Raw genomic sequence first — 57,671 nt, forward strand, 5'->3', positions numbered from 1 at the left:
GCGGCGGATCTGGCGCAGGACACCTTCACTCGCATACTGGCCTCCCAGGTCACGGTCATCGAGCAGCCCCGGGCCTACCTGTGCTGTGTGGCCAAGGGCATTCTGGTCAATTGGTACCAGCGCAAGGCGCTTGAGCGCGCCTACCTTGATGCCCTCGCGCACCTGCCCGCGCCCGAAGTGCCGTCACCGGAATTGCGCTTCATGGTGCTGGAAACCCTGCACGAGATCGACGCGATGCTCGACACGCTCCCACCGCTGGTCAAGCGCGCGTTTTTGCTGTCGCAGATCGGCGGCCTGAAATACGACGACATTGCCGAGCAGCTGAACGTCTCGCTGATCACCGTCAAGCGCTACATGAAGCAGGCCTTCGTGCAGTGCCTGATGCTGGTGGAATGAATGCTCACTCGTCGCAATGCCCCCCAACTCGACAGCACAGTGCTCGAAGAAGCGGCCGAATGGCTGATGCGCTTGAGTGAAGGCGAGCTCAGCGACGCCGAGCGTGCTGAATGGGAGTGCTGGAAGGCCAGTTCTCCCGAACGTGATCGTGCCTGGTCTCGTGCGCAATTACTGCAGAGCAAGCTCGGCGGGTTGCCATCGTCCTTGGCGATGTCGGCGCTGGATCGCCCGAGCAATCCCGAACGTCGCATGGCGCTGGGCAAACTGGCCCTGCTTCTGGCGGTGCTGCCTGCCGGCTGGGGTAGCTGGAAACTGCTGGAATCGCAGCAATGGTCCGCCGACTACCGCACGGCTGTAGGCCAGCGCCGTGAGTTGACCCTGGCCGACGGTTCGCAGATCACCCTGAATACCGACACCGCCATCGATGTGATCTTCGACGCCAATCAGCGGCTCATCAACGTGCGCGAAGGCGAAATACTGGTGCAGACCGCGCCCGATATTTCACCGCTGGCACGCCCCTTCCTGGTCAGCACACGCCAGGGACGGATGCAGGCATTGGGCACGCGATTTACGGTTCACGAACTGCAGTCCCGTACCCATCTCGCGGTACTCGAAGGCGCAGTGAGAGTCGAATTGGCGGATAGCAGCCAGACGGCTCCGTTGATCATCAACGCCGGGCAGCGCACCGATTTTTCATCCCGCACATTTGGCCAGGTGAACCCGACAGATCGTCACGTCGGTGCCTGGATCCGAGGCATGCTCATGGCCGACAAGATGCGGCTCGCGGATTTCGTCGCCGAGCTGGCGCGTTACCGCAGAGGCTTCGTACGCTGTGATCCGGCCATTGCCGAGCTGCGCATCTCCGGCGCCTTTCCCATCAGCGATACCCAGCGCACATTGAACATGCTGGTGCAAACCTACCCGGTACTCGTCACCGGCCACTTGAGCGGTTACTGGGTGACGCTCTCTCCCGCCTGACCTCGCGAAAAAAAATAATTCGCTGCCGGTGATACTTTTTTTGATCTCAACTGGCAAAGAGAGGAATAACCTTTTCACCTTCCATAGGTCATCCATTCATGCTCGTCGCGCGGCCCTCACGGCCGGACCGTCCGCTCAAGCCAGTGATTCGCCGTGTGTTGCTCAGCCTTGTGTTGGCCGGTGCCGCGAGCCCGCTTGCCTTGGCCGCCGTACCGGCGCAACGGGACGCTGCTGTTGTCCATGCTTACAACATTGCCCCCGGGCCGCTCGGCGCAACCCTGTCGAGCTTTGCCGTGGATGCCGACATTGCCCTGTCGTTCCAGCCCTCGATCACCGAAGGCTTGATCAGTCCAGGGTTGTCCGGCACTTACTCCACGCAGGACGCAATCACACGCTTGCTGGCCGGCAGTGGCCTGGAAATGGTTCTGCGCGACGACGGCAGCTACACCCTGGTGGTACGCCAGTTGACCCTGGATGAAACCTCGATCAATGGCACCGACCGACGTACCGACAATTTGCCCCCCGTGTATCCGGGGGGCCAGGTCGCCAGCGGGGGGCGCCTCGGTCTGCTGGGCAATACCGATGTGATGGACGCGCCCTTCAGCATCAGCACCTACACCTCGACATTGATCAAGGATCAGCAGGCGATCACCGTCGGCGATGTGCTGGAGCGTGACTCCTCAGTACGCTCCACGGGCCAGACCGGAGGCATCGTCGATTCGTTCTTCATCCGTGGATTTCCCGTCGGTGAAGGCAATCTCGGTGAGCTGGCGTTCGACGGCGTGTACGGTGTGGCCTCCAACTACCGGGTGTTCACCGAGTACGTCGAACGCATCGAAGTGGTGAAAGGCCCCGGCGCCCTGCTCTACGGCATGTCGCCCAACAGCGCGGTTGGCGGCGTGATCAATGTCGTGCCCAAGCGTTCCCTCGAAGAGGACTTGACTCGGTTCACCGCCAGTTACGCCATGGATTCGCAGCTCGGTGGCCACCTCGACATCAGTCGGCGGCTGGGCGAGGAACGCCGATTCGGCGTACGGATCAACGGCAGTGTCCAGCAAGGCGACACCGCCATCGACAAGCAATCCCGAGACATCGACATCGGCGCCATCTCCCTCGACTATGAGGGCGATCGCCTGCGCACCACCCTGGACCTGATCAGCCAGAAAGAACAATTCGACGCCGCGTCCCGGCCGTTTCTCATCGCTCCCGGCGTACCGATTCCCTCTGCGGCCAACGGCCGTACCAGCGTCAGCCAGGACTGGGGCTGGTCAGAAACCCGTGACCAGTCGGCGTTGCTCGGTGGCGAATACGACCTCAACGATGCCCTCACCGTATTTGCCCACGCCGGTGGCGGCAAATCGGAGGTGGCGCGCATGTCCGATCAGACCCCGACCATCATCAACGCGGCCGGCGACACGTCCTCAATCCCCGGCTACTACAAATTCGAAGTCCAGCGTTACACGGTCGACGCCGGCGCCCGCCTGCGCTTCGACACCGGACCGGTGAGCCACAGCACCGCCCTGCAAGTCACCCGTTATCGCGATGAGTTGTCCCGGGGCATCATTTCCGGCCCGGCGATCCTGTCGAATATCTACCACCCGGTCGACCGTCCAGAACCCTTCATCGCCAAACCGGACACGCCGAAAATCTCCGAGAGCGAACTGTCAGGCGTGGCCCTGGCCGATACCCTTTCGGTGCTGGACGAGCGTTTGCAAGTCACCGTCGGCTTGCGCAATCAGAACATCAAATCCGATAACTACAACGCGGCCGGGACGGTCACGACCTCCTACGACAAAAGCGATACCACGCCGCTGTTCGGCGTCGTTGCCAAACCCTGGGATCACGTGTCGTTCTACTACAACTACATCGAAGGCTTGAGCAAGGGTGACATCGCGCCGTCCGCCGCCTCTAACGCCGGGGAGATTTTTTCACCTTACATCTCCCGGCAACAGGAAGTCGGGGTCAAGGTCGACTACGGCAGCTTCATGTCGACACTGGCGCTGTTCCAGATCAAGAAGCCCAGCGGTGAATTGGCCTCTGGCGTGTTCTCGGTACAAGGCGAGCAACGCAACCGCGGTGTAGAGCTCAATGTATTTGGCGAGATTGCCCCAGGCACCCGCCTGCTGGGCGGCGTGACCCTCCTCGATGGCGAACTGACCAAGACCGGTGTGGCTGCCAACCGTGGCAATAAACCGGTCGGCGTCCCTGACGTCCAGGCCAACCTCTGGGCCGAATGGGACACGCCGTGGGTCGAGGGGCTGACGCTGACCAGTGGCGCGATCTACACCGGCCGCCAGTACGTGAACCAGGCCAACACCCAGGAGCTGGATGCCTGGACCCGCTTCGATGCCGGGGCACGTTTCGCGACCCGCATTGCGGAGCACCCGACCACATTGCGCGCCACCGTGCAGAACGTGTTCGACCGCGAGTATTGGTCGGGTGTCGCCTCGTACGGGGCTTTCTCCCAAGGTTCACCCCGCACCCTGCTGCTGTCGGCCACCGTCGATTTCTGAACCGTCCGGTCCGGCGACTTGAGTCGTTGTCCGATCTGACTTCTGCAAAGGAATACACCATGGTTACCCGCTTCCGACGACCTCAAACCTTCGCTACGCTGCTGCTCGCAGGACTGCTGGGCCTGTCGCTGTGTTCGCTGATGCCACGCCACGCACTCGCCGCCGACCCGGATCCCGCGCTCGGCACGGTGACTGATTTGCTGGGGCGCAAGGTCAAGGTGCACCTCCCGGTCAGGCGAGTCATTCTCGGTGAGGGCCGCCAGTTGTACCTGGTCGCTGCGCTGGATACGCAAAACCCCATTGAACGCATCGTCGGCTGGCGCAAGGACCTGATCCAGTCGGACCCGGACACCTACGGCGCCTACCTGCGCAAGTTTCCCGCCATCGCAAAGATCCCGACGTTTGGCGGCTTTGAAGACGGCACGTTCGACATCGAGCAGGCGATCTCCCAGCAACCCGATGTGATCATCCTCAATATCGAGGCGCAGCACGCCACCGAAGATGCGCGCTACATCGAGAAACTCGACGCCTTGGGGATTCCGGTGGTGTACGTCGACTTTCGCAATAACCCGATGCAAAACACCGAGCCGACCATGCGCCTGTTCGGCCAGTTGTTCGGCAAGGAACAGCGCGCCGAGGCCTTTATCGACTTTCGCAACCAGCAGATCCATCGCGTCACCGACGTCATCGAGGCGCGCCACCCTTCCCGCCCCAGCGTGTTTATCGAGCGCATTGGTGGCTACACCGATGATTGCTGCCTGAGTTTTGGCAACGAGAATTTCGGCCTTTTTGTCGACATGGCCGGTGGCAACAACATTGCCCGAAGCATCATTCCCACTACCTTCGGCCAATTGAACCCCGAGCAAGTCATCGTCGCCAACCCGGACCAGGTGGTTGTCACCAGCGCCAACTGGGAAGCCTTTGCCCCCGGTGGTCATTGGGTCGGCGTCGGCCCGGGGGCGGACATGACCCAGGCCCGGCACAAACTGGCGTGGTACACACAACGCCCAGCCTACGCGGGCATCAAGGCTCAGGACAATCAAGCCTTTCATGCCATCTGGCACCAGTTCTACAACAGTCCCTACCAGTTCGCGGCCATCCAGCAATTGGCGAAATGGTTTCATCCGACGCTGTTTGCCGAGCTGGACCCGGACGCGTCATTGCGCGAACTGCATGAGCGATTTCTGCCGGTGCCGTACGAGTCCGGATACTTTGTCAGCCTGAACAAGCCTGAGGCCAAACAATGACCTCACTGAACGAAGCAATGGTCGTTCAGCGCGACACCTACCGTCGATTGGTGCTGCGCAAACGCCTGATCCTGGGCGGGTTGGTGATACTACTGATTTGCAGTGTGCTGCTTGATCTGGCCCTCGGGCCGGCGAGTTACAGCCTGAATGAAGTGCTCGGCGCGCTGTTCTCGCCGGATACCGCGTCAGCGCAAGTACGGGTGGTGATGTGGGAAATCCGCTTGCCCGTCGCGCTGATGGCCGTTGCGGTCGGTGCCGCGTTGTCGTTGGCGGGCGCGCAGATGCAGACGATCCTCAACAACCCGCTGGCCAGTCCGTTCACGCTGGGCATTTCCGCCGCTGCCAGTTTCGGCGCTGCCATGGGCCTGGCATTCGGCGTGGCGCTGTTCCCGCTGGCGGCGCAGTACATGGTGCCGGTGAATGCGTTCATCATGGCCATGCTGTCAGCGCTGCTGATCCACTTCCTGAGCATGCGCCGCGGGGTCACCGCCGAGACCATCGTGCTGCTCGGCATTGCCTTGGTGTTTACCTTCAATGCGCTGCTGGCCCTGGTGCAGTTTTTTGCCACCGAACAAGCCGTGGCAGCCGTGGTGTTCTGGACCATGGGCAGCCTGACCAAAGCCACCTGGCCGAAACTGGGGGTGATTTGCCTGGTGATCCTGATCACCCTGCCGATCTTTGCCAAACGCGCCTGGGCACTGACGGCCCTGCGGTTGGGCGATGACAAGGCCGCCAGTTTCGGGATCAACGTGCGCAGCCTGCGTTTCCAGACGCTGATCATGGTCAGCCTGCTCGCTTCGTTCCCAGTGGCTTTTGTAGGCACCATCGGGTTTATCGGACTGGTCGGCCCGCACATCGCACGGATGCTGATTGGCGAGGATCAGCGATTCTTCCTGCCAGCCTCTTTACTGACCGGCTCGCTGATCCTGTCCGCCAGCTCGGTGGTCAGCAAAACCCTGATCCCGGGCGCGATTTTCCCCATCGGCGTCGTCACGTCACTGATCGGTGTGCCGTTCTTCATATCTCTGATTCTCAGCGGGAAGAAAAACTCATGGTGAAGATCCAGCTCGATAACCTCGGCGCTCGTTACGGGCAGCGCGAGATCATTTCAGGCGTCAGCACCGCCTGCTTCTCGGGCGGTCAGGTGGTTGCCGTGGTCGGGCCGAACGCAGCGGGTAAATCCACCTTGTTTAAACGCATGGCCGGGCTGATTGACGGGCCGGGCCAGGTCATTCTGCAGGACTCGAAAAAGGGCCAGCAGGGCATCAGCTACATGCCGCAGGGCCTGAATGCCAGTGCCCGCCTGACGGTCTACGAATCAGTGCTGCTGGCGCGCAAGCAACTGACACCGGGCTGGGTCGTCCACGACGACGAATTGAGACTGGTCGACGAGATTCTCGGCGCACTCGGGATCACCGAGCTGTCCTTTCGCAACCTCGGCGAACTCAGCGGCGGCCAGCAACAGCTGGTGTCCATCGCCCAAACGCTGGTGCGCGAACCGGAGATCCTGCTAATGGACGAGCCGACCAGCGCGCTGGACATGCACCGGCAGGTGCAAGTGCTGAACTTCATGCGGGCACTGGCTCGTAAACGCGAGGTGATCGTGTTCATCGCTATCCATGATCTGAACCAGGCGTTGCGCTTTGCCGACCAGGTGTTGGTGATCGCCAACGGAACAACTCAAGGCAGCGGACCGAGCAGCGAGGTGATTACCGAGCTGATGCTGCGCAACGTCTACAAGGTCGAGGCGCGAATCGAAACCTGCAGTCGGGGGCAACACCATATCTTGATTGACGATATCGTTTGATTTCGTGAGGGGAATGCTCTGACGATGGAGCTGCCCCCTCATTGCACCAGCAGCGCCTCATGGATTTCTATAGAAGGCGTCACGCCTGCCTGACGCTTGTTGTCGAGCCAGCTTCTTGTTCTGCTCACATCGAAAATCTGCCCCTGATCCATCAACGCCAACACGAGTTCGTCCGCCACGCGATAGCGTCCGCAGTCCGGACAGTTTCTTTCCTCCCAGGGGCCAAGGCACTCAATACGCTCTGCGGCCCCTACGCAAATAAGACAATTCATCGTTATCACCCTTTTTGTAGTGGTGCCGGATCGGTCATGGGGTATTCACGATCCGCGGGTGCGTTTGAGCGCCGGTGAGCGTGTTGTTTGATCGACAGGCAAGTTCAAGCGAAAGTTCGGGAACATGGCGTGATCAGCACAAACATGTCGTATATGCGCAGCCAATCGGCCCCCTTCGCCAGCGATTGTTGACTTCTCTCCCCTGGTCATCGAATTTGGACATACACTCATACCCTGACTCAGGGGGCGTCGAGACGAGGACTCCGGTGATCTGACCCGTGCTATTTCAATGACTGAATCCAGGGACTGACGCTTTGGAAAAATCACGCGCGGCAACCGCAGAACGCAATGGACCCGCACAGGCTCAAGAGCACCAGAGTTGGTGGCGAATGTTTGTGTTGCCGGGAAGCATCCTGCTGACCGGAGTTGTGCTTTCCACAACCTTGGGCACCCTGGATTCGCGGGAGGCTTTACACGAGGCCAAAACTTCAGTCACTTCTCGATTAGCCAATGTACGGGCGCGGGTTGAAAGCGAAATACGCTCCACTTTCGATGTAACGGAAGGCATTGCGCAGCTGCTCAGGCTGGACGGTGGAATCTCTCCCGAGCATTTCGACGGGATGTCGAAGTTGGCGATAGCCTCACAACCCCATATCCGCCATATAGCACTTGCGCCGAATGATGTGATTCGCAATGTTTTCCCCCTTGAAGGAAACCTGCAAATCATCGGCCTGGACTATCGAAAAGTGCCTGAGCAATATGAGGCAGTCGTGCGGTCTCGCGAACTGAAGACGCCTCTTTTGGCCGGGCCGGTCGAGCTGATTCAAGGTGGTAAAGGATTTATCCATCGACGTCCGGTATTTGTCAGTGATTCGGACGGTAATGATCAGTACTGGGGCAGCGCTTCTGTGGTGACCGATGTCAGTCAGCTATTGGATGCCGCTGGCTTGAATCATGTTGCAGGCCTGCAGATTGCCATACGCGGAGAAAATGGTTCGGGCGCCGGTGGGGGCATGATTTTCGGCAGTCCTCAACTGTTTCAGCAAGAAGCAATGACCACTGTGGTCGATGTGCCGGGGGGCACCTGGCAGCTCGCTGCGATCCCTGAACACGGTTGGCCGGCCAGTTCCCTTTTTAATTCCGCGCTTTTTCTCGTTGCCCTGACGTGCACTGCGATTTTCACGTTCTTTGCCGCGCATCTCAGTAAAAGCCACAGTCTTATCCGCCAACGAAACACTGAACTGGCCCGGGAAATGAAAGACCGCCAGGCCGTGGAATTGTCATTGGGGCAAAGCGAGGCTCGTTTTCGTGCCCTTTTCGAACGCTCTCCCGATCCCATCTGGATATTGCGCCGGGGCGGCGTTTGCACCGATGCGAACGCAGCAGCAATGAAAGTCTTCGGTTTTCACGACCTGACGACCTTCAACAAGATCATGGCTACCGATATTTCTCCCCCGTTCCAGAGCGACGGGCAATCAACGACGATCAAGGCAAAAGCCATGCTGGAAACGGCACTGGCGAACGGTGTGCACCGCTTCGAGTGGCTGCACAAGCGAGCGGATGGCACTGTATTTCCGGCTGAGATAACCCTGTGCGCCGTCAGTCTTTCCGGGGAGTCCATGCTTTACGCGGTAGTGCGCGATATCTCTGACCGCAAACAGGCTGAAGAAGCCTTGCTCACGCAAAAGGCCCTGTTGCTGGACATCGTAGATAATGCCCCTTCACTTATTTATGTCTATGACACCGAGGGGAAACTTCGACTGTGCAACCGAATGTTCGAGCAATCAGCCGGTTATAAATTCGAAGAAATGGAAGGCAAGTCACGGGAAATCTACCTGCCCGCCGATGAGGCATCAATCCTTCGCAAAAACGATAAAAAAGTGCTGTCGACCGACGGCGTCCTTCGCTTCGAAGATCAGGTACAGCAACAGGGCCAGACGCATACTTACCTGACAACAAAGTGCGTGTTGCGCGGAGCCGATGGCCAGCCCACGGGAATACTGGGGATCTCCACGGACATCACGGAGATCAAGCAGAGCCATGAACAGCTGCGCCTGGCCGGCATTGTGCTGGACCATACGGCTGACGGCGTGATCATCACCAATGCTCGCGGCCTCATACTCTCCGTAAACGCTGCCTACACGAAAATCACAGGGTTCAGCACCGAGGAATCCATAGGCCTCAGACCCAACATTCTGATGTCCGACAAACAAGGCAGGTCGTTTTATCGAGACATACTCAGAACGCTGAAACTCAATGGCTTCTGGCGGGGTGAGCTGTGGAATCGAAGAAAGGATGGAGAACTGTATCCAGAATGGCTGACCATCAACACCGTCTACAACGACACCGGCAAGCTCATTAATTACGTGGCGGTATTTTCAGACATCTCCGCCATCAACCAATCGCAGTCCGATCTTGAGCGAATGTCGCATTACGACCCAGTGACAGCGTTACCTAACCGGTCGCTGTTCCACGAACGACTGCAGCATTCCCTCGACCTGTCGCTGAGCTACGATCAAGCCCTGGCCGTTGTTGTATTAGACCTGGATGGCTTTAAAACGGTAAACGACAGTCTGGGTCATTCGATGGGTGATCTGCTTCTGCAACAGGCTGCGAGCCGCTTCCTGTCATGCGTGCGTTCCGAAGATACCGTTTCTCGCCTGGGTGGCGATGAGTTTGCGTTGATTCTCAATAATCTGGTTCACCCCACCGACGCCATTATCATCGCGAAGAAACTCCTGCACTCGCTTCAAGAACCTTTTGACCTGAAAGGCACGTCCACTTTACTGACAGCCAGCATCGGAATTTCAGTGGCGCCTCACGATTCCGAAACACCTGAACAGTTGCTGAGGCAGGCTGACACGGCGATGTACGGCGCGAAAGAAGGTGGACGCAACGATTACAGATTTTACCAGCCCGAGATGACCCTACGGGCCCAGGAAAGAATGAACAGCGAGCGCCTCTTGAGGGGTGCCGTGCAAAAAAACCAGTTCGAAATCTGGTACCAGCCGAAGATAGATCTTTTGAATAACCAAGTCGTCGGAGCCGAGGCTCTTCTTCGCTGGCGTGATCCGGTACGAGGGCTGGTACCCCCAAACGATTTCATTCCCCTGGCGGAAAGCACAGGGCTGATCATTCCAATCGGCGAGCACGTCGTCGATATGGTGTGTCGCGACATAAGACGCTGGACTGACCTTCACATTCCCCACGGCGCCATCGCTGTCAACGTGGCAGCCTTGCAAATTGATCGAAGCGATTACGTCGAAACGATCAGGAGCACACTGGAGAAGTATGATTTGCCTGCCATCGTGCTCGAGGTGGAGGTGACTGAAAGCCTGATGATGGCCAGTCCCGAACACTCCAGGGAGGTGCTGAGCACACTTCAAAGCCTTGGGATAACGACTGCCATCGATGACTTCGGAACGGGATATTCGTCCCTGGCTTACCTCAAGCTTTTGCCCATCAACAGCCTGAAGATTGATCGTTCTTTTATTTCCGATTTGCCGCACGACAAAAGTGATGTCGCCATCACCAGGACGATCGTGGAGTTAGGCCACGCGCTGGGTTTCAAGATCATTGCTGAAGGTGTTGAAACCGAGGAGCAGCACCAGTTTCTGAAGCAGACAGGATGCGATCAAGGGCAAGGCTACCTGTACGGACGCCCGATGCCTGCAGCAGATTACGAAGACTGGCTCCGGACTCACCTGCACAGCGGATTTCAACCGCTCGGATAGGTCAACCCTGACGCCCGAGCAGCGAACTCGCCAGCAACGCCTGCAACCCCATCGGTTTGGCGAAATAATACCCCTGAGCCTGCCCTGCGCCCATCTCGCGCAGCAACTCCAGTGTCGCTTCATCCTCGACGCCTTCGGCCACCACACTCAGGTCCAGTGATTCGGCCATCCGCACGATTGCTCGAACGATCGCGCGACTGCGCGGACTGGTAGTCAACTCGAGGATGAATGATTTGTCGATCTTCAAGCCGCTGAAACGGTACTGATGCACATAGCTCAGGGATGAAAACCCCGCACCGAAGTCATCGAGCACCACCGACATGCCGTTGTCGGCCAACTGCTGCATGGTCCGTCGCGCAATGGCCGGTTCAGCGACCAGCGCACCTTCGGTCAACTCCAGGCAGATGCGCGACGGCGCGACCCGGTGTTGGGCCAGCAATGCAAGCACATCACTGGCGAAGTCCGGGCGCGTCATGCTGTAGCTGGAACAATTGACGTGCACCGGTGGCCAGTTGGCGTGCTGGGGTTGGGCGAGGATTACGGCAATGCTGGTGAGCATGTACAGGTCCAGTCGGCCGATCAGGCGCAGACCCTCGACGTCGGGCAAAAATTCGCCCGGTGCGATCACCCGACCGCCCGGCTGATGCCAACGGATCAGCGCTTCGAGGGCCACCAGTTCGCCACTTTCGACGCTGACAATCGGCTGGAAATACGGCAGCAGTTCGTCGGTACGCTTGAGCGCGTTGCGCAAGGCCCCTTCTCGCTCGACCTGGTCCGAGACTTCACGGCGCACTTCCTGGTTGAACACCGCGTAACTGTCGCGACCGGCACTCTTGACCCGGTACATCGCCGCATCGGCATCACGCAGCAAGTCGGCGGGTTCATGATGGAACTGCCTGTCGGCGCTGACGATACCGATGCTGCAGGACGAAAAAACCTCATGCCCATTGATTAAAAACGGCAAGTCAAACGCCACCAGGATCCGTTCGGCGATTTCGATCACGACGTCCAGCGGTGCCTCGGGAGCGAGCACCGAAAACTCATCGCCCCCCAGGCGCGCCAGCATGTCGGTTTCGCGCAAACAACCGCGCAAACGGTGGGCGGCCTGCATCAACAGCAGGTCGCCAAAATGGTGGCCGAGGCTGTCGTTGACCATCTTGAATCGATCGAGGTCGATGAACATCACTGCCAGCGGCCCGCCTTCGCTGCCGAACCGCGACCAGGCCAGATTGAGGCGCTGTTGCAGGTAGGTACGATTTGGCAGCCCGGTCAGCGCATCGTGGGAGTTTTCGTGTTGCAACTTGGCATTAGCGTGATCGAGCTCGCGGGTGCGGTTCTGCACCCGCGCCTCAAGCTTTAGGTTGGCGGCATGGATCGCCTCGGCGGCCGTGCGTCGCGATAACGCCGTGTCGATGTGTCGCGACACGAACGTCAGCAGTTCCTGGTCACGCAGGGTGTAGCGCACTTGTGAGGTGTAGCTTTGCACCGCCAGCACGCCACGCACCACATCGCCATCGAACAAGGGAATGCCCAGCCAGGAATGGGATTGCAAATACGCATCGGCCACTTCGATTTCACCGTGCGCAGTCAATCGCTCAGCTTCGTCGGCGTCTATCAGGCAAGGTCGACGCTGACGGATAACGTACTCGGTCAAGCCCCGGCTCCCACGCCGTGCCACCGGGCAAGTCGTCTGCCGCTCATCAACGTAATACGGAAAGGTCACTTCACCGGTCGCGTCGTCGAACAGCGCGATATAGAAATTCTGCGCGAACAGCAGATCGCCGACGATGCCATGCAAGGTTTCAAACAACTCAGCCATGTCGCCAGGCTGGCTCGACAGCTCAGCAATCTGGAACAGCGCGCTCTGCAGGTGTTCGGCACGCTCTCGCTCTGCCACTTCCTGCCTCAATGCGTCGTTGAGTGCCGAAAGCTCAAGGGTGCGACGCATCACCGTCGCTTCCAGGTCCTCGCGGTGCAGAATCCGGTCCAGCGCCATGGCCACGTGGCGGGCTACTACCAGAAACAGCGCGCGGTCCTCAGCGCTGTAGGTACGCGAAACGTCGTAGACCTGCATCGCAAGCATGCCGAACACATCGTCCGAGGCGTTTTTCAACGGTGCGCCCATCCAGAACTCGGGACGATCACCCACGCAGTAGAAACGGTGCTCGGCCTGAGCCGCAAGAATGCCGGCGGCGTCGATCAGCAACGGCTGGCCACTGGTCAACACCTGGCCGGTCAACGACAGGTGCGTAGGGTCTAGGTATTCGTAGTGTTCGGCCTCGACGGCATCAACGTCGATGATGTCGACGTAATACGGGTAGTCAATCTTGCCGCTGTGCGGGTCATACAGCGCGAGGTAAAAATTCTCGGCGTCGATCAGGCTCGCCAGCAGCCGATGAACCCCGACCAGGAACACTGAGCGGTCACGAGTCGAACTGGCCAGATAGGTAATTTCGTACAGCACACGCTGCGTTATCTGCGCGCGCGCAAGGGTATTGGTCTGTTCCTGAATGCCCAGGCTCTGGGCGAACTCGGCAAGTGCCGGATGCGCAGCATCACTGGCTGGCGCAAGTAGCCAACCCAGCACACTTTCGCCCATGCCGGTCGGCCAGCGGTGCAAGTGCCGGGTCAGGCAAAAGGCTTCGAACTCTTCATTCGCAATACTCGACGGCCATTGCGAACCCGGGTCGCCCTGCCCGACCCGATACATTTGTTCACCGGCACGGTAAACCACCCACGCAGTGGTATGAGCCCAGTTGCGCGCTGAGTCCAACAGTCGTTCGATAGTGTCCTCGTTGCCGGCGCAAACCTTGCCGACAATATCCGAGTTCCCTTTCAGTTGAGATGAGAAAACATTCCAGTCGTTCGATTGCCGCGGTGAGTCGGTCAATGGACGAAAACTCATCAGCGCTCCCTGAGCCAAAAACTGGCGATACTCGCTTACTGATTGCTAGCAATGTGCCGGCGTGCCCTCCATTTAAAGCTTATATAAGTTTTTTTCAACGGGTTTGTTCACTTTAGTGCTCGCTGCCCCCCTGGCTCGTAAACCTTCCTAAACCCCAGCGAGAACCGCTGCAACTCCCGAGCGCCAGACGTTGTCGAGCGTGACGTGTCTAATCAGCCAAATCCCGCCCTGCCTCCCGGCTTTTGCGGCAGGCATGAAATCGGAAACGGCATCAAGCATCGTGCGTGCTTGACGCTCCACGCCATTAAGTGGGAAAACGTGCGGGGGCCAAATGGAAGCGTTGGCGAACTACACGAATCAAGGAAGACTCATGAAAACCCTGTTGTGTTTGCTGATCGCCGCCGGCGTCGGCACCGTGCTGCAACACGCTGGCATCCCCCACGGCTTGTTGCTGGGCTCGATCCTCGCGAGCGCGTTGATTGCCAGCAACTTGCGATTCTCCCCCCCACTGCCGTTCGGCCTTGGTTACGTGCAAATCGTGCTGGGGATCGCGACCGGTCTGATGTTCACCTCGTGGAACAACCAGACAGTGGCGGCCATGTTGCCCAGCCTAGGTTTCATGCTGCTGTGCCTGGCGGTCCAGAGCACCGTGGCCGGATTCTGGTTGTTCAGAGTCTCGGGCTGGAACCTGAAAGATTCGCTGTTATCCGTGTATCCGGGCGCACTCGCCGCTGTCTTCGACCTGATCGAGTCCGAACGCGCGTCCAGTAAAGTGATTGTCGTGCACCTGGTCCGGTTGTTGTCGATTACCTTGCTGGTCAGTTTTTGCATTCCCGGCCACCTCGACGTCGCGCTTGCCCAGAGCGGTCCGCTGGACTGGAGCACGACGCTGACCCTGTTGTCGCTGATCGCCTTGTGCCTGTTGCTCGGCCGCCTGCTGCTGAGCGTCGGCGTACCGGCACCGTTCATGCTCACCGCGATCGTGCTCACCGGCGCCTACATCAAGCTGGGCTACCTCCAGACATTCCACCTGCCGCCGTGGAGTGTCGACTCTGCCTCCGTCCTCATTGGCGTGCTGATTGGCTCGAAATTCAAGGACATCACCTTCGTCGAACTTGTCCGCCACGGCCGCGCCGGGCTGATCGCCGTCGGCCTGATGCTGGTGATCGCAGCGGCGTTTGCCGGCGTGGCCGGGCGGGTGCTCGGCAACGATCCCTTGTCGTTGTGGCTGGCGTACATGCCGGGCGCGATCGAAACCATCGCCATCGTCGCGTTCAGTGGCGGGCTGAATGTGGTGTTTATCCTGACCCATCACCTGATGCGCATGATCGTGCTGCACTTTGCGCCAGCGTTGATCGTGCAGGCGCGGCGCTTGCGGGAAGATGTGTGATCAGCGTCAGTTTTACCCGCAAACCCGCAACGCCTCCCAATCTGGAGGCGTTGTGCTTCTTGCTGGGAAAGGACGGAACTAAGCGGGGGAGATTGTGGCCAAGGCACCGATCAAAATGGTTAACACCAGAAATCCACCGAGGAAAATTGCCATCTTGCCCATAGGGCCTCCTACATTATGAGTTTACGGTGCAGTGACTGCGCGAATGCGGACCGTGGCGTCATTGTGAGCTGCAGGCCGGGTACATTACAGATGCAGATGGCGAAGGAAAATACGGATCAGAACGCGTGACGGGTAGCTGCTGCCGAGCAGCGCGACGCTGCGTCCGGTTCGGGCCGCGTTCGGACGAAGCAGTCGTAAGATCAGGCGTATAGGTCTTGCAGGAATACCGCGTTTGCCGGGTTTGCGAGGACTTCGTCCTCGGACGCAGCCTCGCAGGCTCGACAGCTGCTACATCGGGATTTATGCAGGTTTAGTGGTCGAGGGCGCGTTCGGCGGCATCGTGGAGTTTTTTCGAATTGACACATTCAAACGGGAAACGCCACCCGCACTATTTATCGTCATCGTGACCAAAAAACTTGGGATCGAGCACCAACGCGCGTAATGGCTTCAGGCGTTTTTCGGCGAGATCGGCCTGGTGGGAGCATTCAGTGGCGTCCCCGGCGGCGCCCACAGCCGTTGCCTGTTCAGCCATTTGGCGCAACAACAGGATCCTTTCCTCCACCGCCCTTAATGTGTCCCAAAGCCCGCTGTCGATCGCCTCATTGACCTCACAGATGAGCGACTTCACAGAGAAGGCATGGCCGGTGTGGCAACGAAACCTGACGATGTTGCCCTCCTCGATTTGCACGAGGACGCCATGACAATCCGGACAGGTGAATTGGGACATTTTACCTAAGCCCATTACGCCGGCTTCGAGGCCGTTCCCTTTCAAGGAGATCACGTTCTCGATGACATGTCGGGCTCTTACATCGTGTGTGGGTTGGCCGTCTATCAGGCTGCCAACCGCTTTGGAGAGTTCGGCGGCGAGCACTGCCGTTGAGCCAATCAGGTCAATGTCCACGTGCTCAATTGCACTGTCGGGCATCGAACTCAGCATGGCTTCGGAAGGATCCTGCACATAGGTCAATCCACCGCGGTCCTTGACCGCCCACATCCCTGCTGTGCCATCGTCCAGTGCACCAGACAGGATGACGCCGATGACCCGAGCGCCATAGTGAACGGCGGCCGAGCGAAACAGCACATCGACTGCTGGCCGGGCACGACACTCCTTCGGTCCACGCGTCAGTCGTATTCCATCCTCCGTCAACATCAGGTGGCGATCCGCAATGGCGACATAGACTGTGCGCGCTTCAATCCGCTGGCCGTCTTTAGCCGCCACAACCCGCATGCTGGTCACTCTGGAAAGAATGCGGTGAAGGACGCTGGGTTCATGGGCGGGAATGTGCAGCACCACCAAAAAGGCAGCGGGTACATCGGCGGGCAGATTTTCAAACAAGGCGATCAGTGCCTGAACGCCACCTGCCGAGGTGCCGATGACCACGATGTTTCGCACACTTGCATCCAGTTCATCGGTCACGGGGCGCCTCCAGCCAGAGAAAACTCAAACTCGCAGGACACCTCAGGACCGAGCGAATCAGGCCCGCAACTGGCGAGACGAGCAATTAAAGATTAGCCCGGCGACTGAACTTCCACTTTCTTCCTGTCGATTCACCCCAAGTCCCTTTTTCGGGAATCAACAGGACGCCTGCTCAAAGGATCGCCTGTGGCGCTTTTCGCATGAAAATGACGCAGACAAAATCAAGCCCCGAAAAATCGGGGCTTGACGGCGTCAGACGACATCAGGATTTACGACCTCCCCCTCCGCTCATCCCGCCATCGTTGCGTCCTGTATCAGAGGACTTGTCGCGATCATCGGCAAGATTGCCGGTGCGCCCGCTTTGCCCACCGCCGGACGACTGATCAGCCTTGTTGGCTTGTTGTCCGCCTGAAGCCTGGCCGCCTTTTTGGCCGGGTTTGGACATGTTTTCCTTATCGTCGGCAAATTCGCCGCCGCGATTTGTACCTTGCCCGCCTCCGGACATGCGGTCGCGATCGCGCGATGGCTGTCCGCCGGAAGCTTGACCACCTTTCTGGCCTGCTTCAGACGCCCGTTGTGGATCATTGGCGAAATTTCCGCCGGAGGCTCCTCCGCCTTTCTTGCCGGCTTCAGAAGCCTTGTCCGGGTCGTTGGAAAAATTGCCTGGATTTTTATTTCCTGTATTGGCCATTTTGATTCACCTCTACATCGTTAGCACGAGCATGGGCTCGTCTAATTCGGAGGATGCCCGCATCAGAAAGTTTGAACCAATAGTCGGGGCTCGCGACGAGCGGATTCGGGCATTTGGTTCCATCAAAAAGATGCGCATTCGACTGACGGCATGTCCTTTCCATCGGGGGGACCTTACGCCGCCTTTTCACACCGGATGTTCGATGTTTACTAGACTTGATAACGCATATACGCCCTCCAGGCACTGCACTCAGGAGGTCAATCGATGACTGAACACATTGTGCATTTTCATTGCCAGATCGACCAGGCAACGGCAGAACGCTTCAGGGATACCTGCCTTGAGGCCATTGATCAGGGCGCCACCTCCCTTCTCCTGAACCTGTCCACTTGTGGGGGGAGCACCAATTTCGGCTTCACGCTCTACACGTTCCTGAAGTCATTGCCCGTACCGCTTTGCGCAATCAACGCCGGCAACATCGAATCCATGGGAATCATCATGTTTCTGGCGGCAGGTCGACGCATTACATCACCTCATGCACGCTTCCTGATTCACCCGATGAACTGGTACTTCAGCCAAAAATCCGTCGACCATCAACGTCTGCGCGAATACCTGTCCAGCCTCGATAACGACCTCGCACGCTACGTGCAAATCTTCATGCTCGAAACCGCTGACGCCGCGACCAAACTTGATATTTTTCATTGCTTGTCCGCGGAGGAAAAAGTCATCGCCGCCCACGAGTCGCTGGCCTATGGCATTGCTCATGAGATGAAGCAGATGGTGTTTGCCGATGACGTCAAACACTGGAAAGTCAGTGGTGGATGATCGATCTGAAAAACACTTGTCAGCCTTAGCGTCACGGTCCGAATTCCGGACGTAAAAAAGCCCCCTGAACGTCACCGGTTCAGTGGGCTTTTTACGGCGCGTCGCGTTTGAACAACGCTCTCACCTACTCCTGCGGATCTGCCTGATCCAACGCCCCCGATTTACCGCTCATTTCGATTTGGCACCAGAAACGCGAACATCAACTTTTGATGAACGCTAGAAGATCCGGGTTGATCACGTCGGCATGGGTGGTGCACATGCCATGGGGCAAGCCAGTATAGGTTTTCAGTGTGCCCTGTTTGAGCAGCTTGATTGCCAGGTGTGCCGAGTCGGCGATCGGCACGATCTGATCGTCTTCGCCGTGCAGCACCAGGGTCGGCACATCGATGTTCTTCAAATCTTCGGTAAAGTCGGTTTCCGAGAACGCTTGAATGCAGTCGTATTGCGCCTTGACCCCACCGCTCATGCCCTGGCGCCACCAGTTTTCAATGATGGCCTGGGAGACGTTCGCGCCCGGGCGATTGAAGCCATAGAACGGACCCGTGGGAAAATCCCGATAAAACTGGGCGCGATTGTCAGCCAGGGCTTTACGCAAACCATCGAACACTTCGAGAGGCAGGCCACCGGGATTGTTCGCGGTGCGCACCATGATCGGCGGCACAGCACCGATAAGCACCGCTTTGGCGACGCGACCACGACCATGACGCGCCACATAGCGCGCCACCTCACCGCCACCGGTGGAGTGACCGATATGCACGGCATTTCTGATGTCCAGATGCGCCATCAGTTGCGCAACATCGGCGGCATAGGTATCCATCTCGTTGCCGACAGCGGTCTGAGACGAGCGGCCATGGCCACGGCGATCGTGAGCAATGACACGAAAGCCCTTGCTGAGGAAATACAGCATCTGTGCATCCCAGTCGTCACTGGACAGAGGCCAGCCGTGATGGAACACGATCGGCTGTCCGGTGCCCCAGTCCTTGTAGAAAATCCGCGTGCCATCCTTGACCGTGATCATCCCCGTGCCACTGGCATCGCTATCGCTTTTGCTGCCCGCTGGCACGGTTGCCTGAGCCGGCTGCGCCGCCAGCGCAGGAATCGTCACGGCCAGGGCTGCGGCCATGGCGCCGGTCGTCATCAATGTTCTGCGGGTGGTTCCGCTCGTTTCATCAGTCATTTTCGACACCTCATGTGAGTTCTCAAGGTAGCGCCTGCAAGGCCTGAGACAGTCCGACCGACGACGGCACCGCCCCTCGGCAACTGAGAATCTATGAGCAAACAATGGCAGTGACCACTGGACATGGGTTTTTCAAATTAACGCTTTGGTATGAGTGGCGCCCGACACAAAAACGCCTGTACTCTCACATTGACATATCGGGAAATGCCGATATTATCGGCGCATGGAATTACTCGAAATATTCAAAGCTCTCTCGAACCGTACACGCCTTGAAATCTTGAAAGGCTTGAAGGATCCCGCCAAGAACTTTCCTCCGCAGGACGAAGGTGACGTTCTTACGGTGGGCGTCTGCGTCAGTAGTATTCAGGAAGGCGTCGGGCTGTCGCAGTCAACGGTTTCTGATTATCTTGCAACGCTGCAACGAGTGGGTTTGGTCGACGTCACGCGCATCGGTCAGTGGACCTACTACAAGCGGAATGAAGCAGCTATCGCTGTTCTGGCGGAGATCATAGGAAAAGAGCTGTAAAATTTTTTACCCTACCACATCGAGAATTCCCGATATCCCTTTTTACCGAAATGAGGATTAGCCATGAAATAACACACGAGTCGAGTCCGTCCGAGCGAATGCACATCGGCCAGGATTCTCGGCGTAGGGACAGAATTGTTAATTTTTTTACCCTGAGATATCGAGATTTCCCGATATCCCTTTTTATCGAAATGAGGATCGAAAATGAAAGCGATGATACTTAAATCATTTGGCGGGCCTGAAGCATTCGAACTTTGCGAGGTGCCCAAGCCAGTGCCGCATACGGGACAAGTCCTGGTCCGGGTCCACGCAACCTCCATCAATCCGCTGGATTACCAGGTTCGACGTGGCGACTACCCGGACCTGGTGCAACTGCCTGCCATTACAGGGCATGACGTATCGGGCGTCGTCGAGGCAATTGGGCCGGGTGTGACGTCCTTCGTTCCCGGAGACGAAGTCTGGTACACCCCGCAAATATTCGACGGGCCAGGAAGTTATGCCGAGTACCACGTTGCTGCCGAAAGCATTATCGGGAAAAAGCCTGCCTCGCTGAGCCATCTTGAGGCGGCAAGCCTGACCCTGGTTGGCGGTACGGCGTGGGAAGCACTGATCGTGCGTGCGGCGCTCAGAGTGGGAGAAAGCATCCTGGTACATGGCGGCGCGGGAGGAGTCGGTCATGTGGCGATCCAAATGGCAAAAGCCATGGGAGCAAAGGTGTTCACGACCGTGCGCGAAGCGAACGTCGAGTTTGTACGAAGCTTGGGGGCCGACGTGATCATCGACTATGAAAAGGAGGATTATGTCGACGCCATCCTGCGGGAAACGGGTGGCCGCGGAGTCGATGTTGTGTTCGACACCATCGGCGGCAATACGTTGTCGCGCAGCCCCGACGCGCTCGCACAACTAGGCCGCGTGGTCACGATTGTGGACATTGCACAGCCACAAAACGTCGTTCAGGCCTGGGGCAAGAACGCCAGTTATCACTTCGTTTTCACAAGACAGAATCGAGGCAAGCTCGATGAGCTGAGCGCACTGATAGAGCGCGGTCAACTACGGCCACATGTTGGCGCCGTCTATTCGCTTGCCGACCTTGCGCTCGCCCATGCCCGGCTGGAAAGTCCAAATAACGGTATCCAAGGAAAAATCGCCATTGCAATCGAGCCATAGGCGGAACTTGTCAGTGCGTATTTTTAACCGTTGAACTCACTTATAGGCACGCCATGATTTATGAAATCGCTCTGCTCCCCGTCCACAAAGAACAGATTGAAACGTTCAGACGCGCATTTGCCGAGGTCGCTCACTTGCTCAGCCGCGCAAAGGGCTACGGTGGTCACCTGCTCGCGCAAGGCATCGAAACACCGGAGCTATTCAACCTGATCGTGCGATGGCAATCACTTGAGGATCACACGCCAGGCTTCGAAGAGAGTGAAGACCATCGGCTGTTCATGAAGGGCTTACAGGAATATTTTTCGGAAGAACCAACGGTTTATCACATTGAGGGGGCCGCTTTTGCTACTGGCGAACATGATGAACCTGACAGTGCCGTTGGCATTGGTAAAACCAGTAATAAAGGTTTTTGGCTTTAGTTTCATTTAGCTCGGAGCAGCTTTGGGTGCGCAGGTTCTGTGCGCCTCAGCCCAAAGCTGTTTTTCATTTTGGAACACGTCAATCAGTTAGAAATGGGGCTACTCCGCAGCCCGGCGGGAGCAAGCTCCCTCGCCACAGGGGGGCAATTTCCATGTGCGTTGGTGTCCTTCGTCAATCGGTCACACAGAATATCAAGGCATCATGGTTGCGTCGGCTCGACGATTGCTTTGTCTGGCTCAGCATCCACACAGAGCAGTGACCGTATCACCATTTGCTGCAGGCCTTTAATGAGTACCTCGGTCCGAAAATCATTGCTGAGCGTCCCCAGCACCGCGCCATCCAGCATGGCCTGCACGGCTGCTACCGCGATATCAAGGTCATCAACCTGAAACCGTTTTCCCGCAATACCCAATGCGATGATGTCTCCCAGAATCTGCGCCTGTTTGCCGCGCAGCGCATCTATTTTTGCCCTTTGAACGGGCTCCAGACAGTAGCTCTCGCGCCTGGACAGTATGTGCCACTGACGCCATGGCAACGCGAACCGCAGATACGCGCCGAGATAATGTTCGAGTGCAGGTTTTGGATCAAAACGCGCGAGGGGTAGTTTGCTGACGCAGTGAAGCAGGCGATATTCATGTTCCTGAATGAAGTCGAAAAGCAGGCTATGTTTGCTTTCGATGTAGTGATACAGCGAACCCGCTTGCAAACCCGCTTGCTCGGCAAGTTGACGCAGGCTGACGGATTGATACCCCTCATTGACGAACATGCGCAAAGCGACACTACGGATAGCCTCTAACCTGGACGCTGAAGCGTTGCTGACAGGTGTACATGGAGTTCTAGTCATTGTGATTACCGTTGCCCCGCCGCGAACACGGCCGGGGCTGTAGTACGGAAGCCCTTGATGGAGTTCGAAGTCAAAACAAGGCAAGCGTGTAGGACATCACCAGTCGCGTCTGATCCTGGGCACCGTCGCTGGGCACTCCACTTCGAAGCATCGCATTTCTGAGGCCGAACCCGACCCCCTTGAAGCCGCCGCTTTGAATGATGTAATCGACAATGATGTCGCGCTCCCACTCTTGAGCATCCGGGGCACCCGATTGTTTGATCTGGGCGCCTCGGTAATAGCCGACGGACGCAGTGAGGCCGGGCAATCCTGAAGCCACGAAGTTGTAGGAATACATGCCGAACGCTGTGTCCTCTCCCGCCCGCAGGAAACTCGAGGCAAATCTGTCTGTAGGCAGATAAGTGCTGGCACCCGCAGCACCTTCGCCGGTGCTGGCCTGGTTCAATTGAGTGAAGTTGCTGCCGGAGGACACCCTCTGATAGCCGACCATCAGCGAATGCCCGCCCGCACTGTAAGTGAACATTGCTGCCCAGGTGTCATTGTCGATTCGCCCCGGCGTATCACCGTAGCCACTTAAGGTGTAACCGGCCGCGCGTCCTTGAGCGCTATCGTTTTCACCCTCGGCCCGGGTTCGGAAGTAGCGTAAATCGGTTTTGAATGTTTGCCCTTCGGTAACGGGGAAAGTGTGTACCAGGCCAAGAAAGTCTTGATCGTAATAATCTTCGAGTCGGGCATGGTAGTACTGTAGAAAAAGCTGTTTGTTGAATTGGTAGTCTGCGCCGGCGAAGGAGAAGTTATTACTTTCCCGTCGTCCTCCAGCAACGGCCAGCCCCGAATCGTTAGTCGATGCTCGCCCGGTGGTTTTGTTCAGGCGTCCCCCCACCAGCGTCAGGCTGTCGAGTGGTTTGGAAGTCAGCATTGCGCCTTCGAATGTTTGCGGGAGCAGTCGGCCGTCGTTGGAAATCAGGATCGGCAGTTTGGGGAGCAGCGTACCGACCTTGAGTTCGGTGTTTGATAGTCGGGCCTTGGCGGTGACGCCAAGCCGGCTGAACTCATGGACCGCCGCCCCGTCGCTGTCATCGGGAAACATCGAACTGCCCCGATGATTGCCTTTGCCGCCGTCCAGACGTACACCCAGAGTACCAAGCGCATCCAGCCCGAAGCCTAATGCGCCATCGGTATAGCCTGACTTGAGATCCAGCATGAAGGCATTACCCCATTCGCGTAGTTTGCTTTGTCCCTGGGGGCCTGGCTGATCTCTGTAATCGTTATTGAAGTAGAAATTGCGCACATTCAGAATTCCCTGGCTGTCCGCTATGAAGTCAGCGAATGCAGTTCCTGGGCCGGCCAACAAACAGCCAATCGCCCACAGCACTACCGTGGAGGTTCTTCTCATTTTTATTCGCTCCAGTTGTTTTTTTAGTTGTTGTTTTTCAGGCGCGCAGATTCTTCCGAGACGAGTTCAGCCTGTCCCTGACAGTTTCATCAGGGAGGACGTGGGCCTCGGTTCTCAGGCTTTACAATTAACTCGGAAGTACCGTCAGCTATTTAAACGGTCTGGGCGACAGGCGCCGGACGCACGTGGTAAACGAGCAAGCCAAGCACGCCACCAACGACCAGTATTGAAGCCATGATGTACATTGCCGCCTGGGTATTACCGGTCATTTGAGTCAACCAGCCCGCGACAATCGTGCTGAAGAAGCCGGCAATATTGCCCAGTGAGTTAATCAGCGCTACGCCAGTGGCTGCGGCTGCACCACCCACCACTGCGCTGGGCATGCCCCAAAAAACCGGCAGGCTGCTGACCATCGCCGCTGTGCCTATGGTCAGGCCGATCATGCCGAGCAACGGGTTGTCGCCGAAGTAAGTGCCGAAGGCGATGCCCAGTGCGCCGATACCGGCGCAAATTGCCAGATGCCAGCGGTACTCTCCACGCCGGTTCGGAACTCCGTCCCACCAGCACCATAGTGATGGCAGCGGCCGCATAGGGAATGGCACTCAGCACACCGATAACCGCTGGTTGTTGCACGCCACTGTTTCGGATGATGGTCGGCAGCCAGAAGCTGATCACGTACTGGCCCAGCACCAGGCAGAAATACACGGCGCCGAGCAGCCAGATCTGTGGATTGAGCAAACCGTCGCGCAGGCGATGGCTCTGCTTCTGCGAGGCTTCACGATCGATGGCCGCCTGCATGCCTTGTCGTTCTTCAGGCGTCAGCCAATGAGCGTCGGCGATTCTGTCGCGCAGCAGGAAGAACACCGCGGCCCCCAGTGCCACTGCCGGCAGCCCTTCAATCACAAACAGCCATTGCCAGCCAGCGTAGCCAGCCACGCCGTCGAGGTGTTGCAGAATGAACCCCGAGACCAGCGCGCCAAGCATGCTGGAGATCGGCAAGGCGGTAATGAACATGGCGGTCATCACCCCGCGTCGATGGCTGGGAAACCAGGTGGTGAGATAGAAGATGATGCCGGGAAAGAATCCCGCCTCGGCAATACCGATCAGTAAACGCAGCGCGTAGAACGCCATTGGGGTTTCGATGAACATCATCGCTGCCGACAAAAGTCCCCAGGTCACCATGATGCGGGCGATCCAGCGGCGAGCGCCAAACCGGTGCAGCGCGATGTTGCTGGGGATTTCGAAGATCAAGTAGCCGACGAAGAAAATGCCCGCGCCCAAACCATAAACGGCGTCGCTGAATTTCAAATCGTCGAGCATCTGCAATTTGGCGAAACCGACGTTGACCCGGTCCAGATAAGCCACCAGATAACAGACGATCAGCAGCGGGATAATCCGCCAGGCTGTCTTGCGGTACGCTGATTTCAGGGCATGGTCGGGCATCACGCCCGTTGGGAGTGGAGGTTGGTTCATGTCTAGCCTCTTTATTGTTGTTGTCGAAGCGAAGATGAAACGCTTGTTCAGGCAGCCGGCAGCAGGCGTGTCGACGGCCATTCGCCGGATCGGCACATGTCATGCACGACATTGCTTATCAACTGTGCAATCAAGGTCCGCAGGTTACTGGGCGGTCGCGTTCCGCAGGTGCAGATACCCAGTGTCCGGAACACCCCGGGCGCAGAGAAAGGGTGGGCAACCAAACGTCCTTCGGCCACCTCACGCACCACCAGATTGAGCGGCATGATGGTGGGCCCAATGCCAGCCTCGACGGCACTTTTAAGGATGTAAACCGAGTTGACTTCCATGGCCACTGCGGCGGGCGCTCGTTGTTCCTGTTCCAGTGCCCGGTCGACGACGGCGCGGGTGCTGTGGCTGTGGGCCTTGCTGGGGAAGACCAGCGGCCGCGCCACCCCTTGGGCCAGGGTCACCTCGCCTGGCGGCGGCGCCTCGGGGTCATTGGCGCGATGGATCAGGTAGAGGTCTTCTTCGATCAGTGGCGTGAAGCTCACTTCCGCAGGCAATCCCGTTGGCGTGAACAGCGCGATGTCGACACTGCCCCGGATCAACTGGTCGACCAGATTGCCGGTCAATTCTTCATTCAGTTGCAGCTCCACCTGAGGGTAGATCCGCCCAACTGCCTGCAACAGCGGCAGAGCAATGATCGGCGACACGCTCTGGGGCAGCGCCACGACGATGGAACCCGTCAGCACCCCATGCCCCGGCAAGACCGCCGCCTTGGCATCACGCAGTTGCTTGAGAATGCCCAAGGCGTACTCATAGAACACCTGGCCTGCCTCGTTGATGGCGATACCGCTATTGCCGCGATGGAACAGCGCCACACCCAATTCGGCCTCCAATGCACTCATCTGCTTGCTCAACGCCGATTGTGCAATAAGCACCTTGCGGGCGGCCGCTGAAAGGCTGCCGGCATCGGCAACGGCGATGAAGTATCTGAGCTGACGGATTTCCATACGCGAACCTCCTGCAACGGGATTTACGCTACGGGTGTCCCACGGGAAAAAATCTTCCCGGGGTTCATCAATTGCTGCGGGTCCAGCGCGGCCTTGATGGCAGCCATGGCGTCTATCGAGTTCTGACCGAATTCCGCCAGCAGGAATGATTGCTTGGTCAGGCCGACGCCATGTTCTCCAGTACACGAACCGTTCATGGTGATGGCGCGGTCCGCCAGACGGTGCGCGACAGCGGCAGCCCGTTCAACTTGCTCCGGATCATCCGGGTCGATCAGGATTACCGCGTGGAAGTTGCCATCGCCAACGTGGCCGAATATGGGTGCCAACAAATCGTGCTCTTGCAGATCGGCGGCAGTCGCCTCGATGCATTCAGCCAGCCGCGAGATAGGCACAACCGCATCGGTCGTCACCGAGCGGCATCCCGGGCGTAGCGCCAGTGCGGCGAAGTAAGCGTCATGCCGTGCCTGCCACAGCCGGGTGCGATCTTCAGGATGGAGCGCCCATTCAAAGTCCCGACCACCCTGCTCGTCGGCCAGCATGCGCAGCGTTTCCACTTGTTCCTTGACGCTAGACTCGGAGCCATGCAGCTCGAAGAACAGCGAAGGCGCTTCTTGCAGCGTGGTCTTGCTGTAGGCATTCAGCGCGCGAACCGTCAGTGCGTCGATCAGCTCGACACGCGCCATCGGTATGCCCAACTGAATGGCCTGGATCACCGTGCGCACCGCTTGATCCACACTGGGGAAATTGCAGACCGCCGCCGAAATGGCTTCAGGAATCGGATGCAGTTTCACTGTGAGTTCGGCAATGGTGGCCAAGGTGCCGCCCGACCCCACCAACAGGTGGGTCAGGTCATAGCCCGCCGACGATTTGCGTGCCCGGCCGCCGGTCTGCACCGTACGACCATCAGCAAGAACCGCCGTCATGGCCAGGACGTTTTCGCGCATCGTTCCGTAACGCACCGCGTTGGTCCCCGAAGCTCGAGTGGCCGCCATGCCACCCAACGAGGCATCAGCACCCGGATCGATAGGGAAGAACAAGCCAGTCCCGTGCAAGGCGGCATTCAACTGCTTGCGGGTCACGCCCGGTTGCACCGTGACGTCCATATCGTCGATACGCACTTCGATGATCTGGTTCATGCCCGACACGTCGATGCAGATGCCGCCATGTACCGCATGCAGCCAGCCTTCCAGCGAGCTGCCGCTGCCGTAAGGAATAATCGGCACTCGATGGTGATGGCAAGCCTTCTGCACGCTGACGATCTCGGCAAGGCTGTTCACAAAGGCCACGGCTTGCGGCGGCATGGGATCAAGGGCAGAAATGTCACTGCCGTGATGCTCACGAACACTTGCCGATGAACTGAACCGGTCACCCAGCAGGGCAGTCAGTTCTTCGAGCAGCGTTGACGGCAACGATTTGAAATCAAACGTACGGATCGCAGGGCCTTGCATGCAGGGATCTCCTGTTGTTTTTTTCGTACCGGGCAACGTCAGTGGACGAAGCATTCCAGTACGGGGGTGGAGTTGCCATATCTTAGTCGCATGGCCGGGCTTGCGGTTGTGCAGAATTGAGATGGCCCTATCCCCGGGGCAGATGACGTCTCGATTGATTCGGGACGTGGAGCATCAGGTGCGCTGACGAATTTGCTCCTTGAAAAACACCGCCCACAAAAAAGCCCACTGACCGTCTCCGGTTCAGTGGGCTTTTCCAATCAAGCTTCTACTTACAAAGCCATATCACTAGCCGCATTAGCCTTCGGCGCCTTCGCTTTATCAGCATCAGCCGGAGCAGCAGCCGGAGCTACCACCTGACCAATCGCCGGTGGCGGAGTCAGCTCCAACACCTTGGCGGTGTAAGCCCACTCCTGCAGGTCGATGCGCCCGGCGATGCGCCCAGCAGGCCGGCGATCGAGCCGTCAGCGGAAGCAACGATCTCGGTGCCCAGTTTCAGCACGCCACCCGCCGCTTCATCACGCTTGATGATTTGCACGCGTTGGCCGGCTTGCCACAGGCGCCAGTCTTCGGCCTTGGCGTTCGGGAAGTATTCTTTCAGAGCGTTGAGGCGGTCTTCGTCAGACAGCATAAGCAGAGTAGTAAGGGTTTTTGCCATCGGTTTTACCGCCTATGACTTGAAATTGGCCACAGATGAGTCAATCAAGCAAAATAGCGTCAAACCGATCTCTATTGAGGTAGTCAAGCAAGCTGGAGGTTGGGGCGCCGCGATCGCGGGCGGGCGGATAGGTCTTGCAGTTGGCGCAGCTGTCGGTATTGAAACGGGCCCCGGAGCAATTGTTAGTACAGCTGTCGGTGGAATCATTTTCGGTACTGCGGGTTACTTGGGTGCAACCTGGCTTACTGATTACGTACAAGACTGAGGTCTGGCCATGAGCTTTTTTAGTCGTTTAAAATCTTTAATCAAGAAAGAACCAGAAGAGCAAATCGCAGGTTATTCTGTAACCGAGCTCAAAACCATTTTCACTAGCTCTTTTACAAACATAAATAGCCGCCTGCCCGAGTATCCGAAATCAACGTCTTTGGAAGGCTTAGGCATTCCGGCCTTTTATTCTTCATTTTTAATTGACAACAAAGACATTCAAATTTTTTTGGCGCTTACCGAATCAAACTTCAAGTACAAGTCTGAAAAAATATTCAATGGACTACCTGCAAAGCAGTATGTTAGCGAGGAAATAAAAGAGCAGTTAGTATTTTTTACGTCCACCAGAGAATTCAACTCCACAACCGTCCGAATGGTTACGAACAGCGTTGACTTCATGAACATTATTTCCCGTGAAAAACTCGTTGTACCTCCACCGTGGATAGCGTTCGAGGGGTACAACCCGTCATGGTGGGGGGGCGATATGCAAGGCGCTCAGGGTTACTACAATGACAACTACTTCCTTCCCTTCTTCACTCAATTGAGTGACTTAGAAAAAAAGGAGTATTACGCAAGATTCGAAGCTGCAGATGAATGGATAGAAAGCTTGAATGTGATGTACGGCGATGAGTGAATCTGACGTGTTCAGGTCTGCTCTGCAGCCCAGCAGGAGCAAGCTCCCTCGCCACAGGAGCGATGTCAGTCTCAAGATTTGCGCAGCCGGTAATGGCTGAATTCCGCCCACAAAAAAGCCCACTGACCGTCTCCGATCCAGTGGGCTTTTTCTGATTACGCTTCTACTTACAAAGCCATATCACTAGCCGCATTAGCCTTCGGCGCCTTCGCTTTATCAGCATCAGCCGGAGCAGCAGCCGGAGCCACCACCTGACCAATCGCCGGCGGCGGAGTCAGTTGCAGCACCTTGGCGGTGTAAGCCCACTCCTGTGCAACCTTCTCAGGACTGCCATTCAGCTGAGTGCCGTAGCTCGGCACGATCTGATGCAACTTTTCCTGCCAGGCTGGCGAAGCAACCTTGTCCTTGAACACTTTCTGCAGCACGGTCAGCATGATCGGTGCAGCAGTCGATGCGCCCGGCGACGCGCCCAGCAGGCCGGCGATCGAGCCGTCTGCGGAAGCAACGATCTCGGTGCCCAGTTTCAGCACCCCACCGGCAGCTTCATCACGCTTGATGATCTGCACGCGTTGGCCGGCTTGCCACAGGCGCCAGTCTTCGGCCTTGGCGTTCGGGAAGTATTCTTTCAGGGCGTTGAGGCGGTCTTCGTCAGACAGCATAAGCTGGCCGGCGAGGTACTCGACCAGCGGGTATTCCTTGATGCCGACTTTGGTCATTGGCCACACGTTGTGCGTGGTGGTGGTGGTCAGCAGGTCCAGGTACGAGCCTTCTTTGAGGAACTTGGTGCTGAAGGTCGCGAATGGGCCAAACAGGATGACGCGCTTGCCGTCCAGGACACGGGTGTCCAGGTGCGGAACCGACATGGGCGGTGCGCCAACGGAGGCTTTACCGTAGGCCTTGGCCAGGTGTTGCTCGGCGATGGTCGGGTTCTCGGTCACGAGGAACGAGCCGCCAACCGGGAAGCCTGCGTATTCCTTGGCTTCAGGAATGCCGGACTTCTGCAGCAGGTGCAGTGCACCGCCGCCCGCGCCGATGAACACGAACTTGGCGTCGGTTTCAGACTTGCTGCCGTCTTTCAGGTTTTTGTAGCTGACGCGCCAGGTGCCGTCTTCGTTCTTGGTGATGTCCTGCACTTCGCTAGACAGTTTCAAGTCGAACTTCGGCGTGGTTTGCAGGTGCGCAACGAACTGGCGGGTGATCTCGCCGAAGTTGACGTCGGTGCCGATCGGGCTCCAGGTGGCCGCGATTTTCTGGTTCGGGTCGCGCCCTTCCATCATCAGCGGAACCCACTTCTTGATCACAGCCGGGTCTTCGGAGTACTGCATGCCGGCGAACAGCGGGCTCGCTTGCAGGGCTTCGTAGCGCTTCTTCAGAAACTTGATGTTGTCATCGCCCCACACAAAGCTCATGTGCGGCGTGGAGTTGATGAACGAACGCGGGTTTTTCAGCACGCCTTGCTGAACCTGCCAGGCCCAGAACTGACGGGAAATCTGGAACGCTTCGTTGATTTCAACGGCTTTCGGGATCTGTACGTTGCCCTTGTCGTCTTCCGGGGTGTAGTTCAATTCGGCCAGGGCGGAGTGACCGGTGCCGGCGTTGTTCCAGCCGTTGGAGCTTTCCAGGGCGACGCCGTCGAGGCGCTCGATCATTTCCATCGAAGTGCCGGGTTCCAGCTCGTTGAGCCACACACCCAAGGTCGCGCTCATGATGCCGCCGCCGATCAGCAGTACATCGACTTTCTTTGCCTCTTCCGCGTTAACGGACGTGATCCCCATCGACAAAGCCAGCCCCAGCAGGGCCGTGTTCATTTTCTTAAACATCTGTAACACCTATGATAAAACGCCATCCGCCCCTCCATCCTCATTCACGAAGCCCTTGGTTCACGACATTCAGGCAGGACGTCGTGGGTGCTCGTACACAAGAATCGAAGGGTGGGCACACAAGGCCGACGTGTCTCCATCGACCTCAGTTATATGTCCCTACTGAACTGACTTTTTATCATTATTGGCTTCAGCTACTTGAGCGACATTGATCCTGTCGGCACGTCTCGAGGACGGGCAAACTGAATAGGTCAAACCAAGTTGGCGCGCAGAATATCATGGCTGGACGACCGCGCGCTCCCAAAAGGACTTATGAGTCTAGTCCAGACGGGGCTCGTTCGCCGCGTCCCGGCCCAAACGATTCAGCACAAACACCTTGGCGTTGTGGGTCATTTGGTCCAGATGCCGGTCGCGTTGCTTTTCAGCATCGACCATTGCGCGCTTTCCGTGTTTTTGCAGCAAGTAGGTATGTATCTGCCGGACCTCTAAAGAACTGTAGATAAATGTGACATCCAGCAGTCCCATCAAGCCTTCACTGCTGTGGTCGCAAGTGTTCATCAGCACCTGCGTGCCGCGCACGCCCAGCACTTGAAAACCCATCGATTCGAACCAAGGCACCTTGGCGACGGTGCAGGTCAGTTCGGCGTGCGGATAGCGGCTGATCATGTCTTGCAACATGGATCGCGCGACGCCTCGGCGACGATGGCCTGCGTCGACCGCCATGTAGGCCACGCCGCACGCTTCGGGATCGTCCTTGACCGGCAGATACAGCAGAAAGCCGATGACCTTTTCAGGGTCTTGATCGTCGGTGGCGACGATCAACTCGACCGCGATCCCTTTACCCCCGCCGAGGGCTTCCAGGTACAGGTGCACTTCGTAGCCGACCGCGTACTGATAGACGTTGTACAGCGGATTGCTCGGCGCAATGCCGACCATGCTGATGTCGGTCAGGTTGTCGACGACCATCTGCAGGATCTGACTGTTGATGTGCTCCGGGCACGGGGCTTCGAAGTGGGTGAGTTGCGGCATTGAAATTCTGACTCCGGGATCGCTTTACTGGGTTTCGGCGCAGGTATTGTCACAGATTGATCGCCACGCCGCTTCTGCCAGCAATTGCCTGTAGGCCTTGGGGCTGCCCTTCACCCTCCCCGACAACCATGCGCGGCAGTAACTGTCCGCCTGACCAATGATCAGCGACAGCAACAATTCGGACGGAATCGCCCGCAGCTCATCGCGGCGGCCGGGTTCTGCCAGCCATTGTCCGAGCTTCTCATTACGGGTTTTGTTACGGCTGACCAGTTCTTCCTTGAACGGGCCTTTGGTCACGGCAAACCGCGCGTGGTACTGGAAACGCGCCCATTCGGGTTGGCTGTCGACCCAATCGACATAGCTGTGGACCAGCGCGTGCACGCCCTCTTCCGTCGTCTGTGCCTCGGCGAGGTAGCGGTCGCGAAGCAGTGCCTGATCGTCCAGCGCGGTGAAAAACAGCGCGGCCACCAAGCCTTCCTTGTTGCCGAAATGATGGTAGATCGCGCCCACGCTGGTATCGCATTCGGCGCGGATCATTTCGATGGTCGTGGCTTCGAGCCCTTGTTCGTTGAACAGGGCCAAGGCCTTTCTGAAGATGTCGCGCTTGAGTTCGGCTCTTCTGCCGGGGTAGCTGCGCTCGAGTAAATCTGCGGTTTCCATGCGGGATACAGGCCAAAAAATCCATGACAAGGCAGACGACTGCCGATGAGAAAGCTGCGCTAGGTTGACAGATTTCATCGCAACAGAATACTGTTCCGTCACAGAACATTATTCTGTTACGGAAGATGATTCTGTAAAACCACCCCTCAGTGAGGCTTCAAAATGAGTCAGTTTCTCAGCATGTTTAACAGCGCCGGCCCGCAAGCGTTCAGCAAAATGGCCTGTCAGGTAGCACCCTACTTCAGCACCATCAATCCGTTGATCGCCGAGTTGCGCCCGGGCCATGCCACAGTGCAGGTGCCGTTCAGCAAGGAGATCACCAACCACTTGGGCTCGGTTCACGCGATTGCGATGTGCAACGCCGCCGAACTGGCTGCCGGGACGATGACCGACGTGTCCATTCCCGCCGGTGCGCGCTGGATTCCAAAAGGGATGACGGTTGAGTACCTGGCCAAGGCCAAGACAGACGTGACGGCGGTGGCCAATGGTGAGGCCGTGGATTGGCAGACTGACGGCGACAAGATCGTGTCGGTGGATATTCATGACGCTGAAGGCAAGAAGGTGTTCACGGCACGAATCACCATGAACGTGAAGCTTTCCTGAGCACCCGCATCTGTGCAGCTGGCGCAGCCTGCGTTCAGCTGCTGCATCCTTGCTCTCTACTCCGAAACAGCCACCTGATTACGCCCCCGCGCCTTGGCTCGATACAACGCTTTATCAGCGTTATTCAGCAAACTTTGCAGGTCGTTGTCGCCGATCTCCATTGCTGCGACACCCAGGCTGGCCGATATGCGGTGAACAGGGCCGGTCATCAATCCACCGATAGACTGGATGAGTTGCTCGGCAATGCCCAGGGCGCTTTCAATGGATGTATCCGGAAGCAGAATCGCAAACTCTTCGCCGCCCAGCCTGCCGAAGACATCGGTATCGCGGAAGGACCGGTTAATGGTCACGCCCAGTTGCCGCAACACCTGATCCCCGACCTGATGTCCGTAGGTGTCATTGATGTGCTTGAAGTGGTCCATATCCAGCATCACCGCGCACAGCGGTAGCTGGTTGTTTTTGCAGTCATGGAACAATTGCTGGGCATGCTCGAAGAAAGCGCGGCGGTTTTTCAGGCCAGTAAGTTCATCGGTCTGTGCGGCGTACGTGGAAATGCGGTGGGCACGCTCCATCTCGCGGGTAAGCTGGAAGGCCGTTTCCAATGCTTCAGACAATTTGCGTGTCGCGCTGGCCACGAACGAGGCGAACACGATAACGGCGAACGCCATGCCGACTTGCATCGCTGACGGTTGAAACAGCAGCCAGAAGGTGCACGGCAACAACACCAGGCCGATGGACGCCAGTGTCATGTATCGATAGGACGAATAACACGACACGGCACTGACCGACATGCCGACGGCAAAGAGCATGACCAACGCCTGGGACAACAAGTCATTTGCCGGCATGACCGCTAACGCGCCGGCCCCCCAGATACTGGCGGACAACATCAGCGTGAACCAGTATTTCTTCTCCCAGCGTTGCGGGGTGCGCTCACTCTCGGGGCAGCGAAACCAGGCAACGAACATCAGGATGCGCAGCAACGACGACGCCGTCAGCAGACCGATCCACCAGAAAACAACGGTGTGATCAAAGCGTTCCCAACACAGCCCGCACAGCATCAGCGCGGCGAGAAAACTGCCGAAAATAGCCGGGAATGACTGGTGGAAGAGCTGATGCAATCGATCACTGCGCACCTGCGCTGCGATGAAAGTATCCTGGTCGTGCCGAAATCCTGGGCCACCCATTTGATCCGCCTGATCATGATGCTGCGACAAAAAAAGCGATTGTGGCACCCTGCCACTCAGGCAAACAAACAATAAACACTCGTGGGTACCGGCACTTTCACGGTAATGCGCCCCTGACTGCTTCCCTGACAATCGTCAGAAAGTAATAGCACACAAGTGCGATCCCCATGCCTCGCAGCGGTCGGGCCAAATGACATAGCGCCGGCAACGTGCAGCTCGCTCGTCCTGCTACGCTTTTGATGCCTCGAATAGAATCGGGCGATAATCACGAAAACGGCCCCCTGGACTGTTGAGGTTGCGCATTGTGAGAGGCCAATTAATCAGTACCGTCATCACCCTGGCCGTGATGGGAGTGACGACGTATGGGTTTATGGAATGGAAAGCTGGCGAGAGCGCTCGGCAGGATGCGGTGTGCAAGGCAGCACAACAGCATAAGGAAACCGTGGAAATTCGTGCGCGAGCGATGGCTTCCGGGCTGTCCGTCGACGCTTACGCCGATGCCGAGAAGGCGGAAGTCGACAAATTGGTCAGCGCCTTGGATACCGCGAAAAATGATACCGAGGTGGAAGCCGTCATAGACGCGCATGCTGCCGAACTGCGGGCGCAGGATGCCGCGTCCGACGCCGAACTGAAAAACCAGGGGAGTCAGCAATTCCTCGAACAGGAACGCAAGGAACAGCGGATCACCACTGACATCAAGCAGGAAATTGAACGCGCCGAGAAGGCCGTGGCTGATTCCTGCGGTTAGTGTTGGCTGCGGTTTTTCCCCTACTTTAGGACATACGGCGTCCGCTTCTGCGCCGCTTTTGATTCATAAAGCCCCATCTGCCTACTTCTTCTCCAGGACCACCACCAAACACTCTTTAGAGTTGTTTGGACAGTTTGTAGTCCACGCGACAACACTCTTTAGTATCCATCCGTCCTTCGCTCTCGCATTCAGCGTATCTTGTAGCTCATGGAGCTGAACACCGAGCACGCGATATGCAGATGTGTCTGCGCAAGCGTGGCTGAAAACCAACAAGCCTCCAAGCAACCACAGCACGCCCGAACGTTTCGATTTCATAAGCAGCTCCACTAGCCGAATAAAAAGCAAACCGTGCAATTGAATTGAATGGTCGGGCAGGTATTAACCCTGGCGCCTTTCTTACTCATGACTTCTAACGCCTCTTTCGAAGTGGCTCTTCAAAATTTGTGACACACCCAATACACAACGGCGAGTTCCGCCAAAAGCAGGGACACATAGAAAAATAACAATATCCATAACAGATAGGGCTTTTCCTTGCGCCAATACTGTTCCCAGCCCAGCGTTTCTTTATGGCCCAGACACCGTTCGAGATCTTTCAGGTACAGCCCCATTTTATTGACATGCTTATACGTCACCAGCGCCAGCAGACCGAAAAAAAATACCAACGCCGGAGGTATCAGACTGGCGCCTATAAGCACCTCTCGTGATTGCTGAAAGAACTGTGCCGTCGTGATCGAATTGGTTAGAAACCATGAGTAAACTGCGGCACTACCGATCAGACCGTACTTAAACAAAGAAGCGACTCTTTCAAGCAACATAGAAATTTCGGATTTTAGCTGCCTGAACTCTTCCAAATGAAATTGGCGCTGGTTTTCAGTCATTAAGACGGCCACATCTGACAAGGCTAGCGCATCCGAAGTCATTTAATTCGCTCCTTTTTTGAGCCTTCCGCCATAAAAACGAGTAGTGATGACAGGCAGGCGTTACAGGTTTGTAATAATATTGAAACGATACAACCCACCACACTTTGTACAACTTATTCAGCCTCAAACCATCCGCACCGACAAAGACTAGTTCATCCCCAACGATGACAAGAGAGTTAAAAGCGATTAATGCCGCCTACTTTATTTCCAATAAATCGAACAACACATTCACCCGATTGATGCAGTACTGAAACCTTGAATAGACCACGAGTAAAAAAGCACCTAACGTCGCCATGTACAGCAAAAGTTACCGCTGCGGCGCAACCATCCGGAACCGGATATTGATGTCATCGGAAACGACGGTATCGCCCCATTCACCCTCGCCGATTTTGAAGTCACTGCGTTTGAGCGTTAACTGGCCATCGAAGATGCCGATGGCATTCTCCGCCTTCAGGTGAACCGGAACGGCCACCTCGCGGGTTACACCTCTGAGCGTGAGTTTGCCGGTGATCGTGTATCGGTTGTCACCCAGCGATTTCACATCGGTCGATTCAAACGTCGCCTCGGGATACTTCTCCGAGTCGAACCAGGCAGGCTTTTGCAATTCGGTGTTGGCGTCTTCGCTGCCGGCATCGATGCTGTCGAGCTGGATGGCAAGCGTGGCGTGCCCCGCCGAAGGGTTCGCCGTGTCGAAATCAAGCGAGGCCTTGAACCTGGCAAACGTGCCATACACCCGCGAGCTGAACTGGTTGTACGTGAAGGAGATGGTGCTGGCGGTTTCATTGACTTGGGTGTATTCGGCCGCTTCGACGCTGGGGAAACAACCGAAGGCAAGCGCAACAGCCAGTACGGAAAACGACGGGAATCGGGAATTCATGGGACGCTCCGGTCGTGGCACACGCTGGCCAGACAGGTGGACTAAAGCAAAGAACCGCGGTTTGTTCCACCTCGCGCCGAGACTTCCGACCACCTGTCGGCAACCCGAACCAGCGTCCGATGCCGTCACTTGCGCAGGTGTTTAATTGATGAAGCATTCACCGCATCGGGAGACAGGACATGAAGATCGTCGTCATCGGTGGTACCGGGCTGATCGGCAGCAAGCTCTGCCAAAACCTGCAGGACCTGGGGCATGAAGTCCTCGCGGCGTCGCCGAGCACCGGCGTCAATGTCATCAGCGGCGAAGGCCTGACGGAGGCGTTGAAAGGCGCGGATGTGGTGGTCGACGTGTCGAACTCGCCCTCTTTCGAGGACCATGCGGCGTTGCATTTCTTCGAAACCGCCGGGCACAACCTGATCAAGGCGGAAAAGATTGACGGCGTCAAACACCATGTTGCGCTGTCGGTGGTCGGCACCGAGCGGATGCTCGACAGTGGTTACTTCCGGGCGAAAATGGCCCAGGAAAATCTCATCAAGAAATCGGGCATTCCCTATACCGTTCTGCGGGCCACGCAGTTCTTCGAGTTTATCCACGCCATTGCTCACTCCGGGCGCGAGGAAGGCGACACCATTCACTTGACGTCCGCCGCGTTGCAACCGGTGGCCTCGGCCGACGTGGCGGCAGCCCTGACAGACATCGCGCTGAAAGCGCCGATCAATCAAACCGTCGAAGTGGCTGGCCCTGAAAACCGCCCCCTCATCGAATTCGCGAGCGATTACCTGAAGCACACCAAGGACCCGCGCCAGCCAGTGTCGGACGACACGGTTCCTTACTTTGGCGCGCCAATCAACGATCAGTCGCTGACACCGGGCGCCCATCCCATCATCGGTGCGACCCGGTTTCAGGACTGGCTCGAGGCTCACTAGGCGTCAAAGCCAGGTCTAATGGTGAAGCGTGGCGGTTGGCCTAGACCACCGCCTCAACCAGCTGTAACGGCGTCATCTTCGTGACCATCATCATCACGATTACAAACATCCCCGCAAAACCCGCCACGCCCATCCAGAACCATTTCTGGTAGACCGACCGGTATTTCGCGTCCAGCCCCTCACCGTTTTCCACCGCGCTCAACGCCATCACCTGCAAGCGTTTCTGCAGAACCAGCACCGGAAGCCACAGCGAGCCCACGCACAGGAAAATGATCAACGAGGTCAGAACCCATTCCGTAGTCATGGGCAGCCCGGACACTTTCATCAGCAGGTAACCCGTGATGATCTGAATGAAGCCTGCCGGAGTGGTGATCCAGGTGTCGAAGCGCACGACCATTCTGGCAACGTGTGCGATCACTTGCGGGTTGGCCGTGCGACTGGCCGCGATTAAATAAAGGTAGGAGCCCATACCGAACCCGAACAGGAAAATCGCGGCAATGACGTGCAGGTATTTCAGGCACAGATAGAGCATGCTCAGCCCTGCTCGTCAGAAAAGCGCACGGACAGGTGCAGGTTGGCCGGGTCGTTGATCGCCGCCATGTACTCGTCGACGCTGATCTCGCCCACACAAGGACGGGCGCCAGATACCGGCTCGTAACCTGCGACCAGTTTTGCCACCAGCGCGACCGCCGCGCAGCTCGGGATTTCAGGGCCCTTGTCGTTGTGTGCCGTCAATTGCACGGTCATGGACAGCGGTTGCCCATTAACGCCCTGCCCTTCGACGTCGATGTACATCGCACTCAGGCCATCACCGAAGCGCTCGAACCACGTCCCCCAACGATGCAGCCGTGCCGCCCAAGCGGCAGAGTCACGCAGCAGCCCGATTCTCAGCGCCTCGGCGAGTACGTAGTTGGCTACGCCACCGAGCTTCAGCCCCGAACCTGCCTTGAAACTCAAGGTATGGGCGCCGTAGCGGCCCGCGAAAATATCCATGTCTGGCACATCGACATTGGACAGGACACGGGTTCCCAATGGCGGCATCTTGCGCAAGGTCAGGTCCTGCCAGCCCGACACTTCGTGCACCTGGCCATTCCTGAGCTGTTTGATCGGTTTGCCCGCGTAAGCCAACACGCCTTCGACGGTCGAGAGGCCCGGCATCTTGGCTGAGGAAGAAATGCCGTGATCGATCGAGTCGATGCGTTTGAAGCGATAGCGGTATTGGTCGATGAGCGCCGAGGACAACGTCGGCACCGAACTGCACCCACTGAGAATGGCCACGCCGGCCTGCTTTGCGCTCGCGTCGAGCACAGCAATGCCATTGACGAAGGTGCGGCAGTCGGCCAAATCGCAGTAGCTCACGCCCGCGTCGATGCAGCTCTGCGCGACGGCATAGGATTGCCCCTGGAATGGCCCGCCGGTATGGACCACCCACTGAATGTCCAACGCACTCAGCGTGGACCCGAACGCGGCGCCCATGGCATCGCCGCACCAACTCTCACAGGCGCGGCCAGACCGGGTTTTGAGCTCGTCGACCTTGCGCTGCAACTTGTTTGAATCGCGGCCCGAGATCACCAGCTCTACGCCTGGTATCGCGACCAAATGCCTGCAAACGATGCTGCCGAAATTTCCGTAGCCACCGATCACCATCACCCTGAGTGCCATTCAACGCTTTCCTTGACTGTTCGATCGTGTGGCCAGTCCGCCCCAGACTGGGGCCGTCAGAGCTTTGCTTAAATTGGCTGAGCGGGCAAGCAGCGACATTCCGCGGACACTCAAATTGCCCGTCCGCTTACCGTTGTGCAGAGCCCGACTCTCTCATCCACGCCCGCTGCAACAACCTGATAACCTCTGCATCCGAGGTCTGAGAAAAATCCATGTACCAGCGGCCAATCGACATCAGCCACTCAGGAATAAGCGGGCAAATCAGCTCGTCCACTTCACTGCGCAGCGCCTCCGCCGTTTCGATCGGCGCCACCGGCACGGCGACCACCGTTCGAGCCGGCGCATGCACCCGCACCGCGTGGACCGCCGCCATCATCGAAGCGCCCGTCGCCAGGCCGTCATCAATCAGAATCACCACCTGATCCTTGAGCTGCACCGGCGCGCGCGTTCCCCGATAAGCCTGCTCACGCCGCAACAGTTCCCGGGTTTCTCGGGCAACCACGGCATCGAACGTGGCCATATCAATCGGGTGAATCCGTAGCGCGTGTTCATTGAGGATTTGAATGCCGCCGCTGGCAATCGCGCCCATCGCGAACTCCTCATGGGACGGCACTCCCAGCTTGCGCACCAGCATCAGGTCGAGGCGAACGTCCAGGGCAGTGGCCACTTCATAGGCCACCGGCACACCGCCCCTGGGCAAGGCGAGAACGATGACGTCGGGGCGATGAGCGTACTTGAGCAGCGGTTCCACCAGACGCCGACCGGCAGCGGCCCGGTCTTGCAGGATGGTGGGCGATGAGGGACTCATGGGAAAACCTCCTCAGGCGTTCACGCCTGTCGGTTCGCGTCGCAGGGTCACTCTCGATTGTCAGTCTGAAGGTGGCTGACAGCAAGTCCGCTCGCCTACACCAACCGCTCAATCTTCTGATGCTGCCAGACCATTTTGTAATACGCCGTCTGCAACACCAGCATTCCCAGATACGCCACTGGAAACGCCATCCACACACCCTGCAACCCGAAGTGCCCGTCCAGCACATACGCCACCGGCAACTGCACCCCGACCACGCAAAAAATCGAAACGGCCATCGGCACCAGCACCGACCCGCTGGCGCGCATGATGCCGCCGACTATCGCCTGGAAGCCGAACACCAGCAGACTCCACAGCATGATGTGCAACAAATGCTCCGCCTTCGCCCGGGTAGAGTCATCCGTGAGGAACAACCCCAGCAACCAGTGCGACAGCAGATAACCCAGCACCACCAACCCGCCGGTCAGGCACACGTTGATCAATAACCCAGTGCGCAGAATCGGCCCCATCCGCTCCAGCCGCCCTGCCCCGATCGCCTGAGCGCCAAGGATCGACGCCGTGATCGCAATCGACAACGCCGGAAACTGCACGTAATTGACGATCTGCGTCACCGCCCCATACGCCGCCGTCGCTTGCGAACCGTGCTGATTCACCAGCGCCAGAATCACCAGCTCCGAGACCGACAGCACCACCATTTGCAAGCCGGTCGGCAAGCCGATGCGCAGCACCTTGCCGAGAATCACCAGGTCCAGGCGCATCGCCGCAAACATCTCCCGATCCGGCGCCAACGGATGCCCCTTGCGAATCAACCGCCACGCCAGCCATCCCATCGCCGACAAATTACCCGCCAACCCGGCATACGCCGCACTCTGAATCCCCATCATCGGCAACCCGAACCAACCCCGAATCAACGCCGGCGTCAGCGCCAGACCGATGCAGGTCGACACCAGCAATGCGATCAGCGGCGACACCGTATCGCTGACCCCGCGCAGCAGTTGAGTGAAGAGCACGTAGACCAAAAGGGACGGCATGATCCACATCATCACGTGGGCGTAGGACACGGCGTCGTCGAGGACGTCGGCCGGTGTGCCGAGTCCTTGCAGGGCGGGTCTGGCGAAGACGCTGCCCAATATCGCTGCCAGCAGGCCGATCATTGCGCCCAACAGCAAGGTGGTGCCGGCAATGGTTTTCACCAGATGCGGCTCACGCGCCCCCCAGGCTTGACCGATGAGGACGCCCGCACCCGCGCCGAGGCCGATGACCAGGGCGATGAAGAAGAAGACGATGGGGAACATGCCGGAGACAGCGGCCAGGGCCTGGGTGCCGAGCATTTGGCCGATGTAGATGCTGTTGATGGTGCCCGACATGGACTGGAGGAAATTGGAAAGGACCATAGGGGCGAGGAAAAGAAGGTAGGTTTTCCAGAGGGGGTGGTTGGATGTCGGGGTTTGCATTGAGGGTCCGTCTCGGGTGGGACTGGTGGTTTGCGAATTCTACGCCAGGGCGCTGATGCCAATGCGCTCCGATTTCGAAGATGTGAAGAGTGGACGATGTCAGTTTTCGGCCTGGGCGAGCCATTTGCAGGCATCAGCGATCATTTCCGCTCGGATTGCAGCAGGCCTGGCTCAAATGTGTCGTTGGCGATCATCGGCGCGGGCTCTTCGTCGTCGTGCTGCCGGCAGAGGAATTCACGTATCGCTTCGGCCGTTCGCCTGGCGCTGGTCACCACGAAAAAATGCCCCTCGCCCTGTAGAACCTGCAGTTCGGCACGGCGAATGGTGCCGCGCAAGATTTGCGCGTTGTACAGCCGCACCAGGGTATCGCGTTCGCCGGTGAGAATCAGCGTGCGCTGGCGCAGACGGAACAGCCGCAGCAGGCTGGTCCAGCCCACCAGGGCGGTGAGCTGGTGGTAATAGCTTCGCGGGTTGACCGTGAGCATGCCGTTCACCACACCGAAGCGCAGCAGCGTCTGTATCGAATCGCGCGAGCCTTTTTGCTGGCGCAATCTGGCGCTTTTGCGCCTGCCAAAAAAATCCAGGATGTCGGCGGGTTTCACCAGCATCGCCGGGCCGGCCGAGGTCGCCGCGAGGATCAGTCGGCGCACCATGCTCGGGTGACGCAGGGCGAATTCTTGCGCCAATGCGCCGCCCCAACTCACGCCGAACACATCGACCTGAGCGATGCCCAAATGCTTGAGCATCTGCGCGATCAGGTCGGCATGGCGCGGCAGACGCATCGGCCAGCGGGGCATTTGCGATTTGCCGACCCCGGGCACGTCCAGCGTAATGGTCCTGTAGTCCACCAGTTCATCGCGCAGGGGATCAAAGGTACGGATCAAACCACCCAGGCCGTTGAGCAAGAGTAGCGGTGAACCTTGGCCGCGGATTGAAACGTTCAACTGCAAGTCATTAATAGTTAATTTGCGCGTTGTCATGGTTTACCCCCTGGCCTGCCCGCTGTTAAGTCGCAAGCGGCCCTTCGCCACAGGCTGGTCGCTGTTTGACGAGTGACAACCTCAGTTTTTAGCTCTTGAACGCCCCCCCTTCCAAACTGATCGGCCAATTGCTCCCGTACACGGCGAAAAAAATTCGACGGGCCAAGAAGTGCCATCGTTCGTTTTGAGCGCCAAAAATATACGCCCAGGTGCATTCCAGCTTTGACGCTGCCTTTACGCCGGCAGATATTTTCTAACCGCCATATGCAGTACATCCAGCGAAGATGGCTTGCGTAGGAACATAGCGTTAACAGGCATCAACCCGTCAGGTATCGATCTGTCTCCGGAGGTGACTATGACAGGCAAGCGAGGCCAACGAGACCAAATCACCTTTGCCAAATCCAACCCATCCATGCTGCCTGGCATACAAACGTCGGTCATGACCAATGATATCGAAGTCGAGCCTTCCAGCACGCAGAGAGCATCATCCGCAGATACACAATCAATCACAGTTAATCCCAAAAGCGAAATGGCCTCGACCAACAGGGAACGCAGTATTTCATCGTCTTCTACGACCAGTACAGTTGGGCACATGATTGATAGATCCAGAAGGCTTGTCACTTAGTGGTGCGGCGGGCGGTCAGCGTTTCGATGAGCTGACGAGCGGAGTTCGGCGCAGGATCGGTTGCCGAATCACGTCAATCCGCTAGTCTGATTTTGTCGACCAAATTTATCTGGCTGATACCGTCGTAGTAGACGGTAGGCCAGAAAGGATTGCCATGCGACTTTCAGATTTCATCCTTAAAAACCTGGAGCCTATTCTGCAAGCGTGGGAAGAATTCGCCAGGTCTGTTGATACCCCGATGCCGGAAATGGATTCCCGTGGCCTGAGAAACCATGCCGAATATATTTTGAAGACCGTAGCACTTGATATGCGCACATCTCAAAGCGCTCAGCAGCAGATTGAGAAGTCAAAAGGGCTAGGGCCTGTAGGCTACGACGAATCGGCGGCTCAGAGCCACGCGCTGACACGCCTGATGGCGGGTTTCACTTTAGACCAGATGGTCTCCGAATACCGCGCCCTCAGGTCGAGCGTGCTAAGACTTTGGCTGACAGACGGATACGCCGGAGAAGATCATCAAGTTGAAGATATGATCCGATTCAATGAGGCGATAGATCAAGCGCTAATCGAGTCGATTGCGACCTATGGAAAGGCGGTGGAGACCACCCGAAAAACAGTCTTGGGAGTGTTGGGCCACGACCTTCGCACACCATTGGGCGCCGTGACATTAGGCACCGATTTGCTACGACAGACTGAAGAACTTGGCACCCGAGGAAAAAAGATAATCGCGCAGATTTCTACGAGTGCTCAAACTGCCAACCATATGGTGAACGATCTGCTTGACCTGGCTCGTTGTAATCTGGGCAATGGCATCCCTGTGCACCCCGAAGATACTGATCTGACTTCCGTTTGCAAATCAGTCGTTGATGAGCTCTCTACCGCCCATCCTAAAGCGCAAATCATATTTGACGATGAGGACTCGGTATTTGGCAAATACGACCCATCACGCATGGCACAGGTATTTTCGAATCTTATTGGCAATGCAGTGAGACATGGCAACGCAAAGCATCCTATCTATGCCACTTTGAAAAGAGATAGCACCACCGCCTGCTTTTGTGTGCAGAATTCTGGAGATCCTATTCCTCCCAGTGCACTACCCTCTCTATTCAATCCAGAAGGAAGGTATTCCAAATACTCCAAAGGTGAACCTGGGGCATCATCGGGTCTAGGCCTGGGATTATTTATAGCCTCTCAGATTGTAGAGGGCCATGGTGGAACGATAGAGGTCGAGTCGACGCTGGAGAAGGGCACAATATTCCGTGTGAATTTACCCGATTGCGATTAGCGCAGCGTCGATTGAAACTGGTCGCCTGGCCCCCGAGGTCCGGGTGGCGATCACCCCTCCACGCGTGTGAACGATGCTGCCGACCTTGCCTAAAAGCAGGTTGGACCGAAAATATTAAGGATCTGGACGCGGTGGCCTATGTGCAGGCGATCTCGTCCTGTTTTTGCCCAGTGAACTGCGCATAGCTTTAAGGAGTCGGAAGAAGTAAGGGGCATAAATGCGAGTCATATCCATGGACACGCGACAAGGTCTCCAATAGGGCATAAGGTTCTTTACTGGCGGTCATGCCAAACTTCAAACCCGTGCTCAATCGCACCTAGCGGCTTCGCTTCCCCTCCCGCCTGGAGTTCGCCTTTTCAATCAGGAATACAGGCATGCGACTGTCAGATTTCATTACAGAAAACCTTGAACCAATTCTTCAGGCTTGGGAGGATTTCGCGCGAACGATTGACACACCAGGTGCACCGCTGGACACCAAGGCTCTTCGGGATCATGCCGAACAAATGCTTCATGCCATTGTGCTCGATCTACGTACAAAACAATCAGCGGACGAGCAGATTGCCAAGGCTCAGGGTAATGCGCCGGCTACTGATGAGGAAACACCTGCAGAAACACACGCAGTTACGCGACTGATGGCGGGTTTCACCATTGACCAAATGGTGTCGGAATATCGGGCCCTCAGGACGAGTGTACTCAGTCAATGGTTGAAAAAAGTAAAGGCAGGCACCCCACTGGACGTGGACGTTGACGATATGACCCGATTCCACGAAGCCATTGACCAAGCCCTGGCAGAATCCATCGCGAGCTACTCGCGCGCTGTTGAGGCATCACGCAACGTCTTTCTCGGCATCCTGGGACATGATTTGCGCACTCCCTTGGGCGCCATTTTGCTCGGCGCTGACGTGTTAAGACGCTCGGAAGGACTCGGCGTAAGGGCGACGAAAATATCTGCTCAAATTTACACAAGTGTTAAGCGCGCCAGTCAAATTGTCGGTGATCTGCTGGATCTCACACGGTGTCAAATGGGCCCGGGAATTCCTGTCAAAAAAAAGGCTTTGGATCTGTTGCCCCTGTGCGAGCGAATCGTGGATGAGCTCCGCGCCTTTCACACCAACACAGATATTCTTTTCGAGAAGAAAGCTTCTGCTGATGGGGAATTTGATGGTGCGCGAATGGAGCAGGTCTTCTCCAATATTATTAGCAACGCGGTGCAGCACGGAGACAATCGACATCCTATAGAGGTGACGCTAAACGTTTCGAAGGACAGCGTTATTTTCTCAGTTCATAACAGCGGCAAGCCAATTCCTGACGACGTGTTGCCTTTCATTTTTAATCCAATGGGTCGATTTTCTCAGCACTCGATAGTCGACCATGGACCTAGCGAAGGATTAGGCCTGGGACTATTTATTGCTTCAGAGATCGTTGCATCGCACGGCGGCGTCATCGAGGTATTTTCTAGCCAGGAACACGGCACTACCTTCCTTGTCAGAGTCCCTAAGCGTCATTTCGTTGGTTGACCGCGAGTGCTTTCCTCACCCTGGGACATGTTGAAATAAACATTGGTGAACTCGGGCATCCCAGGAAGCTCCTCGTTGATCTCGACCGCTGTCACAACTGATTACAGGTACGTACTGACGACTCGTAGCGACACCTTCGGCTGTCTGCATATCGACGAATGACCCCAGCGATCTGTACTCCCTTTACGTCAGTTCGATGGAACATTGTTTACAGCCTGTCCTCTATCGCAACACCTGCGAACTGAGGACTTCCCCATGATCGATTCCTTAACCGGCATGAAGCCTGGCGAGCGTTACGTAGTAGAAAGCCTAGAACGTACACGAAGTTTTCCAGGCTTCTTTCTCGACGGAAAATATTACTTGGGCCCCGAATTAATGACCGCCGTCGGGTGGCTGGAAGGTCAGCAATTTTTGTACGACGAACTTGATCCTATAGGCGAACCGGTGTTCCCGGATCGAGTCGCCGGCACCATCCATGACCTGACATTAACCCTGATCGATGGGGCACGGTTGAAACTCAACAAAGTGCGATACAACGCTCCAGCAGATGTACCCTCATCAGAGGTTAGAGGCCGTTCTGAGGTGTACCGCAGAGCCACCACAAGCGCTCTCCACAACAAACTGGTGGTCATCACCGGGGCATCAAGCGGTATAGGCCGCGCAGCAGCTCATGCATTCGCAAGTGAGGGAGCCCGCCTGGTACTGGGGGCGCGTGACGAAGCCGCACTCGCTGAAGTAGTCGAGGAATGTGTCGCACGCGGTGGGACGGCTTTGGCAGTTCGTACGGATGTTACACACAGCGGACAGATGCGCGCACTGGCAGACCAAGCTGCCGCATTTGGCGACGGACGCATCGACATCTGGATCAACAATGCAGGCGTCGGAGCGGTCGGTAGCTTCGAGGAAACGCCCCTTGAAGCCCATGAACAAGTGCTGCAAACGGATCTGCTCGGTTACCTGCGAGGCGCCTATGTGGCATGGCCATACTTCAAGGCACAAAAATGCGGCACATTGATTAACACCTTGTCACTGGGGAGCTGGGTCGCACAGCCCTATGCAGCAGCTTATTCAGCCAGCAAATATGGTTTACGCGGTTTGAGTGAAGCTTTGCGCGGGGAGCTGATCGGCTTCCCCGATATCCATGTGTGCGACATCTATCCGGCAGTCATGGACACACCGGGATTTCGCGATGCAGGAAATTTCACCGGTCATGCGCTCAAGCCACCGCCGCCCCTTTATGATCCGCATCTCGTCGCCCATGCGATGGTTGCCTGTGCGTTACGTCCAAGGCCCAGCACCACTGTGGGAAGTGCGGCGACGATGGCCCGTCTGGCGCATTTCCTGGTACCGGGGTTCTCGTTCCTGTCAGGATGGTTGACTCGCTTGGGTATAGAACACGGCCCACAGTCTGAATCGTCATCAGGAAATCTGTTTGCTCCGCCAGTGGGTGATCGGCGTATTGAAGGTGGCTGGCGTGCAGCCAAGCACAGACCATCTTTGCTAGTTACGGTAGGCGCGACGTTGTTGCTTGGCGGATGCCTTTACGCACTAAATCGTCATGGACGGCGAGATCATTCTCGCTAGCAGATTTCATAAAAAAGGCCCTCGAAGGGCCCTTTTTTACGTTGGAGCGTTTTGTCCTCAGGACGTAGCCCGCGCATCTCTTGAATAGATATCGGCGCCCACCAACTGAAAGCAAACTGGTGACAACGCAATTGATAAAGTCCCTCAAGGAACAACGTCGTCTTATTGCATCATGATGACGATGTCGTCCTTATCTGCGCAGGGCTCAAGCACGCTGGGTGAGAGGTGGCTGAAGGCCAAGATTGTCTTTTTCATGACAATTTGCTCCACCTGCCTCAACTCAAATGGAGCCGTTATCTGACTTCAAATAGGTCTTTGCCCATTCGCGGTAATTGTCCGAGAGGGTGTATTTCGAAAGCAGCTCAGGAAGCGAAAGCTCGCACCCCTCCGTGCCGCTTTGATTACCTTCACCTCAAACCACTTTTCAGCAGCCACCTCGCGGCCGTGGATATCCCTTTGGAAATTCACCTGACCCGTCCAGCAGCGCCACTGAGTACATCTGCCGAAGAATTCTGGGCCAGGGTGGGCAGCGACTGATAACGCATCCAATAAAAAAGGCCCCGAAGGGCCCTTTGGTACTCAAACCGAGATCACTTGGCGAGCCAAGACTCTACCGTGTCGGCGCCATATTTAGTTTTCCACTCCTTAAGAGTCTTGTGGTTGCCACCCTTCGTCTCAATGACTTCTCCAGATTTTGGATTTTTGTAGACCTTCACTTGGCGAGGCTTGCGCTTGCTCGATTGCGGCTTGACAGTTGAAGCATGGCTACCGGCCTTAGGATCAAGTAGGTTAACGATGTCTTTTAAGCTGAAGCCGTACTTCGCCAACAAGGCACGGAGCTTTGTTTCGAATTCGATTTCGGCCTTCAAGCCAGCGTCACCTTTGAGGGCTTCGAGTGCTTGAAGCTGTTCTGCCAGGTGTTTTTCGAGCTGGCGGAACTCTGCGAGTTTGGACATAAGAAATCTCCCCGTGATTGTTATTCGAACGTTACACCAAAAACTCTGATTTGCATGAAATAAGAGCGTTGACTCTGCTTATAAGTTCGTATCCGTTGCACGATTCGCACTCGAGAAAACGTCCATTCATTAGCATTTAGCGACGGGAGAAGGTTCGTAATATCGCAACGGAACATGGGTTGCAATGGCGCCGAACCTGAATCTGATCTGCGGAACGAAATTGCCTCTTGAGATGTCGTTTGTACTAGACACCTTTGTGTCGAAATCACATTCAGATAAAGGGTAGTTTTTATGAACAATATCATCTACATCGTTGGGGCAGTGGTGATCGTCCTGGTTATCCTATCGTTTGTTGGCCTTGTATAGCCTGCAAGCCGCAATCCACTCTGGTGACGATGGTAGTGGTTCCGTACGAGCTAAACCACGGAACCCGGAGGCATTTCCGTTATGTATCCAACGACTCCTGACGGTCGCTACTTTGTAGTCAAAGGAAAGTTGTGGCGTTGTACCAACCCATCGTTGAGTGAGGAGGCGCGGCAGCCGCTGGTTGACGTGCTCATGACCGCGCGACGCGAGGTCAAGGCAGCAAAAACGTCTGGCAATATCGCACAGCTGAAGTTTGCCAGGGCGCGCGTCCAGACAGCGAAGGAGGCTCTCGGGGAGCGCGGGCCGGTTTGGTGGGACGATGGCAGCCCTGACTTTAATAGAAACCAGGTCGCCAATACGCCCTACGCTGACTGGTACTCTTCTTTGAGCGCTGATATCGCCAGACCTTCAGAGTCGAACTGAAATTGATAGTAAACCAGCAGTGCGGCTGTGCCCTCAGACATCCCGCATGTAACGAGTGACGCTATCGTCGAGAAAATGCCGAGAGCTGATTGCTCTACACCATAAAATTATGATCCGGCCATAATTATTACTGAGCAATAATTTCGAATAATCCAGTCAGGGGTCTCGGGCGGAGCCTATAGACGATACGGCTTACCGACAGTACACAGTCCAGAGCTGATCAACCCGCGTAGTGAAGCTCTGACTCATCATCTCCCTCCGCATACCCCAATCAGGGTTAGTCGGCACACTCGCAAGTCGCATCGTCCCCCTGCCCCATCTGCCATTAATGGCGTCTATAACGCCCATCACTTTCTCGGTCGCTTCCGGTTGAGAGATTGAAAAGAGATCTTCGGTGTACTCGCCCTTATGGCAAAGGTTAATCAGAAGCACCTCTGCTTTGCTGTATTTAAAGCCTGGTCGGAAAACCCTGTCTACCGCGTTCACCGCAGCTTTTGTCATCAGCCGAACGTCGTCGGTTGGATAGGGCAATTCCACCAAAACACCATTGGCGTACTTCGCTTCCTCGGGATTGAACATGCCCGTGCGAATGCTGACCCTGATCTTCTTGCATAGGGACTGCTGAGCCCGAAGCTTCTCCACGGCTCGCATCATGTATGTTGCGACCGCCTCCTTAATCGGCGCTATCTCTGTGAGACGCTTGCCGAACATCCGACTGCAGCAGATCTCTTGCCTGGGAGGATCAGGCTCATCCAGTTCAAGGCAGGGCGTGCCCGCCAACTCACGGGCTGTCTTCTCGATCACTACACTGAATTTCTTGCGAAGCATCCAGGCATCCGCCTTGGAAAGATCCCAAGCCGACTTGATACCCATGCCCTCCAGATGCAAGGTCATCTTACGTCCCACGCCCCAGACATCCGAGACCGAGCATTTTTTCAGAACCCAGTCGCGCTTGGTTTGGTCACGAAGATCAACTACGCCGCCACTCTGCGCTTGCCATTTTTTGGCCGCATGATTAGCGAGTTTGCTGAGGGTTTTAGTGCCAGCGATACCCACGCCGACAGGGATGCCAGTGCTGCGATATACCTGCGCACGGATACGACGACCGAGCGCCTCGAGATCACCCGGTACGCCTGCTAGATCTGCGAAGGCTTCATCAATGCTGTAGACCTCTACGGCAGGCACTAGTGACTCGATCACGCTCATCACGCGTTCGCTCATGTCGCCGTATAACGCATAGTTCGACGAGAAAGCGACGATGCCGTGCTGCTTGAGTTTGTGCTTGATTTGGAAGTACGGTTCTCCCATTTTCACGAAGGGTTTTGCGTCGTAGCTACGAGCGATGACGCAGCCATCGTTGTTCGACAGCACCACGATGGGGCTCTTGGCCAACTCAGGTCGGAATACTCGCTCACAGCTTGCGTAGAAGCTGTTGCAATCGATCAGTGCGAAAACGGGTTCAGGCTTTTGGATCATGGGCACGCACACTAAACGTCACAACGCCCCAAATGATCAGCTCGTCGCCTTCGAGGATGTAACGCGGCGGGTAACCTGTGTTTTCAGACATCAGGATGATGTTGGGACCTCGTTTGCAGAGACGCTTGCATACTGGCTCAGAGTTCACTGCAGCAATGACGATATGTCCGTGCTCAGCAGTCATCGAACGATCAACTACCGCCATGTCGCCATCGAAAATACCTGCGCCTTCCATGCTGCTGCCCTCTATCCGTACCAAGTAGATATGCGGCGCCCGAATGTCCAGGATCTCGTCGATGGAGATGTGCTGCTCGAGATGATCGGCTGCTGGAGACGGAAAACCCGCTGGGACCCTGAACGAGTAAAAGGGAAGCTGAACGCCCCCTGCTGCCAAGGGACCGAGGATAGTGAAGCTCATGAGAAATACCTTAAACCATAACTGTACATCTATACAGTTAACGTCGAAGACTGCTTACGGTCAATCGCGGGCACTGACAATTGCGACCGGTGGGTTTTCCGAGTGCACGTTTGAAGGATGGCCAAGAAGTCATGAGGGCGCGTCCGCGCTCAGTTGCTTGGGTTGCGTGCAGCGCCGACCAACCCATCCAGCCAATCCTGGTGACCGTTAATCATCGGGTTCGGCTTGGCCTTGGCCAACTCTTCAGCCGTTTTACCCTTCTGGGTTTCTTGCGTGAGGATGCGCACACGACCGCCCGCCAAGTCCTCAATCAGCCAGGCATGATGAACGTCCAGTCGGGTTTCGCCCTCACCTGCCCAACCGTGCCAGGCAATCCGACCTGGCTGGCCATCGGCGGGTGGAACGTGCTCAGTGCATTGCGCTTCAACCGGGAAGCGCTATTCCAGGTGTCAGCAAAACAGTGGCTTGGCATGAGCGCACGCACCACGATCCCGGTCAGCAGTGGTTACGATCACTGCTAATCAAAACCTGCAAAACGTTCAACTGACGACATTGACCACTCCTGACTTCGGTGTCGTCTACAGCACGCGAAGTGGGGGCGGAGCAGCCCTTGACGAGTGTCTACTTCGTTTCCCCCCAACGTCCGTTCACATTCCCCCTGCTGCGCCCCTGCACCCTCACACCTGATCCATCGCCTCGACCAGTCCCTGATCCTCACCCAGGAACCCTCCGCTTTGGTGCTGCCACAGTCGCGCGTAGACGCCGTTCTTTCCAAGCAATTCGGTGTGAGTGCCCTGTTCGATAATGCGTCCGTCATCCATGACGATTAGCCGGTCCATGGCCGCAATCGTGGACAGCCGATGGGCTATCGCGATCACGGTCTTGCCCTGCATCATTTCATCAAGGCTTTCCTGAATGGCGACTTCGACTTCCGAGTCGAGCGCGCTGGTGGCCTCGTCAAGCAGCAGGATCGGGGCGTTCTTGAGCATCACACGGGCAATCGCGACGCGTTGGCGCTGGCCACCCGACAGCTTGATGCCGCGCTCACCCACAAGTGTGTCGTAGCCGGTATGGCCTTGCCGGTCGCTCAGTTGGCTGATGAACTCATGGGCCTGGGCATTGGCCGCGGCGCTGCGGATTTGCGCGTCGGTCGCATCGGGACGGCCGTAAGCGATGTTGTCGCGGATGGAACGGTGCAGCAGCGAGGTATCCTGCGTGACCATGCCGATGGAGCCGCGCAGGCTGTCTTGCGTCACGTGTGCGATGTTTTGGCCGTCGATGCGAATCTCCCCGCTGTCGACGTCATAAAAGCGCAGCAGCAAATTGATCAGCGTGGATTTGCCGGCGCCAGAGCGGCCAACCAAGCCAATTTTTTCGCCCGCGCGGATATTCAGGCTCAGGCCATCGAGCACCTGGCGTTCGCCATTGTAGTTGAAGCTCACCTTATCGAAGGTCACCGCGCCGCCGGAGGTCACCAGCGCGCCTGCGTCCGGCGCATCCTGCACTTTGGGGCCGCGGGTAAAGGTTGCCATGCCATCCTGCACGGTGCCGATGCTCTCGAACAGCGAGGTCATTTGCCACATGATCCAGTGCGACATGCCATTGATCCGCAGTGCCATGGCGGTGATTGCCGCCACGGCACCTGCGCCGACCTGGCCCTGGTGCCATAGCCACAGGGCATAACCACCGGCTGCCATGATCAACGCCACCACCAAGGCCTGGTTGACGATCTCGAACTGGCTGACCAGGCGCATCTGGCGGAAACCGGTTTGCTTGAAATCCTCCATCGCAGCACGGGCGAAGTGTGCTTCACGATTGGAGTGGGAGAACAGCTTCACCGTGGTGATGTTGGTATAGGCGTCCGAGATACGCCCGGTCATCATCGACCGCGCATTGGCCTGTTCCTGCCCGACTTTCCCCAGGCGGGGTACGAAGTACAGCATGGCCACACCGAACAACAGGACCCAGGCAACGAAAGGCAGCATCAGTTTCAGCGCGAAGCCGCCGGCCAGTGCAATGATCGCGATGAAATACACCCCGATCCCGGGTGCGATCTCGACCAGGGTGAACAGCACGTCGCGCACCGCGAGCGCAGTCTGCATCACCTTGGTGGTGACCCGGCCGGAAAACTCATCGGAAAAAAACGAAAGGCTTTGTCGCAGCATCAGGCGATGGAAGTCCCAGCGCAACCGCAACGGCAAGTTAATCGCCAATATCTGGTGCTGCACCATGGTGCGCAACGCCACCAGCCCGACACTGGCCACCATGACGATGCCCATGCCCCACAACACGCGACTTTCCTGTTCTGCCGCTTCACCGCCTGCCTGCCAGGTCGAGAGCAGGTCCACGACCTGCCCGAGGAAGGAAAACAGCCACGCCTCGTAAATCGACACACCGGCACTGAGCAGCGCAAGCGCAAGGATGTAACCGCGGGCGCCCCGGGTACAGGCCCACAGGAAGCGAGCCAGGCCGTCGGGTGGCGGTGGCACCTCGTCAGGAGGAAAGGGGTCGAGTCTTCGTTCAAACGCACGAAGCATGGTGGTCTCCAAAACGATCAAGTTGAGGGGGATTCTGCCATTGATCGGTTGCCTTGAGGGTTTTGCGAAGTTGAGGTGTGGCGTTGAATGGCAGGAGCCCCCTTGAACGGTTACAACGCAACGCATCGGAACGACTAAGCTTTTTCGAATGAACCGCGTCTTTCAAGGGAGACTCCAGTGAGCAGCGCCCCGCTGTCAGAACTTGATGCCGCGCTACCCGGTCTGGCTCGCAAGATCCGCGTACTGGATGCCCTGTCCTGGCCGGATGGCGTCGAAGAAGTATTCCTGGCGAATTGGCGCGCAGGGAAAGCAGCATTGCCTGAAGTCGAGCAGCGCCCACGCGAGCACAGCGCCGACATCGCCGCTCTGGAAGCTTTTATCGGGCGTTGCGATCAGGGTCATCCAGCCGGGAACTACCTCGCCATGACAGCGCGCAGTTATGCCACGGCTGGACGCATGCTCGGCGCGATTGGCACGCCCGCCTTCACTCAATATTCATCCGCGTTGTACCGGCGCCCGGATTTCTACTATCCGAACCAGAACCTCAGCATGCTGGACGCGGCCCGTTTTTTTCTTACGACCACCGATGCCCTGCTGGGTGGAGCCCGGATTCCACCGACTCAGGCCGATATCCCGGCCGAGGCCTTCGCCGCCTGGATGCAGCCGGAACTGGACCGTTTCTTCGGCGAGGGCCGGGTCACGGTGGTGCTCGATCCGACCCTTGCTGCCAAGGCGATCGCCGGGGCAAGCCGCATTCGTCTGCGCAGCGGCGCACTGTTCTCTGAACTGGACAAGAATCAGTTGTTGCAGCATGAGGCTTTCGTGCATGTCGCTACCGCACAAAATGGCGCGCTCCAGCCCAACCTCAAAAGTCTGGGTTTGGGAGCGCCTCGCACGACTCAGACCCAGGAAGGCATCGCCACCCTCGCAGAACTGTTCACGGGCAGTATGGACATCAGCCGCTTGCGCCGCCTGGCACTGCGCGTGCTTGCGGTCCAGCAAGCGTTGGACGGCGCCGATTTCATCCAGGTATTCGAGGGGTTTCTTGCCGCCGGCCAGTCGCAAGAGGAGTCTTTCCGCTCAACCCAACGGGTGTTCCGTGGCGCCGATCTACGGGGTGGTTCAGCGTTTACCAAGGATGCCGCCTACCTGACGGGTTTGCTCGGTGTCCATACCCTGTTGCGCATCGCGATCCGCGACAATCGCCCCGAATTGGTGGGGCATTTGTTTGCCGGACGCCTCAGTCTGGCCGACACCGTACGCCTGGCGCCTCTATTCGAGTCCGGCTGGCTCCAGGGCCCCACCCATCTACCGGCCTGGGCCTGCGACCTGCGTCTACTCGCCGCCAACCTGGCCTTCTCCGCTTTTATCGCCCAGATAAAACTGGATGTGCTCGATCTGGAGGTGCTCATGGCCTTTGCAGATGAACATGAAAACGATGCCAGTGCCATGTGATCACGGTACCGAAACATTCGCCCTGTTTCAGGAGGAAAAAATCATGCGAAGGATTATCGCAACGGGAGCGCTCTTGCTGGCCTTGGGCGGGTGCGCAACATCACCTATTCGGGTGTCTGAAGCGCGGCCGGTGCCGGCCAGTGAGATGTACGCGATCAAAAGCCAGGGAACGAAAGATCCGGGACGCCTGACCATTCTCCGTGATGACGGGTTTGTCGCTTCGGGATGTGACGCCGTGTTCTACATTGATGGTCAGCGCGCAGCCAAGATAGGTCCCGGTCAGAAGGCATCGTTCGTTTTGCCTGCCGGTGAAGTGAATCTCGGCACCGGGCTCGCCGAGTCTGGATTATGCGCGGGTGTCGCGATCAAAACGGTCGCGGCCAACGTCAAGCCAGGGAAAGAAGTGATTTATCGAATCAACTGGGATACGCAAGGTTTCTACTTGGGGCCGTACGTTGAATATGGCCGTTGAATCAAAGGGACTGACTTGTTCGCGTATTTGCGCCAGTCCCTTTTCTAAAATAAACCCGTCACCTTTTCCGATCCTGTTTATTTCAGTTCCGTTCTTATTTCGGTTCCGGGTACGAAATATTTACTGGGATCATCGACCTTCTTCAGGTCAACCAAGGCTCGGCAAACGCAATGTGAGAATTGTTTCTGCAACGTTTCGGGGTCTTTCCATGCCATTTGCGATGTTTGCAAATGTTGTCCCTCGGGCGATTTGTAGCAGACACAATTGTCTAGTCGGGTGACGCCATCATCATTGGTGCTCTGACAAGCAGTGGTAAGCATAGAGATCGCGACGAGCAGTACGAAACGTTTCATTGGCTCCCCTCCGAGGCTGTTGCAAAGGGCTGACGCTCAAGATCGGGCAGGATGTTGCACCGGCGAGGTGACGACTGAAGGCGGCTATACGCCCTGGCCGCGAAGCCCGATCTGCTCAATCAACCCGACAGTAAAAGGAAGCTTAGCTGTCATTTTGCGCCGCTCCATTCACAGATTTCACCCCACTCGGCGGTTTTGCAGAGCGTGGCAGCTTTGGCGTACACAACTGCCCGGTTTGATCTAGCCTTGAATGAGATCACGCGGGAGAAAACACCATGCCCCTCGCTCTCAGAAATCTACCCGCCTTAACGTTGGGCGCCCTCTTTTGCATAGCCGCGTGGGGTCAGGGGGAAGCAGATACCCACCAGCCCCCGGCAATACTCCCATTGGAATCCGAGACGGGGCCAAAACTCATTGCCTACCCTCCGCTCGCCGCGCCGCTGGCCCGCGGAGTGGTCATCATCCAGTATCGAACTGAGCACGCCCGGATCATGCCGGTATTTGGCAAAACGGCTGTTGAAGTGTCACCTCGTCTCGGTCACCTTCACGTGACCGTCGACGACTGGAAAGGCACATGGGCGCACACCAGTGAAGACCCGATTATTTTGGTCGGGCTGACGCCAGGCACTCACAAGGTGCTGCTTGAAGTGGCCGACCCGAGTCACAAAATCCTGACCAGTACGGTAGTGAATTTTGTAGTGCCGGAGAAACCGTGATTCAAAGAGGACTGGCTTGAATGGCACTTGCCTGGCAGCTAATCCTCGCCGAATGCTATGCGTCAGGTCGAACGCCATCGCAAGCACGCTTCCTCACGAAGCCCCCTATAGGTGAACTGTGGCTTCCAGCTTGGTCCCGACAGTACGTGGGGCAGCCACCGGGTCGTGCAACAACGAGTAGCCTCGGTCGAGTAACGTGCGGCCAATAAAACGCGACCCCACTTCATTCAGGTGCGAATCATCCAGGTACAGCAGTTGGCCGCTGATAATCGGGCTGCAGACGCCTGCCGGGCAAATCACTTGATTGGGGTCGATAAAGTGCACCTGCGGGTATTTCAGATGGATGTCTGCCCAATAGGGAGCGACGGCACTTCGGGTGACCGAGCAATCGTGATCGGTGCCGAACATCAAATGACGGATCGGGCAACTGGCGGCTTTTTCGATGTGCTGGTTCCTCAAGATGACGATGACTTCGTCGCTGTTT

The 57,671-nt window shown here is 57.1% G+C and carries 52 protein-coding genes and 4 pseudogenes (2 of these 56 running past the window's edge); 25 read left to right on the top strand and 31 right to left on the bottom strand.

The window, feature by feature from the left end:
• From ACRC4F_RS16180 to ACRC4F_RS16205, 6 genes are all read left to right on the top strand, one after another.
• On the top strand, positions 1–396 hold the 3' portion of the coding sequence (locus tag ACRC4F_RS16180; protein ID WP_438660243.1) for a sigma-70 family RNA polymerase sigma factor. Its footprint begins 120 nt before the window's first position; the window shows 396 of its 516 coding nt (coding positions 121–516); the start codon falls outside the window, past its left edge; the stop codon is at positions 394–396.
• On the top strand, positions 397–1,374 hold the full coding sequence (locus ACRC4F_RS16185; protein WP_438660244.1) for a FecR domain-containing protein: 978 nt from the start codon (positions 397–399) through the stop codon (positions 1,372–1,374). It abuts the gene before it with no gap.
• Between the two features lie 98 nt (positions 1,375–1,472).
• Positions 1,473–3,887: a TonB-dependent siderophore receptor gene (locus ACRC4F_RS16190; RefSeq protein ID WP_438660245.1), complete on the top strand. Its 2,415-nt coding sequence runs from the start codon at positions 1,473–1,475 to the stop codon at positions 3,885–3,887.
• Positions 3,888–3,946: 59 nt separating this feature from the next.
• Positions 3,947–5,134 (top strand): ABC transporter substrate-binding protein, encoded by a 1,188-nt coding sequence (locus tag ACRC4F_RS16195; RefSeq protein WP_438660246.1) that lies wholly within the window; start codon positions 3,947–3,949, stop codon positions 5,132–5,134.
• Positions 5,131–6,192 (top strand): FecCD family ABC transporter permease, encoded by a 1,062-nt coding sequence (locus ACRC4F_RS16200; RefSeq protein ID WP_438660247.1) that lies wholly within the window; start codon positions 5,131–5,133, stop codon positions 6,190–6,192. The genes ACRC4F_RS16195 and ACRC4F_RS16200 overlap by 4 nt, the downstream gene beginning before the upstream one ends.
• Positions 6,186–6,941 (top strand): ABC transporter ATP-binding protein, encoded by a 756-nt coding sequence (locus ACRC4F_RS16205; protein WP_438660248.1) that lies wholly within the window; start codon positions 6,186–6,188, stop codon positions 6,939–6,941. Before ACRC4F_RS16200 ends, ACRC4F_RS16205 begins: the two co-directional genes overlap by 7 nt.
• Positions 6,942–6,979: 38 nt before the next feature.
• Here the strand turns inward: ACRC4F_RS16205 and ACRC4F_RS16210 are convergent, their stop codons facing one another.
• Positions 6,980–7,120, bottom strand: a complete 141-nt coding sequence (locus ACRC4F_RS16210) for a hypothetical protein (protein WP_438660249.1) — start codon at positions 7,118–7,120, stop codon at positions 6,980–6,982.
• A 407-nt stretch (positions 7,121–7,527) separates the two neighbouring features.
• Here ACRC4F_RS16210 and ACRC4F_RS16215 point away from each other — a divergent pair, with 407 nt between their 5' ends.
• Complete coding sequence (locus ACRC4F_RS16215) at positions 7,528–10,947, top strand: bifunctional diguanylate cyclase/phosphodiesterase (protein WP_438660250.1); 3,420 nt, start codon at positions 7,528–7,530, stop codon at positions 10,945–10,947.
• Between the two features lies 1 nt (position 10,948).
• Here ACRC4F_RS16215 and ACRC4F_RS16220 read toward each other — a convergent pair whose 3' ends face one another.
• Complete coding sequence (locus tag ACRC4F_RS16220) at positions 10,949–13,852, bottom strand: sensor domain-containing phosphodiesterase (protein ID WP_438660251.1); 2,904 nt, start codon at positions 13,850–13,852, stop codon at positions 10,949–10,951.
• A 370-nt stretch (positions 13,853–14,222) separates the two neighbouring features.
• On the opposite strand from ACRC4F_RS16220, the gene ACRC4F_RS16225 reads away from it, so the two are divergent.
• The gene (locus tag ACRC4F_RS16225; protein ID WP_438660252.1) at positions 14,223–15,242 is read left to right on the top strand and encodes an AbrB family transcriptional regulator; all 1,020 of its coding nucleotides are present in this window, start codon (positions 14,223–14,225) and stop codon (positions 15,240–15,242) included.
• 550 nt (positions 15,243–15,792) lie between these two features.
• Here the strand turns inward: ACRC4F_RS16225 and ACRC4F_RS16230 are convergent.
• Positions 15,793–16,821: a chemotaxis protein CheB gene (locus tag ACRC4F_RS16230; protein ID WP_438660253.1), complete on the bottom strand. Its 1,029-nt coding sequence runs from the start codon at positions 16,819–16,821 to the stop codon at positions 15,793–15,795.
• Positions 16,822–17,350: 529 nt separating this feature from the next.
• A pseudogene (locus ACRC4F_RS16235) lies at positions 17,351–17,512 on the bottom strand (general stress protein); the annotation flags it as partial.
• Positions 17,513–17,776: 264 nt separating this feature from the next.
• On the opposite strand from ACRC4F_RS16235, the gene ACRC4F_RS16240 reads away from it, so the two are divergent.
• The gene (locus ACRC4F_RS16240) at positions 17,777–18,334 is read left to right on the top strand and encodes an ATP-dependent Clp protease proteolytic subunit (protein WP_109632399.1); all 558 of its coding nucleotides are present in this window, start codon (positions 17,777–17,779) and stop codon (positions 18,332–18,334) included.
• A gap of 199 nt (positions 18,335–18,533) precedes the next feature.
• On the opposite strand, the gene ACRC4F_RS16245 is transcribed toward ACRC4F_RS16240, so the two are convergent.
• Positions 18,534–19,352 carry an alpha/beta fold hydrolase gene (locus tag ACRC4F_RS16245; protein WP_438660405.1) on the bottom strand — a complete coding sequence of 273 codons (819 nt, stop codon included), beginning with the start codon at positions 19,350–19,352 and terminating at the stop codon, positions 18,534–18,536.
• Between the two features lie 382 nt (positions 19,353–19,734).
• Here ACRC4F_RS16245 and ACRC4F_RS16250 point away from each other — a divergent pair, with 382 nt between their 5' ends.
• From ACRC4F_RS16250 to ACRC4F_RS16260, 3 genes are all read left to right on the top strand, one after another.
• Positions 19,735–20,037: an ArsR/SmtB family transcription factor gene (locus ACRC4F_RS16250; protein ID WP_438660254.1), complete on the top strand. Its 303-nt coding sequence runs from the start codon at positions 19,735–19,737 to the stop codon at positions 20,035–20,037.
• A gap of 204 nt (positions 20,038–20,241) precedes the next feature.
• Positions 20,242–21,204, top strand: a complete 963-nt coding sequence (locus ACRC4F_RS16255; RefSeq protein ID WP_438660255.1) for a zinc-dependent alcohol dehydrogenase family protein — start codon at positions 20,242–20,244, stop codon at positions 21,202–21,204.
• Positions 21,205–21,257: 53 nt separating this feature from the next.
• Positions 21,258–21,623 carry an antibiotic biosynthesis monooxygenase family protein gene (locus tag ACRC4F_RS16260; RefSeq protein ID WP_438660256.1) on the top strand — a complete coding sequence of 122 codons (366 nt, stop codon included), beginning with the start codon at positions 21,258–21,260 and terminating at the stop codon, positions 21,621–21,623.
• A gap of 200 nt (positions 21,624–21,823) precedes the next feature.
• Here ACRC4F_RS16260 and ACRC4F_RS16265 read toward each other — a convergent pair whose 3' ends face one another.
• The 6 genes and pseudogenes from ACRC4F_RS16265 to ACRC4F_RS16290 all read right to left on the bottom strand — a co-directional run.
• On the bottom strand, positions 21,824–22,468 hold the full coding sequence (locus ACRC4F_RS16265) for a TetR/AcrR family transcriptional regulator (RefSeq protein ID WP_438660257.1): 645 nt from the start codon (positions 22,466–22,468) through the stop codon (positions 21,824–21,826).
• 70 nt (positions 22,469–22,538) lie between these two features.
• Positions 22,539–23,864: an OprD family porin gene (locus ACRC4F_RS16270; RefSeq protein ID WP_438660258.1), complete on the bottom strand. Its 1,326-nt coding sequence runs from the start codon at positions 23,862–23,864 to the stop codon at positions 22,539–22,541.
• 152 nt (positions 23,865–24,016) lie between these two features.
• Positions 24,017–25,337: pseudogene (locus ACRC4F_RS16275) on the bottom strand (MFS transporter).
• Positions 25,338–25,384: 47 nt separating this feature from the next.
• Positions 25,385–26,332, bottom strand: coding sequence for a LysR family transcriptional regulator (locus tag ACRC4F_RS16280; protein WP_438660259.1), 948 nt, complete (start codon positions 26,330–26,332; stop codon positions 25,385–25,387).
• A 23-nt stretch (positions 26,333–26,355) separates the two neighbouring features.
• Complete coding sequence (locus ACRC4F_RS16285; protein WP_438660260.1) at positions 26,356–27,780, bottom strand: FAD-binding oxidoreductase; 1,425 nt, start codon at positions 27,778–27,780, stop codon at positions 26,356–26,358.
• A 272-nt stretch (positions 27,781–28,052) separates the two neighbouring features.
• Positions 28,053–28,441, bottom strand: a pseudogene (locus tag ACRC4F_RS16290) (malate:quinone oxidoreductase); the annotation flags it as partial.
• A gap of 271 nt (positions 28,442–28,712) precedes the next feature.
• Here ACRC4F_RS16290 and ACRC4F_RS16295 point away from each other — a divergent pair.
• Positions 28,713–29,336, top strand: a complete 624-nt coding sequence (locus ACRC4F_RS16295; RefSeq protein WP_438660261.1) for a hypothetical protein — start codon at positions 28,713–28,715, stop codon at positions 29,334–29,336.
• 167 nt (positions 29,337–29,503) lie between these two features.
• Here the strand turns inward: ACRC4F_RS16295 and mqo are convergent, their stop codons facing one another.
• From mqo to ACRC4F_RS16310, 3 genes are all read right to left on the bottom strand, one after another.
• The gene (gene mqo / locus ACRC4F_RS16300) at positions 29,504–31,156 is read right to left on the bottom strand and encodes a malate dehydrogenase (quinone) (protein ID WP_438660262.1); all 1,653 of its coding nucleotides are present in this window, start codon (positions 31,154–31,156) and stop codon (positions 29,504–29,506) included.
• Positions 31,157–31,474: 318 nt separating this feature from the next.
• Entirely contained in the window at positions 31,475–32,185 is a 711-nt protein-coding gene (locus ACRC4F_RS16305; protein WP_438660263.1) for a GNAT family N-acetyltransferase, read from the bottom strand.
• 24 nt (positions 32,186–32,209) lie between these two features.
• The gene (locus tag ACRC4F_RS16310; RefSeq protein ID WP_438660264.1) at positions 32,210–32,845 is read right to left on the bottom strand and encodes a TetR/AcrR family transcriptional regulator; all 636 of its coding nucleotides are present in this window, start codon (positions 32,843–32,845) and stop codon (positions 32,210–32,212) included.
• A gap of 162 nt (positions 32,846–33,007) precedes the next feature.
• Here ACRC4F_RS16310 and ACRC4F_RS16315 point away from each other — a divergent pair, with 162 nt between their 5' ends.
• Entirely contained in the window at positions 33,008–33,448 is a 441-nt protein-coding gene (locus ACRC4F_RS16315; protein ID WP_438660265.1) for a hotdog fold domain-containing protein, read from the top strand.
• Positions 33,449–33,504: 56 nt separating this feature from the next.
• On the opposite strand, the gene ACRC4F_RS16320 is transcribed toward ACRC4F_RS16315, so the two are convergent.
• Positions 33,505–34,632 carry a GGDEF domain-containing protein gene (locus tag ACRC4F_RS16320; protein ID WP_438660266.1) on the bottom strand — a complete coding sequence of 376 codons (1,128 nt, stop codon included), beginning with the start codon at positions 34,630–34,632 and terminating at the stop codon, positions 33,505–33,507.
• Between the two features lie 304 nt (positions 34,633–34,936).
• Between ACRC4F_RS16320 and ACRC4F_RS16325 the strand changes: the two genes are divergently transcribed.
• Complete coding sequence (locus tag ACRC4F_RS16325; protein ID WP_438660406.1) at positions 34,937–35,380, top strand: hypothetical protein; 444 nt, start codon at positions 34,937–34,939, stop codon at positions 35,378–35,380.
• 81 nt (positions 35,381–35,461) lie between these two features.
• Here the strand turns inward: ACRC4F_RS16325 and ACRC4F_RS16330 are convergent, their stop codons facing one another.
• From ACRC4F_RS16330 to ACRC4F_RS16340, 3 genes are all read right to left on the bottom strand, one after another.
• Positions 35,462–35,695 (bottom strand): DUF4177 domain-containing protein, encoded by a 234-nt coding sequence (locus ACRC4F_RS16330; RefSeq protein WP_438660267.1) that lies wholly within the window; start codon positions 35,693–35,695, stop codon positions 35,462–35,464.
• 119 nt (positions 35,696–35,814) lie between these two features.
• A complete protein-coding gene (locus tag ACRC4F_RS16335; protein WP_438660268.1) occupies positions 35,815–36,300 on the bottom strand; it encodes a hypothetical protein in 486 nt (161 codons plus the stop codon).
• 307 nt (positions 36,301–36,607) lie between these two features.
• Positions 36,608–37,177, bottom strand: a complete 570-nt coding sequence (locus ACRC4F_RS16340; protein WP_438660269.1) for a YceI family protein — start codon at positions 37,175–37,177, stop codon at positions 36,608–36,610.
• Positions 37,178–37,356: 179 nt separating this feature from the next.
• On the opposite strand from ACRC4F_RS16340, the gene ACRC4F_RS16345 reads away from it, so the two are divergent.
• Positions 37,357–38,103, top strand: coding sequence for an SDR family oxidoreductase (locus ACRC4F_RS16345; protein ID WP_438660270.1), 747 nt, complete (start codon positions 37,357–37,359; stop codon positions 38,101–38,103).
• A gap of 40 nt (positions 38,104–38,143) precedes the next feature.
• On the opposite strand, the gene ACRC4F_RS16350 is transcribed toward ACRC4F_RS16345, so the two are convergent.
• From ACRC4F_RS16350 to ACRC4F_RS16375, 6 genes are all read right to left on the bottom strand, one after another.
• Positions 38,144–38,635, bottom strand: a complete 492-nt coding sequence (locus tag ACRC4F_RS16350) for a DUF2269 family protein (protein ID WP_438660271.1) — start codon at positions 38,633–38,635, stop codon at positions 38,144–38,146.
• 2 nt (positions 38,636–38,637) lie between these two features.
• Positions 38,638–39,765, bottom strand: a complete 1,128-nt coding sequence (locus tag ACRC4F_RS16355; protein ID WP_438660272.1) for a saccharopine dehydrogenase family protein — start codon at positions 39,763–39,765, stop codon at positions 38,638–38,640.
• Between the two features lie 127 nt (positions 39,766–39,892).
• Positions 39,893–40,573: a phosphoribosyltransferase gene (locus ACRC4F_RS16360; RefSeq protein ID WP_438660273.1), complete on the bottom strand. Its 681-nt coding sequence runs from the start codon at positions 40,571–40,573 to the stop codon at positions 39,893–39,895.
• A 95-nt stretch (positions 40,574–40,668) separates the two neighbouring features.
• Positions 40,669–42,027 carry an MATE family efflux transporter gene (locus ACRC4F_RS16365; RefSeq protein WP_438660274.1) on the bottom strand — a complete coding sequence of 453 codons (1,359 nt, stop codon included), beginning with the start codon at positions 42,025–42,027 and terminating at the stop codon, positions 40,669–40,671.
• A gap of 140 nt (positions 42,028–42,167) precedes the next feature.
• Positions 42,168–43,007, bottom strand: coding sequence for an alpha/beta fold hydrolase (locus ACRC4F_RS16370; protein ID WP_438660275.1), 840 nt, complete (start codon positions 43,005–43,007; stop codon positions 42,168–42,170).
• Between the two features lie 234 nt (positions 43,008–43,241).
• Entirely contained in the window at positions 43,242–43,601 is a 360-nt protein-coding gene (locus ACRC4F_RS16375) for a response regulator (protein ID WP_438660276.1), read from the bottom strand.
• 185 nt (positions 43,602–43,786) lie between these two features.
• Between ACRC4F_RS16375 and ACRC4F_RS16380 the strand changes: the two genes are divergently transcribed.
• The 4 genes and pseudogenes from ACRC4F_RS16380 to ACRC4F_RS16395 form a co-directional block, all read left to right on the top strand.
• Positions 43,787–44,914, top strand: a complete 1,128-nt coding sequence (locus ACRC4F_RS16380; protein WP_438660277.1) for an ATP-binding protein — start codon at positions 43,787–43,789, stop codon at positions 44,912–44,914.
• A 374-nt stretch (positions 44,915–45,288) separates the two neighbouring features.
• Positions 45,289–46,431, top strand: a complete 1,143-nt coding sequence (locus tag ACRC4F_RS16385; RefSeq protein ID WP_438660278.1) for an ATP-binding protein — start codon at positions 45,289–45,291, stop codon at positions 46,429–46,431.
• A 255-nt stretch (positions 46,432–46,686) separates the two neighbouring features.
• Positions 46,687–48,015: an SDR family oxidoreductase gene (locus ACRC4F_RS16390; RefSeq protein ID WP_438660279.1), complete on the top strand. Its 1,329-nt coding sequence runs from the start codon at positions 46,687–46,689 to the stop codon at positions 48,013–48,015.
• 399 nt (positions 48,016–48,414) lie between these two features.
• A pseudogene (locus ACRC4F_RS16395) lies at positions 48,415–48,552 on the top strand (LysR family transcriptional regulator); the annotation flags it as partial.
• 53 nt (positions 48,553–48,605) lie between these two features.
• Here the strand turns inward: ACRC4F_RS16395 and ACRC4F_RS16400 are convergent.
• Positions 48,606–48,971, bottom strand: coding sequence for a histone-like nucleoid-structuring protein, MvaT/MvaU family (locus ACRC4F_RS16400; protein ID WP_438660280.1), 366 nt, complete (start codon positions 48,969–48,971; stop codon positions 48,606–48,608).
• Positions 48,972–49,418: 447 nt separating this feature from the next.
• Here ACRC4F_RS16400 and ACRC4F_RS16405 point away from each other — a divergent pair, with 447 nt between their 5' ends.
• The gene (locus ACRC4F_RS16405; RefSeq protein ID WP_438660281.1) at positions 49,419–49,760 is read left to right on the top strand and encodes a hypothetical protein; all 342 of its coding nucleotides are present in this window, start codon (positions 49,419–49,421) and stop codon (positions 49,758–49,760) included.
• A 192-nt stretch (positions 49,761–49,952) separates the two neighbouring features.
• Here ACRC4F_RS16405 and ACRC4F_RS16410 read toward each other — a convergent pair whose 3' ends face one another.
• The 3 genes from ACRC4F_RS16410 to ACRC4F_RS16420 form a co-directional block, all read right to left on the bottom strand.
• Entirely contained in the window at positions 49,953–51,233 is a 1,281-nt protein-coding gene (locus ACRC4F_RS16410) for a Y-family DNA polymerase (RefSeq protein ID WP_438660407.1), read from the bottom strand.
• On the bottom strand, positions 51,220–51,654 hold the full coding sequence (locus tag ACRC4F_RS16415) for a LexA family protein (RefSeq protein ID WP_438660282.1): 435 nt from the start codon (positions 51,652–51,654) through the stop codon (positions 51,220–51,222). Before ACRC4F_RS16415 ends, ACRC4F_RS16410 begins: the two co-directional genes overlap by 14 nt.
• A gap of 149 nt (positions 51,655–51,803) precedes the next feature.
• A complete protein-coding gene (locus ACRC4F_RS16420; RefSeq protein WP_438660283.1) occupies positions 51,804–51,941 on the bottom strand; it encodes a hypothetical protein in 138 nt (45 codons plus the stop codon).
• A 33-nt stretch (positions 51,942–51,974) separates the two neighbouring features.
• Here ACRC4F_RS16420 and ACRC4F_RS16425 point away from each other — a divergent pair, with 33 nt between their 5' ends.
• Positions 51,975–52,175 (top strand): hypothetical protein, encoded by a 201-nt coding sequence (locus tag ACRC4F_RS16425; protein ID WP_438660284.1) that lies wholly within the window; start codon positions 51,975–51,977, stop codon positions 52,173–52,175.
• 156 nt (positions 52,176–52,331) lie between these two features.
• Here ACRC4F_RS16425 and ACRC4F_RS16430 read toward each other — a convergent pair whose 3' ends face one another.
• Complete coding sequence (locus tag ACRC4F_RS16430) at positions 52,332–54,191, bottom strand: ABC transporter ATP-binding protein (protein ID WP_438660285.1); 1,860 nt, start codon at positions 54,189–54,191, stop codon at positions 52,332–52,334.
• A 177-nt stretch (positions 54,192–54,368) separates the two neighbouring features.
• Between ACRC4F_RS16430 and ACRC4F_RS16435 the strand changes: the two genes are divergently transcribed.
• A complete protein-coding gene (locus ACRC4F_RS16435) occupies positions 54,369–55,646 on the top strand; it encodes a flavohemoglobin expression-modulating QEGLA motif protein (protein WP_438660286.1) in 1,278 nt (425 codons plus the stop codon).
• Between the two features lie 43 nt (positions 55,647–55,689).
• Positions 55,690–56,118 (top strand): hypothetical protein, encoded by a 429-nt coding sequence (locus ACRC4F_RS16440; protein WP_438660408.1) that lies wholly within the window; start codon positions 55,690–55,692, stop codon positions 56,116–56,118.
• Between the two features lie 77 nt (positions 56,119–56,195).
• Here the strand turns inward: ACRC4F_RS16440 and ACRC4F_RS16445 are convergent, their stop codons facing one another.
• Complete coding sequence (locus tag ACRC4F_RS16445; RefSeq protein WP_438660287.1) at positions 56,196–56,471, bottom strand: hypothetical protein; 276 nt, start codon at positions 56,469–56,471, stop codon at positions 56,196–56,198.
• 275 nt (positions 56,472–56,746) lie between these two features.
• On the opposite strand from ACRC4F_RS16445, the gene ACRC4F_RS16450 reads away from it, so the two are divergent.
• Positions 56,747–57,187, top strand: a complete 441-nt coding sequence (locus ACRC4F_RS16450; RefSeq protein WP_438660288.1) for a DUF6130 family protein — start codon at positions 56,747–56,749, stop codon at positions 57,185–57,187.
• 105 nt (positions 57,188–57,292) lie between these two features.
• Here the strand turns inward: ACRC4F_RS16450 and ACRC4F_RS16455 are convergent, their stop codons facing one another.
• Positions 57,293–57,671: the 3' end of an acyltransferase family protein gene (locus tag ACRC4F_RS16455; protein ID WP_438660289.1), read on the bottom strand. It continues 1,562 nt past the right edge of the window; 379 of the gene's 1,941 nt are visible here — the last part of the coding sequence; the start codon falls outside the window, past its right edge; the stop codon is at positions 57,293–57,295.

The organism is Pseudomonas sp. (assembly GCF_051660785.1).
In the GTDB taxonomy this organism is placed as follows: Bacteria; Pseudomonadota; Gammaproteobacteria; order Pseudomonadales; family Pseudomonadaceae; genus Aquipseudomonas.

Coding starts and splice junctions, on each gene's coding strand:
- ACRC4F_RS16185 (WP_438660244.1), top strand. CDS start 397: ATGCTCACTCGTCGCAATGCCCCCCAACTCGACAGCACAGTGCTCGAA.
- ACRC4F_RS16190 (WP_438660245.1), top strand. CDS start 1,473: ATGCTCGTCGCGCGGCCCTCACGGCCGGACCGTCCGCTCAAGCCAGTG.
- ACRC4F_RS16195 (WP_438660246.1), top strand. CDS start 3,947: ATGGTTACCCGCTTCCGACGACCTCAAACCTTCGCTACGCTGCTGCTC.
- ACRC4F_RS16200 (WP_438660247.1), top strand. CDS start 5,131: ATGACCTCACTGAACGAAGCAATGGTCGTTCAGCGCGACACCTACCGT.
- ACRC4F_RS16205 (WP_438660248.1), top strand. CDS start 6,186: ATGGTGAAGATCCAGCTCGATAACCTCGGCGCTCGTTACGGGCAGCGC.
- ACRC4F_RS16220 (WP_438660251.1), bottom strand. CDS start 13,852: ATGAGTTTTCGTCCATTGACCGACTCACCGCGGCAATCGAACGACTGG.
- ACRC4F_RS16225 (WP_438660252.1), top strand. CDS start 14,223: ATGAAAACCCTGTTGTGTTTGCTGATCGCCGCCGGCGTCGGCACCGTG.
- ACRC4F_RS16240 (WP_109632399.1), top strand. CDS start 17,777: ATGACTGAACACATTGTGCATTTTCATTGCCAGATCGACCAGGCAACG.
- ACRC4F_RS16245 (WP_438660405.1), bottom strand. CDS start 19,352: ATGATCACGGTCAAGGATGGCACGCGGATTTTCTACAAGGACTGGGGC.
- ACRC4F_RS16250 (WP_438660254.1), top strand. CDS start 19,735: ATGGAATTACTCGAAATATTCAAAGCTCTCTCGAACCGTACACGCCTT.
- ACRC4F_RS16255 (WP_438660255.1), top strand. CDS start 20,242: ATGAAAGCGATGATACTTAAATCATTTGGCGGGCCTGAAGCATTCGAA.
- ACRC4F_RS16260 (WP_438660256.1), top strand. CDS start 21,258: ATGATTTATGAAATCGCTCTGCTCCCCGTCCACAAAGAACAGATTGAA.
- ACRC4F_RS16265 (WP_438660257.1), bottom strand. CDS start 22,468: ATGACTAGAACTCCATGTACACCTGTCAGCAACGCTTCAGCGTCCAGG.
- ACRC4F_RS16270 (WP_438660258.1), bottom strand. CDS start 23,864: ATGAGAAGAACCTCCACGGTAGTGCTGTGGGCGATTGGCTGTTTGTTG.
- ACRC4F_RS16280 (WP_438660259.1), bottom strand. CDS start 26,332: ATGGAAATCCGTCAGCTCAGATACTTCATCGCCGTTGCCGATGCCGGC.
- ACRC4F_RS16285 (WP_438660260.1), bottom strand. CDS start 27,780: ATGCAAGGCCCTGCGATCCGTACGTTTGATTTCAAATCGTTGCCGTCA.
- ACRC4F_RS16295 (WP_438660261.1), top strand. CDS start 28,713: ATGAGCTTTTTTAGTCGTTTAAAATCTTTAATCAAGAAAGAACCAGAA.
- mqo (WP_438660262.1), bottom strand. CDS start 31,156: ATGTTTAAGAAAATGAACACGGCCCTGCTGGGGCTGGCTTTGTCGATG.
- ACRC4F_RS16305 (WP_438660263.1), bottom strand. CDS start 32,185: ATGCCGCAACTCACCCACTTCGAAGCCCCGTGCCCGGAGCACATCAAC.
- ACRC4F_RS16310 (WP_438660264.1), bottom strand. CDS start 32,845: ATGGAAACCGCAGATTTACTCGAGCGCAGCTACCCCGGCAGAAGAGCC.
- ACRC4F_RS16315 (WP_438660265.1), top strand. CDS start 33,008: ATGAGTCAGTTTCTCAGCATGTTTAACAGCGCCGGCCCGCAAGCGTTC.
- ACRC4F_RS16320 (WP_438660266.1), bottom strand. CDS start 34,632: ATGGGTGGCCCAGGATTTCGGCACGACCAGGATACTTTCATCGCAGCG.
- ACRC4F_RS16330 (WP_438660267.1), bottom strand. CDS start 35,695: ATGAAATCGAAACGTTCGGGCGTGCTGTGGTTGCTTGGAGGCTTGTTG.
- ACRC4F_RS16335 (WP_438660268.1), bottom strand. CDS start 36,300: ATGACTTCGGATGCGCTAGCCTTGTCAGATGTGGCCGTCTTAATGACT.
- ACRC4F_RS16340 (WP_438660269.1), bottom strand. CDS start 37,177: ATGAATTCCCGATTCCCGTCGTTTTCCGTACTGGCTGTTGCGCTTGCC.
- ACRC4F_RS16345 (WP_438660270.1), top strand. CDS start 37,357: ATGAAGATCGTCGTCATCGGTGGTACCGGGCTGATCGGCAGCAAGCTC.
- ACRC4F_RS16350 (WP_438660271.1), bottom strand. CDS start 38,635: ATGCTCTATCTGTGCCTGAAATACCTGCACGTCATTGCCGCGATTTTC.
- ACRC4F_RS16355 (WP_438660272.1), bottom strand. CDS start 39,765: ATGGCACTCAGGGTGATGGTGATCGGTGGCTACGGAAATTTCGGCAGC.
- ACRC4F_RS16360 (WP_438660273.1), bottom strand. CDS start 40,573: ATGAGTCCCTCATCGCCCACCATCCTGCAAGACCGGGCCGCTGCCGGT.
- ACRC4F_RS16365 (WP_438660274.1), bottom strand. CDS start 42,027: ATGCAAACCCCGACATCCAACCACCCCCTCTGGAAAACCTACCTTCTT.
- ACRC4F_RS16370 (WP_438660275.1), bottom strand. CDS start 43,007: ATGACAACGCGCAAATTAACTATTAATGACTTGCAGTTGAACGTTTCA.
- ACRC4F_RS16375 (WP_438660276.1), bottom strand. CDS start 43,601: ATGTGCCCAACTGTACTGGTCGTAGAAGACGATGAAATACTGCGTTCC.
- ACRC4F_RS16380 (WP_438660277.1), top strand. CDS start 43,787: ATGCGACTTTCAGATTTCATCCTTAAAAACCTGGAGCCTATTCTGCAA.
- ACRC4F_RS16385 (WP_438660278.1), top strand. CDS start 45,289: ATGCGACTGTCAGATTTCATTACAGAAAACCTTGAACCAATTCTTCAG.
- ACRC4F_RS16390 (WP_438660279.1), top strand. CDS start 46,687: ATGATCGATTCCTTAACCGGCATGAAGCCTGGCGAGCGTTACGTAGTA.
- ACRC4F_RS16400 (WP_438660280.1), bottom strand. CDS start 48,971: ATGTCCAAACTCGCAGAGTTCCGCCAGCTCGAAAAACACCTGGCAGAA.
- ACRC4F_RS16405 (WP_438660281.1), top strand. CDS start 49,419: ATGTATCCAACGACTCCTGACGGTCGCTACTTTGTAGTCAAAGGAAAG.
- ACRC4F_RS16415 (WP_438660282.1), bottom strand. CDS start 51,654: ATGAGCTTCACTATCCTCGGTCCCTTGGCAGCAGGGGGCGTTCAGCTT.
- ACRC4F_RS16425 (WP_438660284.1), top strand. CDS start 51,975: ATGATGAACGTCCAGTCGGGTTTCGCCCTCACCTGCCCAACCGTGCCA.
- ACRC4F_RS16430 (WP_438660285.1), bottom strand. CDS start 54,191: ATGCTTCGTGCGTTTGAACGAAGACTCGACCCCTTTCCTCCTGACGAG.
- ACRC4F_RS16440 (WP_438660408.1), top strand. CDS start 55,690: ATGCGAAGGATTATCGCAACGGGAGCGCTCTTGCTGGCCTTGGGCGGG.
- ACRC4F_RS16445 (WP_438660287.1), bottom strand. CDS start 56,471: ATGAAACGTTTCGTACTGCTCGTCGCGATCTCTATGCTTACCACTGCT.
- ACRC4F_RS16450 (WP_438660288.1), top strand. CDS start 56,747: ATGCCCCTCGCTCTCAGAAATCTACCCGCCTTAACGTTGGGCGCCCTC.